The sequence below is a fragment of the Polaromonas sp. genome, from assembly GCF_043778355.1.
In the GTDB taxonomy this organism is placed as follows: Bacteria; Pseudomonadota; Gammaproteobacteria; order Burkholderiales; family Burkholderiaceae_C; genus Polaromonas.
The window spans coordinates 1-57,671 of the sequence record NZ_JAYWHI010000024.1 but is presented as its reverse complement, the minus strand read 5'-3'; the positions used below and the strand labels follow the sequence as shown (position 1 = coordinate 57,671).

The 57,671-nt window shown below is 61.9% G+C and carries 50 protein-coding genes and 1 pseudogene (1 of these 51 running past the window's edge); 41 read left to right on the top strand and 10 right to left on the bottom strand.

What is annotated here, in order from left to right; genetic code table 11:
- On the top strand, positions 1-2,071 hold the 3' portion of the coding sequence (locus ACH2CW_RS03945) for an AAA family ATPase (RefSeq protein WP_395055543.1). It extends 1,076 nt beyond the left edge of the window; 2,071 of the gene's 3,147 nt are visible here — the last part of the coding sequence; its start codon lies off the left edge, out of view; the stop codon is at positions 2,069-2,071.
- On the opposite strand, the gene ACH2CW_RS03940 is transcribed toward ACH2CW_RS03945, so the two are convergent.
- The 7 genes from ACH2CW_RS03940 to hppD form a co-directional block, all read right to left on the bottom strand.
- Complete coding sequence (locus tag ACH2CW_RS03940; protein ID WP_395055542.1) at positions 2,060-2,728, bottom strand: class I SAM-dependent methyltransferase; 669 nt, start codon at positions 2,726-2,728, stop codon at positions 2,060-2,062. The two genes, ACH2CW_RS03945 and ACH2CW_RS03940, sit on opposite strands and share 12 nt — an antisense overlap.
- A 26-nt stretch (positions 2,729-2,754) precedes the next feature.
- Entirely contained in the window at positions 2,755-3,288 is a 534-nt protein-coding gene (locus tag ACH2CW_RS03935; RefSeq protein WP_395055541.1) for a hypothetical protein, read from the bottom strand.
- A gap of 242 nt (positions 3,289-3,530) precedes the next feature.
- On the bottom strand, positions 3,531-5,489 hold the full coding sequence (locus ACH2CW_RS03930; RefSeq protein ID WP_395055540.1) for a hypothetical protein: 1,959 nt from the start codon (positions 5,487-5,489) through the stop codon (positions 3,531-3,533).
- 6 nt (positions 5,490-5,495) lie between these two features.
- Positions 5,496-6,473 (bottom strand): phosphatase PAP2 family protein, encoded by a 978-nt coding sequence (locus ACH2CW_RS03925; protein ID WP_395055539.1) that lies wholly within the window; start codon positions 6,471-6,473, stop codon positions 5,496-5,498.
- A 148-nt stretch (positions 6,474-6,621) separates the two neighbouring features.
- Entirely contained in the window at positions 6,622-8,397 is a 1,776-nt protein-coding gene (locus tag ACH2CW_RS03920; RefSeq protein ID WP_395055538.1) for an adenylate/guanylate cyclase domain-containing protein, read from the bottom strand.
- Between the two features lie 113 nt (positions 8,398-8,510).
- Entirely contained in the window at positions 8,511-9,362 is an 852-nt protein-coding gene (phhA, locus tag ACH2CW_RS03915; protein WP_395055537.1) for a phenylalanine 4-monooxygenase, read from the bottom strand.
- A gap of 138 nt (positions 9,363-9,500) precedes the next feature.
- On the bottom strand, positions 9,501-10,622 hold the full coding sequence (hppD, locus tag ACH2CW_RS03910; protein WP_395055536.1) for a 4-hydroxyphenylpyruvate dioxygenase: 1,122 nt from the start codon (positions 10,620-10,622) through the stop codon (positions 9,501-9,503).
- Between the two features lie 126 nt (positions 10,623-10,748).
- Between hppD and ACH2CW_RS03905 the strand changes: the two genes are divergently transcribed.
- The 13 genes from ACH2CW_RS03905 to ACH2CW_RS03845 all read left to right on the top strand — a co-directional run bounded on the left by ACH2CW_RS03905 (position 10,749) and on the right by ACH2CW_RS03845 (position 28,487).
- Positions 10,749-11,222: an Lrp/AsnC family transcriptional regulator gene (locus tag ACH2CW_RS03905; RefSeq protein ID WP_395055535.1), complete on the top strand. Its 474-nt coding sequence runs from the start codon at positions 10,749-10,751 to the stop codon at positions 11,220-11,222.
- A 284-nt stretch (positions 11,223-11,506) separates the two neighbouring features.
- Positions 11,507-12,229, top strand: coding sequence for a GNAT family N-acetyltransferase (locus tag ACH2CW_RS03900; protein ID WP_395055534.1), 723 nt, complete (start codon positions 11,507-11,509; stop codon positions 12,227-12,229).
- Positions 12,230-12,484: 255 nt separating this feature from the next.
- Positions 12,485-13,351 carry an HlyC/CorC family transporter gene (locus ACH2CW_RS03895; protein ID WP_395055533.1) on the top strand — a complete coding sequence of 289 codons (867 nt, stop codon included), beginning with the start codon at positions 12,485-12,487 and terminating at the stop codon, positions 13,349-13,351.
- Between the two features lie 11 nt (positions 13,352-13,362).
- Positions 13,363-15,000: an apolipoprotein N-acyltransferase gene (gene lnt / locus ACH2CW_RS03890; RefSeq protein ID WP_395055532.1), complete on the top strand. Its 1,638-nt coding sequence runs from the start codon at positions 13,363-13,365 to the stop codon at positions 14,998-15,000.
- A 300-nt stretch (positions 15,001-15,300) separates the two neighbouring features.
- Positions 15,301-16,206 (top strand): glycine--tRNA ligase subunit alpha, encoded by a 906-nt coding sequence (gene glyQ / locus ACH2CW_RS03885; RefSeq protein WP_395055531.1) that lies wholly within the window; start codon positions 15,301-15,303, stop codon positions 16,204-16,206.
- Positions 16,207-16,208: 2 nt separating this feature from the next.
- A complete protein-coding gene (gene glyS, locus ACH2CW_RS03880; RefSeq protein WP_395055530.1) occupies positions 16,209-18,320 on the top strand; it encodes a glycine--tRNA ligase subunit beta in 2,112 nt (703 codons plus the stop codon).
- A 13-nt stretch (positions 18,321-18,333) separates the two neighbouring features.
- Entirely contained in the window at positions 18,334-18,891 is a 558-nt protein-coding gene (gmhB, locus tag ACH2CW_RS03875) for a D-glycero-beta-D-manno-heptose 1,7-bisphosphate 7-phosphatase (protein WP_395055529.1), read from the top strand.
- A gap of 83 nt (positions 18,892-18,974) precedes the next feature.
- Positions 18,975-19,730 (top strand): lysophospholipid acyltransferase family protein, encoded by a 756-nt coding sequence (locus tag ACH2CW_RS03870; RefSeq protein ID WP_395055528.1) that lies wholly within the window; start codon positions 18,975-18,977, stop codon positions 19,728-19,730.
- Between the two features lie 26 nt (positions 19,731-19,756).
- On the top strand, positions 19,757-20,734 hold the full coding sequence (locus tag ACH2CW_RS03865) for a M48 family metallopeptidase (RefSeq protein WP_395055527.1): 978 nt from the start codon (positions 19,757-19,759) through the stop codon (positions 20,732-20,734).
- A 165-nt stretch (positions 20,735-20,899) separates the two neighbouring features.
- Complete coding sequence (locus ACH2CW_RS03860) at positions 20,900-21,340, top strand: response regulator (protein ID WP_395055526.1); 441 nt, start codon at positions 20,900-20,902, stop codon at positions 21,338-21,340.
- Positions 21,341-21,441: 101 nt separating this feature from the next.
- Complete coding sequence (locus tag ACH2CW_RS03855; protein ID WP_395055525.1) at positions 21,442-26,133, top strand: PAS domain S-box protein; 4,692 nt, start codon at positions 21,442-21,444, stop codon at positions 26,131-26,133.
- Between the two features lie 103 nt (positions 26,134-26,236).
- On the top strand, positions 26,237-26,878 hold the full coding sequence (locus ACH2CW_RS03850) for a response regulator (protein ID WP_395055524.1): 642 nt from the start codon (positions 26,237-26,239) through the stop codon (positions 26,876-26,878).
- A gap of 19 nt (positions 26,879-26,897) precedes the next feature.
- Positions 26,898-28,487, top strand: a complete 1,590-nt coding sequence (locus ACH2CW_RS03845) for an ATP-binding protein (RefSeq protein ID WP_395055523.1) — start codon at positions 26,898-26,900, stop codon at positions 28,485-28,487.
- Here ACH2CW_RS03845 and ACH2CW_RS03840 read toward each other — a convergent pair.
- A complete protein-coding gene (locus tag ACH2CW_RS03840; protein ID WP_395055522.1) occupies positions 28,466-29,533 on the bottom strand; it encodes an MBL fold metallo-hydrolase in 1,068 nt (355 codons plus the stop codon). The two genes, ACH2CW_RS03845 and ACH2CW_RS03840, sit on opposite strands and share 22 nt — an antisense overlap.
- Before the next feature lie 109 nt (positions 29,534-29,642).
- Here ACH2CW_RS03840 and ACH2CW_RS03835 point away from each other — a divergent pair, with 109 nt between their 5' ends.
- From ACH2CW_RS03835 to ACH2CW_RS03765, 15 genes and pseudogenes are all read left to right on the top strand, one after another.
- Entirely contained in the window at positions 29,643-30,044 is a 402-nt protein-coding gene (locus ACH2CW_RS03835) for a MerR family DNA-binding transcriptional regulator (protein ID WP_395055521.1), read from the top strand.
- 50 nt (positions 30,045-30,094) lie between these two features.
- Positions 30,095-30,556 (top strand): PaaI family thioesterase, encoded by a 462-nt coding sequence (locus ACH2CW_RS03830; protein ID WP_395055520.1) that lies wholly within the window; start codon positions 30,095-30,097, stop codon positions 30,554-30,556.
- A gap of 15 nt (positions 30,557-30,571) precedes the next feature.
- Complete coding sequence (locus ACH2CW_RS03825; RefSeq protein WP_395055519.1) at positions 30,572-31,753, top strand: isovaleryl-CoA dehydrogenase; 1,182 nt, start codon at positions 30,572-30,574, stop codon at positions 31,751-31,753.
- Positions 31,754-31,883: 130 nt separating this feature from the next.
- Entirely contained in the window at positions 31,884-32,546 is a 663-nt protein-coding gene (can, locus tag ACH2CW_RS03820; RefSeq protein WP_395055518.1) for a carbonate dehydratase, read from the top strand.
- Between the two features lie 20 nt (positions 32,547-32,566).
- Entirely contained in the window at positions 32,567-34,378 is a 1,812-nt protein-coding gene (gene aceK, locus ACH2CW_RS03815; protein ID WP_395055517.1) for a bifunctional isocitrate dehydrogenase kinase/phosphatase, read from the top strand.
- A gap of 10 nt (positions 34,379-34,388) precedes the next feature.
- On the top strand, positions 34,389-34,871 hold the full coding sequence (locus tag ACH2CW_RS03810; RefSeq protein WP_395055516.1) for a hypothetical protein: 483 nt from the start codon (positions 34,389-34,391) through the stop codon (positions 34,869-34,871).
- A gap of 20 nt (positions 34,872-34,891) precedes the next feature.
- Positions 34,892-36,085 carry an acetyl-CoA C-acyltransferase gene (locus ACH2CW_RS03805; protein ID WP_395055515.1) on the top strand — a complete coding sequence of 398 codons (1,194 nt, stop codon included), beginning with the start codon at positions 34,892-34,894 and terminating at the stop codon, positions 36,083-36,085.
- A 45-nt stretch (positions 36,086-36,130) separates the two neighbouring features.
- Positions 36,131-37,261: an acyl-CoA dehydrogenase family protein gene (locus ACH2CW_RS03800; RefSeq protein WP_395055514.1), complete on the top strand. Its 1,131-nt coding sequence runs from the start codon at positions 36,131-36,133 to the stop codon at positions 37,259-37,261.
- Between the two features lie 73 nt (positions 37,262-37,334).
- On the top strand, positions 37,335-37,760 hold the full coding sequence (locus ACH2CW_RS03795; RefSeq protein WP_395055513.1) for a rhodanese-like domain-containing protein: 426 nt from the start codon (positions 37,335-37,337) through the stop codon (positions 37,758-37,760).
- Complete coding sequence (locus tag ACH2CW_RS03790; protein ID WP_395055512.1) at positions 37,760-38,158, top strand: YchJ family protein; 399 nt, start codon at positions 37,760-37,762, stop codon at positions 38,156-38,158. The genes ACH2CW_RS03795 and ACH2CW_RS03790 overlap by 1 nt, the downstream gene beginning before the upstream one ends.
- A gap of 69 nt (positions 38,159-38,227) precedes the next feature.
- Complete coding sequence (locus ACH2CW_RS03785; RefSeq protein WP_395055511.1) at positions 38,228-38,902, top strand: HAD family hydrolase; 675 nt, start codon at positions 38,228-38,230, stop codon at positions 38,900-38,902.
- Positions 38,903-39,159: 257 nt separating this feature from the next.
- The gene (locus ACH2CW_RS03780) at positions 39,160-40,320 is read left to right on the top strand and encodes an aminotransferase class V-fold PLP-dependent enzyme (protein ID WP_395055510.1); all 1,161 of its coding nucleotides are present in this window, start codon (positions 39,160-39,162) and stop codon (positions 40,318-40,320) included.
- Between the two features lie 135 nt (positions 40,321-40,455).
- Entirely contained in the window at positions 40,456-40,734 is a 279-nt protein-coding gene (locus ACH2CW_RS03775; RefSeq protein ID WP_395055509.1) for a type II toxin-antitoxin system RelE/ParE family toxin, read from the top strand.
- A gap of 46 nt (positions 40,735-40,780) precedes the next feature.
- Entirely contained in the window at positions 40,781-41,083 is a 303-nt protein-coding gene (locus tag ACH2CW_RS03770; protein WP_395055508.1) for a HigA family addiction module antitoxin, read from the top strand.
- A 4-nt stretch (positions 41,084-41,087) separates the two neighbouring features.
- Positions 41,088-41,288: pseudogene (locus ACH2CW_RS03765) on the top strand (alanine--glyoxylate aminotransferase family protein); the annotation flags it as partial.
- Positions 41,289-41,432: 144 nt separating this feature from the next.
- Here ACH2CW_RS03765 and ACH2CW_RS03760 read toward each other — a convergent pair.
- Positions 41,433-42,251 (bottom strand): hypothetical protein, encoded by an 819-nt coding sequence (locus tag ACH2CW_RS03760; RefSeq protein ID WP_395055507.1) that lies wholly within the window; start codon positions 42,249-42,251, stop codon positions 41,433-41,435.
- 143 nt (positions 42,252-42,394) lie between these two features.
- Between ACH2CW_RS03760 and ACH2CW_RS03755 the strand changes: the two genes are divergently transcribed.
- Positions 42,395-43,570 carry a zinc-binding dehydrogenase gene (locus ACH2CW_RS03755; RefSeq protein ID WP_395055506.1) on the top strand — a complete coding sequence of 392 codons (1,176 nt, stop codon included), beginning with the start codon at positions 42,395-42,397 and terminating at the stop codon, positions 43,568-43,570.
- A gap of 269 nt (positions 43,571-43,839) precedes the next feature.
- Here ACH2CW_RS03755 and ACH2CW_RS03750 read toward each other — a convergent pair whose 3' ends face one another.
- Positions 43,840-44,889 carry an AraC family transcriptional regulator gene (locus ACH2CW_RS03750; protein ID WP_395055505.1) on the bottom strand — a complete coding sequence of 350 codons (1,050 nt, stop codon included), beginning with the start codon at positions 44,887-44,889 and terminating at the stop codon, positions 43,840-43,842.
- Positions 44,890-45,076: 187 nt separating this feature from the next.
- On the opposite strand from ACH2CW_RS03750, the gene ACH2CW_RS03745 reads away from it, so the two are divergent.
- From ACH2CW_RS03745 to ACH2CW_RS03695, 11 genes are all read left to right on the top strand, one after another.
- Positions 45,077-46,711, top strand: coding sequence for a carboxyl transferase domain-containing protein (locus ACH2CW_RS03745; protein ID WP_395055504.1), 1,635 nt, complete (start codon positions 45,077-45,079; stop codon positions 46,709-46,711).
- Positions 46,712-46,729: 18 nt separating this feature from the next.
- Positions 46,730-47,869: an acyl-CoA dehydrogenase family protein gene (locus tag ACH2CW_RS03740; protein ID WP_395055503.1), complete on the top strand. Its 1,140-nt coding sequence runs from the start codon at positions 46,730-46,732 to the stop codon at positions 47,867-47,869.
- Between the two features lie 24 nt (positions 47,870-47,893).
- Complete coding sequence (locus tag ACH2CW_RS03735) at positions 47,894-48,673, top strand: enoyl-CoA hydratase/isomerase family protein (protein ID WP_395055502.1); 780 nt, start codon at positions 47,894-47,896, stop codon at positions 48,671-48,673.
- Positions 48,674-48,780: 107 nt separating this feature from the next.
- Positions 48,781-49,944 (top strand): dienelactone hydrolase family protein, encoded by a 1,164-nt coding sequence (locus tag ACH2CW_RS03730; protein ID WP_395055501.1) that lies wholly within the window; start codon positions 48,781-48,783, stop codon positions 49,942-49,944.
- Positions 49,945-49,959: 15 nt separating this feature from the next.
- Positions 49,960-50,625 (top strand): DUF4126 domain-containing protein, encoded by a 666-nt coding sequence (locus ACH2CW_RS03725; protein WP_395055500.1) that lies wholly within the window; start codon positions 49,960-49,962, stop codon positions 50,623-50,625.
- A gap of 38 nt (positions 50,626-50,663) precedes the next feature.
- Entirely contained in the window at positions 50,664-52,655 is a 1,992-nt protein-coding gene (locus tag ACH2CW_RS03720; protein ID WP_395055499.1) for an acetyl/propionyl/methylcrotonyl-CoA carboxylase subunit alpha, read from the top strand.
- Between the two features lie 179 nt (positions 52,656-52,834).
- Positions 52,835-53,764, top strand: a complete 930-nt coding sequence (locus ACH2CW_RS03715; RefSeq protein ID WP_395055498.1) for a 2-hydroxyacid dehydrogenase — start codon at positions 52,835-52,837, stop codon at positions 53,762-53,764.
- Between the two features lie 4 nt (positions 53,765-53,768).
- Positions 53,769-54,677 carry a hydroxymethylglutaryl-CoA lyase gene (locus ACH2CW_RS03710; RefSeq protein WP_395055497.1) on the top strand — a complete coding sequence of 303 codons (909 nt, stop codon included), beginning with the start codon at positions 53,769-53,771 and terminating at the stop codon, positions 54,675-54,677.
- A gap of 181 nt (positions 54,678-54,858) precedes the next feature.
- Entirely contained in the window at positions 54,859-55,614 is a 756-nt protein-coding gene (locus ACH2CW_RS03705; RefSeq protein WP_395055496.1) for a YbaK/EbsC family protein, read from the top strand.
- Between the two features lie 28 nt (positions 55,615-55,642).
- On the top strand, positions 55,643-56,284 hold the full coding sequence (locus ACH2CW_RS03700; protein ID WP_395055495.1) for a 2-hydroxychromene-2-carboxylate isomerase: 642 nt from the start codon (positions 55,643-55,645) through the stop codon (positions 56,282-56,284).
- 174 nt (positions 56,285-56,458) lie between these two features.
- The coding region (locus ACH2CW_RS03695; RefSeq protein ID WP_395055494.1) for an MFS transporter at positions 56,459-57,671 on the top strand (1,213 nt) is incomplete at its 3' end.

Sequence of the window (57,671 nt, the reverse complement as noted above, 5' to 3'; positions counted from 1 at the left end):
GTTCTTGGGGGTGGCTGACATCAACAGCCCGCCTTGCTCTCTCACCCCCAAGGCGCGGCATGGCCGGCTATTGGGCTTGCTAGGAGAGCTGGTGCGACATGCTGGCGTCAACACGACAGTCATTATTTTTGAAGACCTGCATTGGCTTGATGAGGCGAGCGATGCATTTTTGTCGGCGTTGGTAGATGCCGTGGCCGGTACCCGCATCCTGCTCCTGCTCAACTACCGGCCGGTATACAAGGCGCCTTGGTCAGCACGCCCCCATTTTCGGGCGGTGGCGCTACCCGACCTGGGTGCAGCAGATACTGAAGCGCTGGTTCGGGAGCAACTCAACCGGCATCCGGAACTTCAGCAGTTTTTCGGACTGATCGTGGAGCGGTCGGCGGGGAATCCATTTTTTGCGGAAGAACTGGTTCATTCGCTCATTGAAAAAAGTGCATCGCTCAAGAAGGGTGAAGGAGCTACTCCCGATCTGACCTCCCTCGGGCGGGCCTTGCCGGCCACTGTGCAGGCTGTCATTGGCGAGCGACTTGACCGGCTGGTGGCCACTCAAAAAACCTTGTTGCACATCTGCGCCGTGATAGGCAAAGAAATCCCGTTGGCGGTTTTGCAGGAGGTGGCGGTCTATCTGGTGAGCCAGATGGAAAGCGGACTCGACGGGCTTTGTGAGGCCGAATTGTTGCAGTTAATCCGCGAGATCACGGGTGGACGCCGCTTTGCCTTTCGCCACCCACTCATTCAGGAGGTGGCTTACAGCACGCAGCTCAAGGCGCGTCGCGCCAACCTTCATGCTGCGGTTGCCGCTGCCATGGAAGTGCATTACAGCGCTCAAGAGGGCGAGTTTGCCGCACTGGTGGCCTACCACTATGCGGCCGCAGGGCAGTTTGTGAACGCGGCACAGCATGAGGCGCGAGCGGCAAAGTGGGCAGGGTCCACCAACTCGGCGCAGGCCATCAAGCATTGGCGCAAGGTCAGGTCGCTTCTCAGCGACCAGGCGCAAGAGGCCGATATCGACCGGCTTCGTGCCATGGCCTGTAGCCAAATTTCCCTGCTCGGCTGGCGCGAAGGATTGAGCCTTTCCGAAGTCCAGCCATTTATTGACGAGGCCATGGAATTGGCCCATCGGGTCGACAATCGGCTGACGCAATTGTTGCTGATGGTCGAGGGGCGCATGCTTCAAGCCAGTGGTGGCCCGGCAGACGGGTATGTGCAACGTGTGCAGCATGCGTTGTCCCTCATCCCTTCAGGAACTGATCTCGGGCGTGCCGCGATTCTCAATGCAGCCCTCAGCCAAGCGTACGGCTGGGCCGGACTGCTTGAGCAGGGCCTTGCCGCAAACGATGTGGCTCTTGCGGGTGTTCACAGTGTTGATAAATTCGACCGGGAGTTCATGGGTTTCAGCATTGAGCAGTGGCTGCTGGGCCTGCGCGGGCGGCTACTTACACGGCTGGGCCGGTTCGAAGAGGCGCATGACTGTTTGCGGCAAATGGTGCTTGTCGGCGAACACTCGACGGACCCAACAATTTTGCAGATCGCTCATCATGGCTATGTCGACCTTGCCTGCAGCCGGGAGGACATTGAGCTTGCGCAAAAGCACGCCGCACTGATCCAGAAACTGGATGAGAAACATGCGATTCCCTATCTGCGGGCCTTTTCGTTGAGCAGCCGGGGAATGGCTGCGACCGTAGAAAATGATTTTTCCGCAGCCCTGGGCTCATTTGAAGAGGCATTGCAACTCATCAGGAGCGCCAACGTAGCACCGGAGTATGAAACCGAAATTCTGGCAAGCATTGCCGAGTGTTTCCGGCGCCTGGGAAATTTTGAAGAATCCTCAAGCTTTGCGGAAGAGGCCATCGAGCTTTCACGCAAGCGCAGCACCCGCCTCCCCGAGTGCCGAGCCCTGATTACGCGAGGATCTGCATTGGTAGACAGTTACGGGGTCTCGCGTGCCGCGGAAGCCGGAAGCATCTTTGACGAGGCCGAGCGGTTAATCCAGCTCACGGGGGTCAGGATTTATGATGCCATCCTGCATGCAGAGCGTACGCGTCTGGTGGGGCTGTCAGTCGGATGACTGAGGCGGCTCGCGCCGCACCAGCAGCGTGAATTCGTTGAGGCCGTAACCGGTGAGCAACTCCGGCTGCAGGCCCAGGGTGCGGGCACAGTATTCCATCCAGATGTCCGGTGCGGTACGGTACAAGCCGCGCTTTGGCTGCATGTCCCGGGACAAGGGAGCCAGAAAATTGATCGCAAAGCCCTTGCGGCTGCTTGCCAGCAGACCGGTCAGAACGCGCTGCACAAACAAGGCCCATAACGCTGCCGGCTGATCCTGCTGCACATTGAACAGGCCACTGGCGACCGAGTAGTCGGCAACGCGCGGGCTTTCAAGGCCCACGGTGAACGCCGCGCGCTGGTATCGGCGCCAAAGCTGTTTCGCCTGATCAACCATGGCGGGGGAAAGATCAATGCCGAGGTAGTCGATGACTGAACGCCGGTGCCGCTTGCGCAGAAATCCGAGCAGTGCCCCATAACCGCACCCCAGGTCATTGATGGAAAGCGGTTCGGTGAAATCACAGACCCGAAGTAACTGCACAAAGCGCAATTCCTGCGTGGGAACACATCCCCAATCAACTCCCTCAGGAGTGGCCCCATGCGTCCGCACCTTGGCGGTGTAATAGCGCGCGATATCGGCGTGCAGCTCCGGCAGAACAACGTCGGGGGACAGCTGCATATGGTGCCTCAGCCCCCCGACGAATTTCAGGACTTGCTGGCCGGCTTAGTTGCCTTCTTGATACCGGGCTTGGCTGCTACCTTGGCTGCTTTCTGAGCCATGGTTGGGAAAGAGATTGTCAGGTAGTCCCGGTTGAAGAATGGAACGGGGCGCCCTTTTTCGTTGATCAACACGCGTGTGTTGCCCTTTTCTGCGCGCATGTCATGGAAGGTGAAATACACCGGCTGAGGGCTTTTCGATGCAAGATTACGCACGAGGGCGCTGACGATCGCCGCATCGCCGTTCATGCCAGCAATGCTGGAATCATGGTTGCTGAGGTTGGCGAAGTAATCGTACAAACGGTTTTTGGCTTCGGCGTTGGAGGACCCAATGTTGAGAACGGCAACGCTGGTTTTGAACGGGCGGCCTTTCTTGAAAATCTTGAACTCTTTTTGCAGTGCGACCATTTCGTCGATGCCGCCGTAATGGTTTTTTTTATCGGGTGTGGGACCGAAACGTACATTCAGCTGGTCCAGCAGACTTCCTACGTGGATGTCGTGCTCTTTCATAAACATGCCCATCTTTTTCTCCTGATTAAAGTAAAAAATTGCAACTCAATGTTAAATGTTGTGCGAGTGTAGTGCGAAGCGTCCCGTGTGAACAGTAGTGACGCCAGGCAGTGCGAACTTTTGGGTTCGTTCTGCGCGCAGAACGTGCACGCGCGACTGGACCCAGTGAAGTTTGAAGGGTGGTCCCGTTGCAGATGGCTCCTGGTGCGCTCATGAGCCGAGCCGTTATACGGCGTCCCGTCCAGCCCCACAACTCACATGCTGTTCAGGATCCGTCGGGCTTCTTGCGGAGAGGCATCACTGGTGCCCCGGAGGCGAACGGTAGCGTTACTGCGCGTTCCGGCTGCACTTACCCCGAGGGTTGCCGGGTTGCAGTCGCTGATGGCTTCGGCGTCAGGCACCTTCACCACGCCGGGGCGTTGCGGCCGGCCAGCGTCCGGATCGGGCCGCTGCGGCGAGTAATGGGCCCAGTGCGGCCCGGTGATCCGCGTGCCGCCCACCGAGACGGTGCGCTGGCCAGTGGCGATGCTGTTGAAGTTGCCGCTGCGTCTTATCGGTGTCGGGTTGCCGGGGTTATCTACGACAGCCTGCATGTCGTAGTGCTCGTCTTCAAAGTGCGATTGACGGGCGCCGCTGCGGGTCCCCACCACCACGTCGTCGCGCTCCACATAGGCATCAACCGTGACCCGCTTTTTGCCCGTGTTGATGAGTTCAATCTTCCAGACACCGCTGGGGGCGGTTGCCGTCTTGTGCTCAAAACTGAAGGTAGGGGCGACAGCGAGCAGGGCGCAGGTGCCGCGCCGACCGGTGGCGACAGCCGTGGGGTAAATCAGCGCACACAAGGGTTGCTTGCCGCCCCTGGTCCACATCCGTGATTCGCCAAACTTCAGCGCCGGCAGTGGGGCGCAGCCCGGCGGTGTCAGCCGGATCTCCAGGCCGTCACAGTTTTCCTCTATCCACAGCTCCACAAAACTTTGGGTCGAATCGTCGGGTAGCCCATGCCAGTCAAGCGTAATGCGCTCACCTTTTGATAGCGTCTTGTTGGCATGCGTGCGCAACTGGTAGCTGTTGCCGGCGGCCAGCGTGATCTGTAGTCGCCCGTTCAGCAATGCGATCAGCTCGTCCATGGCTGCTTCCAGCAGCGACGTGCCGTCGTGTGGACCAGCCAGCGTGCCGAAGCTGATGTTCACCGTCACCTTCGCGTCGTCAGTGCAGCGCGACAGGATGTACATCAGGCCGTCCAGTACATGCACATTCATCGAGCCGCCCGAGGTGTCGCGCACGGTGTCGTAGTCGAGCTGGACGGCGATCAGCGGCGCCCGGCTGGCGTCGTCGTTGGCCGTTGCCCAACTGGGCGGCGCGTCGAAACCAGGCGGAAGATTGCCAACCTGGGCGAGCAAGGTGCGCGGCCCGGCTGCGAGATCCATGACGTGGCTGCCATGGCTGACGGATGTGTCCAGCGCATGAAAGAAATGCTGGTGCCTGGGCATCTTCTTGCCCAGAGTGGACAGCCCCAGCGCGACGTAGACGGCGCTTTCGTCCACCAGGCCGCTGTAGACATTGGCCTGCATCGCCGCATTGATGTCGGCAGCTGTCAGCTCATGGCCATACCCCAGCGGCTGCGGCGTGCGGCCCGTGCCCTTGGCGTCCTGCCGCCAGAAATAGCGGGTACGTGCCTTGCCCTCGTAAAGAAAATTCGCATGCGCCAAAGCCAGGCTGTCGTCAATCAGGCCCAGCACCTTGCCGGACAGCAGAGTTTCGGCTTGCGCCTCGGCCTGATAGGCGGCCCCGGTGGAGTGGGGCGGCAGGCTTCCCTTGCCGGGACCGGTCTGGTCGTCTGCATATTCCGCCGCCGGCAGGCCCAGTTCAAACCGCAGTACCAGCGCATGCAGCCGGCCGCCGGGCTGGATATGTTTGAAAAAAGCCGGCCTGACCCGTGCCGTACAGAACTTCAGGCCGGTGGGCGCGGTCCGGCTGGTGTACACCGGCGGGACATGCAACCATTTTTCGGATGCAGCGTCCAGCAGCTGCTGCACGCTGGTACCGGGCTGGAGTTCGATGGCAATCGGTAGCCATTTCGGCCGCCTGTCGCCATAACCGGCGAAGTCGTCAGCTTCCGCCCAGATCAGGTAGGGGTCAAAACCCGCCGTGGCACCGGGTCTGGCCCAGTCTATGCCCGTGAACTCGCCCTTGGGCAATTTGGTCCAGCTCATGGCGGCTTACTTGAGCGGTTGCCACTCTTTGGCGGCTTTGGTCCACATGAATTCGAGCAGGGGCGATGCGGCAATGGCCGATGCCGATGAGCCGTATTCGTAATAGCCACTCTTGTTGTCGATCATGGACACGCGGGGGTCGAAGTCCAGCACCTGGTCTTTGGGTCCCTGGAATTTCGGGCCGTTGAAGCCGCGCTCGTGCACTTTCTGGCCGGTGCACCGAGCCACAAAAAAATCGGCCAGCGACGCGCCCAGCAGGCGCCCCACCGCGCTGTCGACCGGGTAGTGCAGGCCGGCGACGGTGCGGTTGACGGCGATACGCGCGGCCAGGCGCTCGAGCTGCTCGCGGTATTTGTCGCCGTGCGGAATCAGCGCCTGCAATACGGCGCAGGTCATATAGGCTTCGGTCGCATGACCGCTGGGCCAGCTGGCGTGGCCGGGTGTCGGGATCATGGGCTGGATTTGTGGCGACAGGTCGACCGGCCGTGGGCATGCGAAGGCGTGTTTGAAGCGCATCTCGACATGAATGGCCAGCGATATCGCCAGGTCCAGCAGCTCCAGCGTGTATTTGTGACGATGGGTGGTCAGTCCCACGATGGATGCCCAGAACGCCGCGCCCCCGCCCGTCTGCGCCAGAATTTCTGCTCCGCCGTCCTCGCGCAATTCCGCGTAGTTGGCCACCAGGTCCAGTTGCTGCTTGAAGATGTTTTCACCAGGACGGGTCAGGCTCGCAAGTGTCAGCTCCTTGAGCGGCTTTTTGTCCAGATTGACAAAACCGAGAGTGACCGATTTCTTGCCTTGATTGACGTCGAAACGCAGCCCGGACAACGTTTCCAGCGCGCAAACCGACATGCGCGGACCTGCGCCCCACTCGGCGAGCCGGTCTGGCTTGTCCAGCGGTGTTGGCAGCGTGAAGGGAAGTGTCGCGCCTTGAAAAGGGCCGACAAGCGCGCCACGACTTGCGGTCAAAGCTTGCGCGTTCATTGGATTTTCCGGCGGACCGCCGCCCCAACCGGACCACCCGCTTGAACCGGCCCATCCACTCCATCCAGACGATCCATTCCAACCGGACCATCCAGACCATCCGCTCCATCCGCTCATAAAATTCCCCTTTGATTTGTGATTGCTAGCTTTATTGCTTGGGCGCACCAGCCCGCTCTAGGGCTTCGGCAAATTTTTGAGAAATTGCAAATTTTTTTCCTGGGGATCGCTCGAGAAAGCGTGCTACTGAAAAATCGGGTTCAAGAACAAGGAGATCTTTCATTGTTCTTCGAGCGTCTTCAATATTTCCAAGCATCACTTGAGCAATGGCGATCACGCGGTAGGTGGATGTGTGTGTGCGATTTGCGCGTGCCGAGCGACGGGAAAGATCAATTGCATTTTGGTAGTCTGCAGCGGAAAGCGCTGCAGAGGCCGCTAGCGAGTCGTAGTAGTACTTCAGCGGATCGAGGGGTGACAGGCTGAGTGCCCGCCGGGTATCGGATACCGCTTGGTCGCCTTCACCTTTAAATGCGTGCATGGTGCCCTTGAGTAGCCAAGCCAAAGATTCATTTGGGTTGGATGTGATCGCTGATTCGTATCGCGAATAGGCAGCCACCGGATCTCTAAGCAGGTTTGTGTGGACCAGTCCATCAATGGTGAGGGCCAGCGAGTGGGTTGGATCGCAATCGAGAGCACGGCGAGTACAGTCCAAAGCTGCACGGGCATCCGACTCTGTGTCCGTGGACCATCCCTGGGACGCGCGGAGCACCCACCAATGCGCCAAATAGGCGCGCGGTAGGGGGTGTCGTTGGCTACGTTCGATAAGGTGCTCCAGCATTTGGCGTGCACGGTCGAATTCGCTGACTGATGTGCGATGCATCAAGCCTACGGCGCCCAGCAGCAGGGTGTATCCCTCCAGCGTAGGAAGAGCCTGCCCGCGAGCGCGTTGCAATTCTTTGGACATGACGGTGGAGCTGATGGCTGCGATGAGCCGCGCGATCAGCTCGTCGTCTGCCTCAAATAGTCCATGCACCTGCCCCTTCAGGCTGTCGGCCCAGAGGATGTGCCCTGTTTTGGCTTCGATCAATTCCACGAACAACGCCAATTGCGTGCCGGCGCTCCGGCAAGTGCCTGAGAGGATGTAGGTGGCGCCCAGATGTGTCTTGATGTCCTCGATGGCTTCGCGGCGATCGCGAAATACCGTCGTCGACAGCCGCGAAATGACATGCAGCTCCGACGTCCGCGACAGGGCTGCGATCACTTCGTCTGCCAGGGCCTCGCCCAGCAACTCGTGTCCCGGCTCGTTGCTGCGCATCGCAAACGGAATCACGGCAATGGTCGGGCGCAGGTTCAGTTCGACGGCATTGCCGGGCGGGACGATGGGCGCATCGCCGGGCGGGCCGACGCGGTAGGCGCGCACCGGTTCCTTAACGTGTTTGAGGTGGCACTCGCCGAGGTCCTCTACGTCCGCATCAAGCAAAGGTGCCAACTGGTCCCGCATGTCGGCGGTGACCACGGTTTCACCAGGCCCCGCCAGCGTACTCACGCGCGAGGTCAGGTTGACGTCGGTGCCGTAGATGTCGTGCTGGTCGGTGACGAAGCTGGCGAGGTGGCCACCCATGCGCAGGTGCATCTGGTGTTCGGGCCGCACGCCGCGGTTGGCTTGCCGTGTGAAGCTGTGCAGGTCAAACGCGGCCTTGACACAACCCTGGGCACTGGCAAATTCCAGCATCAGGCCGTCACCCAGGCTTTTGACAATGCGCCCGCCGTGTTGCGGCAGCACTTTCTGCTCCGCTTCTTCCACGAGTTGTTGCCACCGCCGTACAAAGCCATCCTGGTCCTGCTCCATGATCCGGACCGACTCCACCACGTCCATGACCAGCAACACTTTTGTGCTTCTGGTCAGGTCGGCAGGTAGTTCAATCAACGGGAGCCTCATCGTAGACGGTGTAACAAAATTTTACCTCCTCCTTTTGTAGGAGAGGACGTCTCGATGAATCGGAATGCACGGTGGGACGCTGCCAGGCGCCATGCGTTGCTTTAGCGCTGAATTGCTTCTTCCTGGTCCTGCCGCGCATCGGCCGCGATGTCGGGCAGTCCCTGCAGCCTGCGGTAAATCGGCGTGAAGTCGGACGCGGTTTTGTCGAACAGTTCCTGGAAGCTGTTGATCACGAAGTAGGTCGATTGGTAACTGTCGATCTTGTAGCGGGTGCGCATCACGCGTGCTATGTCCAGTGGCAGACGTTGCGGCGCGGGGCTTTGCACCGAGTGCTGAAGCTCGCCCGATGAACTCAGGATGCCGGCGCCGTACGCGCGCAGCCCGTCTTGTTGCTGGATCAGCCCGAACTCGATGGTGTACCAGTAGAGCCGGCTCAATTGCTCGCAGGCGCCCAGGCCGTGGGCCTTGAGCCCGCCCTTGCCGTACTCCTGCATGTGGTCGGCAAAGATGGGGTTGAACAGCAGTGGCACATGGCCAAACAGGTCGTGGAACACATCCGGCTCGACGATGTAGTCGAATTCTTCGGGCTCGCGTATCCAGTCGGTCACCGGGAATTTGCGGTTAGCCAGCAACGTGAAAAACGGCACCTCCGGAATCAGGCCCGGCACTGTGACGATTTCCCAGCCCGTCGCTTTGCGAAGGCGCTGGTTGATGTCTTCGAAACGCGGGATGTGGTCGCTCTCGCCCAGCGAGGGCAGGGCGGCGATGAATTCGTCGCAGGCCAGGCCCGGCAGCAGTGCCGCCTGACGCGCGTACAGGCGGCGGTAGGTGTCGTGATCGGCAGCGGTGTAGCTGTCGTAGTCTTGCGGGCAGGTGTAGTCGGCGCCGGCACGTGTGTAGTCGCCGCGCGGCGGGCGGGTACTGGCACCGTAAACAACAGGATCAACGGCCATTCAAAAACTCCTGGGTTCGACTTTGCTGTCATCCCGGACTTGATCCGGGATCCATGTCTGATGTACCGCCGCTGCTGGCCCGCGCGGCATGGATTGCGGGGCAAGCCCGCAACGACAGACTTCAATTGTCATGGATGCTTATGCTTTTTGCAGGACGCCGCGGCGCATCTGGTCCAGCTCTATGCTTTCAAACAGCGCCTTGAAATTACCTTCACCAAAACCCTGGTTGCCCTTGCGCTGGATGAACTCGAAGAAGATTGGACCGAGCTGGTTCTCGCTGAAGATCTGCAGCAGCAGCTCGCCCGGCGTGCCGTCCACGAGGATGTTGCGCGCCTGCAGCTCGGCCACGTTTTCGCCATGGCCGGGAATGCGTTTGTCGAGCAGCTCGTAATAGGTGTCGCCGGTATTGAGCAGTTTCATGCCGCTCAGTTGCAGCGAGTCAACCGTGGCGTACAGGTCGTCGGAGCCCATGGCGATGTGCTGAATGCCTTCGCCCTGGTACCTGTCGAGGTACTCCTGGATCTGGCCGGCCTTTTCATTGCCTTCCTCGTTGATCGGGATGCGGATCTTGCCGCAGGGGCTGGTCATGGCCTTGCTCTTGACGCCGGTGGCCTGGCCCTCGATGTCGAAGTAACGTACTTCGCGAAAGTTGAACAGGCGCTCGTAAAAGCCCGACCACTCCGCCATGCGGCCACGGTGCACGTTGTGGGTCAGGTGGTCGATGTAGGTCAGGCCGTGGCCGGCCGGGTTCAGCTCCGCTCCCGGCAGGGGTTCAAAGTCCACATCGAAAAAGCCGATGTTGCCGATGTCGCCGTCTTTCGCGCCGTTCTTGCCGCGCCAGCGGTCGATGAAATAAATGATGGAGTCGCCGATGCCCTTGATCGCCGGGATATTCAGCTCGCCCGGGCCGGCGGTGTGGGCGTAACCCCAGGCGCCCAGGCTGATCGCGCGCTCGTAGGCTGCCTTGGCGTCCTGCACCCGGAAGGCGATGGCGCAGACGCTGGGGCCATGCTGACGCGCAAAACGCTGGGCAAACGAATCCGGCTCGGCGTTGATGATGAAGTTGATGCCGCCCTGGCGGTACAGCGTGACGTTTTTGTGGCGGTGTTTGGCAATCGGCTTGAAACCCATGCGCTCGAACACTGCGCCCATGGCGGCCGTGTCGGGCGCGGCGTATTCGATGAACTCAAAACCGTCGGTGCCCATGGGGTTGTCCCATGCTGCGGCAGTTTTGATGGGGGGCGTGGCGGTGGACGTCATGGTGTCTCCAGGCAAATACAGATACAGCGTACAGATGCTCTGACTTTAACGGGGCAGCCCTCACGTTTTATGCAAATCTAGGCGCTGATATTGGCAATCACGCAGCAAACCTGCAAAATAGGCGATATGGAAGCATTGGACAAGCTGGACAGACTCATATTGCGCAGCCTTCAGGCAGACGGGCGCGCCACCTATGACCAGATCGCCGAGCAGGTCAACCTGTCGCCGAGCGCCGTGTTGCGACGCGTCAAGCGTCTCGAAGAAAGCGGCGTGATCGACCGTTATGTGGCGCTGGTCAAACCTGAAGCCGTCGGGCTGGGGCTGACCGCCTATATCAATGTGCGGCTGGAAAAACACACCGAATCGCACAAGCGCAACCCCATGGACCTGTTTCGCGCCAGCGTGCAGACCTGGCCCGAGGTGGTGGAGTGTGCGGCCCTGACGGGGGAGATGGACTATTTGCTCCGTGTGGTGGTGGCCGACATGGGGCACTACAGCCGTTTCATCATGGACACCCTGCTCAAACACCCCAGCGTGCAGGACTGCAAAACCAGCTTTGTGCTGGACCGCGTCAAGGCGACGACGGCGGTGCCAGTTTGATTGGGGGCGACGAAGTGCCTTCTCCGGGCTTGTTTTGCGCTTGCCTGGCGCTTGATTCGAGGGTGAAATAGGGGCAGCTCCCAGTTTTGGCGACGACGAATGCCGGCGGGATCACCTCGGAAAGACTGCTTCGCTATGAATTTAATAGCTGCTCACGCCCGATGGTCAAGGGTTAGAGGTTAATTTGGTATGCAATTTGAAGCCGTAGCTACACATGCGCTCTTATGCTTCGCGCAAAGGCCCTTGAGGCTGGATTTCCTAGGGAAAACCCTTATATTGAGCGTATGGTTAATCCCAGCACCCTTTTTAAAGCGTCACTCAATGCGGGCAAGGAGTTCTTTCGCCCGCCCCTGGATGAAAGCGACCGTCCGCCGCACAAAGCGCCGTTGATGGTGCCTATCCGTTCGATGGGCCCCAGCCACGGCGAGCGCATTGAAAAACATTTGCTGGCGCTGGACTCACAAGACCGCTATCTGCGCTTCGGTTACGCCGCCAGCGACGAGCAGGTTCGCCGTTATGTGGCAGGCCTCAACTTCGAGCGCGACGAAATTTTTGGAATTTACAACCGCAAGCTGGAGCTGATTGCCATGGCGCACCTCGCGCTGTCGGTGGCCCCCGATCTCAAAAGCTGCGCCGAGTTTGGCGTGTCGGTGTTGCCACATGCACGCGGCCGCGGCTATGGTGCGCGGCTGTTTGACCGGGCCGTGATTCACGCGCGCAATGAGGGCGTGAGCATGATGTTCATCCATGCGCTCAGCGAAAACACCGCCATGCTCAACATTGCCCGCAAGGCCGGCGCGGTGATCGAGCGGGACGGCTCCGAAAGCGAGGCCTACCTCAAGCTGCCGCCAGCTGACCTGGACTCGCGCATGACAGAAATGGTCGAGGAGCAGATTGCCCAGACCGACTACCGCCTCAAGGTTCAGGCCCAGCAGTTCTGGGGCATCCTGGCGATGGTCCAGGAGGTGCGCCGTGGCGTGCGCGACAGCCGCGACCGCACTCTATAAAGCACCCACGCTCATCGCTTCGCGTATGGCTGCCCGTCCCCGAGGGCCCGCTGCGCCGGCGCGCCGGTCCTTCAACAGCCTCAGGACAGGCCAAATCTGACCCCGGCCCCTGCTTGAGGGGAGATCCTCCATCGTCGCCCACTTCTCAAGCCGTTCGTCCCGAGCCTGTCGAAGGATGCCCCGGAACCCAGGCAGGCCGCGCTGTGCCACATGAATACGTTATCCTAGGCAGCTTGCCAACTACCGAACACCTCAGTGTCCGACAACCCTCCCAGTAGACCTTCCAAGCCGGAAGACAAACGCGGCTTTCTGCAAAAGCTCGCCGAGATGCTCCACCCGGGGCCGGATTCCAAAGACGAACTGATCGAGACCCTGGTCGAAGCCCAGGACAACGATGTTATTGGCGCGCAAAGCCGCGAGATGCTGGAGGGCGTGATTCGCATGGCCGACATGACGGCTGGCGACGTGATGGTGGCCGCACCGCGCATGGATGCCGTCAACATCGACGCCCCTTTCGACGAGCTGCTGCATCTGGTGATCGACACCGCCCACTCGCGGTTTCCCGTTTATGAAAACGAGAAGGAAAACATCATTGGCATCCTGATGGCCAAGGATTTGCTCAAGCTGCAGCGCGCGCCCGAGCTCAACATCCGCGCGCTGCTGCGGCCGGCGGTGTTTGTGCCGGAAAGCAAGGGCCTGAACGACCTGCTGCGCGAGTTCCGCGGCAACCGCAACCACCTGGCCATCGTGATCGACGAGTTCGGCCGCGTGGCCGGCCTGATCACGATTGAAGATGTGCTCGAGCAGATCGTCGGTGAGATCGAGGACGAGTTTGACATCGCCGAGGACGACGGCGACATTTTCGGCCTGACCGACCACACCTACCGCGTCAGCGGCGACACCTCGATCGAACGCGTCAGCGAGGCTTTCGGCGTGAAGCTGCTGGACGCCGATTTTGAAACCATAGGCGGCCTGGTTGCGCACGAGATGGGCCAAGTGCCCAAGCGCGGTGAGGTGTATGTGCTGGCCGGCCTGCAATTCACCGTGCTGCACACCAAGGGTGGCGCGGTGCGCTGGTTCAAGGTCTCGCCGGTCGCCGCTGCCGGCGCCCCGGCTCCCTGAAGACGCCCAGCATGGGGCGGCAGACCATTGACAGCATGATGTCTGCGCTGCCGACCCTGCCCGCACTGCTCGAACATATTGGTCATCCCCGGCAGAAAAAGCAGGGCCTGTCGGTGCTTCGGTGGCTGTGTGTGGTGCTCGCCGGCGGCCTGCACGCGGCCAGCGTCGCCTGGCCCTTTGCATTTGGCTTGTCGCAGGGCCAGCCGGTCTGGTGGCTGCAGTTGCTGGCGCTGGCCGGCCTGGTCTGGCAACTGGACCGCTGCACGACCTTCCGTCAGGGCTTGACGCTGGGCTGGCTGTTTGCCACAGCCTGGCTGTGCGGGACGTTCTGGTGGCTGTTTATCTCCCTGCACACCTATGGCGGGCTGGCTTCGCCGCTGGCGGTGCTGGCGGTGGTCGGGCTGGCGGCCTTTCTGGGGAGTTATTACGCGCTGGCCAGCGGCGTGTTTGTGGCCATCGCACCGGCCAGCCGGACCCGCCGCGCGTTGGTGTTTGCGTCGCTGTGGCTCATGGCCGAGTTGGCGCGTGTGGAGTTTTTCACCGGCTTTCCCTGGGGCGAAGCCGGTTACGCCCATTTGAGCGGCTGGCTCGACGACTACGCGCGCTGGATCGGGGTGCATGGCATCACCTTTCTGGCCGCCTTCCTGGCGGCGGGGCTTGCGGGCTGGGGCCAGTCGCGGCGGCAGGTACTGCTGTTTCCGCTGCAGGCGCTGGTCATTGTCGGCGTGGCTGTGCTGGCGGGCCGCCAGACGTCCACGCCGGCGGGCAGCCTGCAGGTCACGCTGCTGCAGGGCAATATTCCCCAGAACGAAAAATTCCAGCCGGGCAGCGGCATGGCGACGGCGTTGCGCTGGTACGGTGAGCAGTTGCAGGGCGCCAAAACCGCGCTGGTCGTCGCGCCCGAGACCGCGCTCCCGCTGTTGCCGCAGCAACTGCCCGAAGGCTACTGGGCCGCACTGCAAGCGCGCTTTGCCTCAGGCGGGCAGGCCGCTTTGATCGGTGTTCCGCTGGGAAGTACCGGCGCCGGTTATGCCAACGCAGTGGTCGGGCTCAAACCGGCGACAAGCGCAGGCGCGGCCCAAAGCTACCACTTCGACAAACACCATCTCGTGCCCTTCGGCGAATTTGTGCCACCGGGTTTTCGCTGGTTCATCAACCTGATGAATATTCCGCTGGGTGACTTCAACCGTGGTCCGTTGGGTCAGCCGTCCTTCGCGTGGCAGAACCAGCGGCTGGCGCCCAACATCTGCTACGAGGATCTGTTTGGCGAAGAGCTGGCGGTGGCTTTCTCTGACGCAGCAACCGCGCCGACCATCCTGGTCAATGTCAGCAACATCGCCTGGTTCGGCAACACGGTGGCGATTGACCAGCACCTGAATATTTCGCGCATGCGCACGCTGGAGTTTGAGCGCCCGATGGTCCGCGCCACCAACACCGGCGCTACCGTCATCATTGACCACACGGGCAAGGTCACGCATGCCTTGCCGCGCCATACGCGCGGTGCGCTGGTTGGCGAAGTCGAAGGCCGCAACGGCCTGACGCCTTATGCGCAATGGGTGGCGCGCTTCGGGCTTTGGCCCTTCTGGGGCGGTGCCGGCGTGCTGGTGCTGCTGGCCTGGCTGGCGCGGCGCCGCCGCTGGTTCGCATGAAACGCTACTAAAACAGGAGCTGCTCACGCCCGTTGGCTATGGGCTGAGGTCTGATTTGGCTCGAAGTTCAGCGCGCAGTTCGTGGCTCGCGTACGGGGCGGCGGCGCGTGCCGGTGCTGGCGTCGCGGGTGGCTCGTCGTCGCACCGGGCACCCGCGACAGGATCCGTTGTTGGGTTGTCATCTACTTTCCTTGCGCTTTGAGGGTAAACCGGACAAAGCTCCGTAAAATCAAGGGTTTTCGCGGGTTCAGGCCTGCCTCGTCTATCTTTCCTGGCCCTGCTCCGCCGCACACCCTATCTATGTTGACCTTTCAGCAAATCATCTTGAAGCTCCAGTCCTACTGGGCCGACCAGGGCTGCGCGCTTCTGCAGCCCTACGACATGGAAGTCGGCGCCGGCACCTCCCACACGGCCACGTTTTTGCGCGCGCTCGGTCCCGAGCCCTGGAAGGCCGCCTATGTGCAGCCCAGCCGCCGCCCGAAAGACGGACGTTACGGTGAGAATCCGAACCGCCTGCAGCACTACTACCAGTACCAGGTGGTTCTCAAGCCAGCGCCGGCCAATATCCTGGAGCTCTACCTCGGTTCACTCGAATCGCTGGGCTTTGACCTGAAGAAGAACGACATCCGTTTTGTCGAGGACGACTGGGAAAATCCGACCTTGGGCGCCTGGGGCCTGGGCTGGGAAGTCTGGCTCAATGGCATGGAAGTCACGCAGTTCACCTACTTCCAGCAGGTCGGCGGCATTGACTGCAAACCCATCACCGGCGAGATCACCTACGGCCTGGAGCGCCTGGCCATGTATCTGCAGGGGGTGGACAACGTCTACAACCTCACGTGGACGGACGGCCTCAGTTATGGCGACGTCTACAAACAAAACGAAGTCGAGCAGTCGACCTACAACTTCGAGCACAGCGACGCGGACTTTTTGTTCACGGCATTCACCGCGCACGAAAAGCAGGCCAAACACCTCATTGATGTGCAGCTCGCGTTGCCGGCTTATGAACAGGTCTTGAAAGCCGCACACAGTTTCAACCTGCTGGACGCGCGCGGTGCGATCAGCGTGACCGAACGCGCCGCCTACATCGGCCGCATCCGGAATCTGGCACGCGCCGTAGCGCAAAGTTATTACGAAAGCCGTGAACGGCTGGGTTTCCCGATGGCGCCGCGCGATTGGGTGGAACAGATGACGAAGAAGGCTGCATAAGAATGACAACGAAGAACCTTCTGGTCGAACTGTTTGTGGAAGAGCTGCCGCCCAAGGCGCTCAAAAAACTCGGCGACGCGTTTGCCGGGGTGTTGTTCGAACAGCTCAAGGCCCAGGGCCTGACCGCTGCGGATTCGGTGCTCACATCGTTTGCCTCGCCTCGGCGTCTGGCGGCCCATGTGACGGCGGTGGCCGCGCAGGGCGCCGACAAGGCTGTCTCGCAAAAACTGATGCCCGTGGCGGTGGGGCTGGATGCTTCGGGCAATGCCACGCCCGCGCTGCTGAAAAAGCTGCAGGCACTCGGCGCGGATGCATCGGCCGTGGCCGGCCTCAAGCGTGCACCCGATGGCAAAGCCGAAGCGCTGTTTTACGACAGTACGGTCAAGGGCGCGATGTTGGCCGAAGGCCTGCAAAAAGCGCTGCTCGAAGCGATTGCCAGGCTGCCGATTCCCAAGGTCATGACCTATCAGCTGGCCGACGGCTGGAGCGACGTGAAGTTTGTGCGTCCCGTGCATCGTCTTGTTGCTCTGCATGGCGAAGTCATCCTGACCGTCAAGGCTCTTGGACTCGAAGCCAGCAACATGACCGAAGGCCACAGATTTGAATCGGACCTGAAGGCTTTTGCGATTCGGGAGGCGGACAGCTACGAAGCTCAGATGCTGGAACAAGGCAAGGTGATTGCCAGCTATTCGAAACGCAAAGCCGAGATTGAAAAACAACTGGCCGCAGCGGCCGCCAAAGTCGGTGGCGGCGTCAAGGCGATCGACGACGACGCGCTGCTCGATGAAGTCACCGCGCTGGTCGAGCGCCCCAATGTGCTGGTTTGCACTTTCGAAAAGGAGTTTCTCGATGTGCCGCAGGAATGCCTGATCCTCACGATGAAGGCCAACCAGAAGTACTTTCCGCTGCTCGAAGTTTCGGGCAAACTCAGCAACCAGTTTCTGGTGGTCAGCAACATCAGCCCGCTTGATGCCAGCGCGGTGATCGGCGGCAACGAGCGCGTGGTCCGCCCGCGCCTGGCCGATGCCAAATTCTTTTTTGACCAGGACCGCAAGAAGACGCTGGCTTCGCGCGTGGAAGGCCTGGGCAAAGTCGTTTATCACAACAAGCTGGGTTCGCAGGGCGAGCGTGTCGAACGTGTGCGAGCCATTGCCAAAGCGATTGGGCAGCAACTGGGCGGTGACGCACTGGCGCAGCAGGCTGACCAGGCCGCGCAACTGGCCAAGACCGACCTCGTGACCGACATGGTCGGCGAATTTCCCGAGTTGCAGGGCATCATGGGCCGTTATTACGCGCTCAACGATGGCCTCAGCGGCGACGTGGCCGATGCGATCGAGGACCACTACAAACCGCGTTTTGCCGGTGACGAGTTGCCGCGCAACAGGGTGGGGGTTGTGGTGGCGCTGGCCGACAAGCTCGAAACCCTGGTCGGCATGTTCGGCATTGGCAATTTGCCAACCGGCGACAAGGATCCGTTTGCGCTGCGTCGTCACGCCCTCGGCGTCGTGCGCATGTTGATCGAACGTGAACTGCCGCTGCAGTTTCACGAACTCACGCGCCTGGGTTTCGGTGTCTTTCCTGTCGGCTTGCTGCAGGACAAAGCGGTTGAGCTGGACGAGTTCCTGATCGAGCGCCTGAAAGGTTATCTGCGCGAAGGCGGTTATTCAGTGTCGGAGGTCGATGCGGCGATTTATGCCCAGAAACTCGGCCTGTGGTCCACCCTCCCCAAACGCCTGGCCGCCGTGCGCGTGTTCGTTGCCCTGTCCGAAGCCCCGGCGCTGGCCGCCGCCAACAAACGCATCAGCAACATTCTGAAGAAGACCGATGGTGTGGATGCCCATGTGAGCGAGCTGCTGCTGCAGGAGCCCGCTGAAAAAGCCCTTCATGCTGCCATGCAGCAGGTGGTCCCGCAGGCCAGTGCGCAGTTTGAGGCCGGCGACTACGCCGCCTCGCTGCAGAGCCTGGCCGCGCTGCGCGCACCGGTGGACGCTTTTTTTGAAGGTGTGATGGTCAATGCCGAACAGGCCGATTTGCGGCTGAACCGCCTTGGGTTGCTCGCCACCCTGCACCAGGCCATGAACCGCGTGGCTGATTTGTCCCGCCTCGCGACCTGATAGAGCCGTGACCATGAAACTTGTCATCCTCGACCGCGACGGCACCATCAACCGCGACAGCGACGACTACGTCAAGGCGCCGGAAGAGTGGGAGCCATTGCCCGGTGCGCTGGAAGCCATCGCCCGGCTCACCCACGCGGGCTGGCATGTGGTGATTGCGTCGAATCAGTCGGGGCTGGGCCGCGGCCTGTTTGACGTGGCCTCGCTCAACGCCATGCACGCCAAGATGCACAAGTTGCTGGCGGCGCAGGGCGGGCGCATCGACGCGGTGTTTTATTGCCCGCACAGCCCCGAAGAAAGCTGTACCTGCCGCAAGCCGCTGCCCGGTCTGTTCGAGCAGATCGGCGCGCGTTTTGGTGTGCCACTCAAAGGCGTGCCGACGGCCGGGGACTCGGTGCGCGACCTGCTGGCCGGTGCCGCCGCCGGATGCGAGCCGCACCTGGTGTTGACCGGCAAGTCGGCGCCCTACAAGGACGGCGGGCAGCCCGAGGGCCTGCCCGAGGGTACGCGCTTTCATGCTGACCTGGGCGCCTTCGTGGAGTTTGTCCTGAGCCGCGCTGCAGCTCCCTGATGCTATAAAAATAAGAGCTGTCTACGCCCCCGGAGAAAGGGCTGGAGCCCTGAAACGTATAAATCTGATTGAGAAGAGACACCATGCCCCTGATTCGTTCCGTTCTGCATCTCCTGTGGATGATCGTGACCGTGATTCCCTGGGCGCTGGCCGTCCTGATTTTTTCGCTGTTCGGCAGCAGCACGCAGATTTACTGGTTGTGCACCGGCTGGTTGCGTCTGGCAGTCAGCGGCGGCACAGTCATCCTGGGCATCCAGAACCGCGTGACCGGCATGGAAAACCTGCCGACCGGCCAGACCAGCGCTGCCGTGCTGCTGCTCAAACACCAGAGCACCTGGGAGACCTTTTCGATGCCGACGCTGATGCCGCACCCCTTGGCCTACGTGTTCAAAAAAGAGCTGCTTTACGTGCCGTTTTTTGGCTGGGCCATGGCGCGTATGGACATGATCCACATCGACCGCAGCCAGCGTGCCCAGGCCTTCAACAAGGTGGTCGAGCAGGGCCGCCGTCTGATGAGCCAGGGCGTCTGGGTCATCATGTTCCCCGAAGGCACGCGGATCGAGCGCGGGCAGCAGGGCGTCTACAAAACCGGCGGAACGCGGCTGGCCATCGAGACCGGCGCGCCAGTGATCCCGATCGCCGTGACCTCGGCCAAGTGCTGGCCGCGCAAGGCCTTCATCAAGAAGCCCGGCATCGTTGACATCTCGATTGGCAAGCCGATCAGCAGTGTGGGCCGCAAGCCAGAAGAGTTGATGCAGGAGGTCCAGGCCTGGATAGAAGCCGAGATGCGGCGGCTGGATCCGGAAGCCTATCCGGAAAGCGCTGGCATCAAGGCCTGAATGCCATTTAGCGGCGCTAAACTGCCATGATGCAAAGGCTTCTTCAGTTCACGCTTGACCTGTTTGACAGCATGCCGGTCAGCCCGGCTGCCTCGCGCCCTCGCCGCCCCCGAAAAAAACAGCCAAATCGGCCTCCAGCCCATAACCCAACTACGCAAGCAGCTCCTGAAAAGGTAGCAACCCTGACGCCTGAGGACCTGCTGCCCGTGCAGACCCTGACGCAGGTGTTGGCGCCCGCCACCTACCGGCATCCGGCGGCCACGCGCGAAGCGCTGCTGGGCGACACGGTCGTGGCGTATCAGTTTCGCCGTGGCAAGCGCCGGACCATCGGTTTTTCGGTAGGTGCCGAAGGGCTGGTGGTCAGCGCGCCCAAGTGGGTGCCGCTGTATGAGATCGACAAGGCGGTGCAGGAGAAAACCGGCTGGATTGTCGCCAAGCTGCGGGAAACCCGCGCGCGGCATGCCCGGCTCGAAGCCGCCCGCATCGAGTGGCGCGACGGAACCACCCTGCCTTTCCTGGGCGAGACGGTGACTGTGCAGATTGACCCGTGCCATGCTTTCGGCGGTGTCGGCGGAGAACTCAGGCCCACAGAAGCCGGCGACCCGGCCAGCCCGCAGAAAACCCTGTACATCGGCCTGGCGCACGACGCCACGGCCGAGCAGATACGCGACTCGGTGCAGGCCTGGTTGATGCGGCGCGCCAAACAGATTTTTACCGAAAGGCTGGACCACTTTGCACCACATCTGGGCGTGCAATGGCGCAAACTCAGCCTGAGCAGTGCGGGCACCCGCTGGGGCAGCGCCAGCGCCGACGGGGCGATACGTCTGAACTGGCGGCTGATTCATTTCAAATTGTCAGTGATTGACTATGTGGTGGTGCACGAGTTGAGCCATCTCCGGGTGATGGACCACAGCCCGCGCTTCTGGGATACAGTGCGAACCGTGGTTCCCGACTTCGCGGAGTTGCGCATCCAGTTGAAGGACGAGGCGGTACCGCGCTGGTGACTGACCTGCACCATTCGTAGAGGCAGAAGAGGGGCGCAAAAAAGGTATCAGCACAATTACCACTGGACAATTTTGTTAACTTCTGTAATATGATAAAGCTGATAAAATTGACAATAACAGATCTTAAAGAGTAAGCAGCACACCCGCAGTGCAGTGAAGGTTTTTATGAACGACAACCCGATTCTTGTAGTGGAAGACAACCCAGACCACCTTGAACTGACTGTGCTGACGCTGCAGGAGCAAGGTGCGGACACCGCCATCGTCACGGCGCGTGATGGCGCTGAAGCGCTCGACTATCTGTTTGGCCAGGGCATGCATGCGGGCCGGGACACGCACAAGCAGCCGGCCTTCATCCTGCTGGACATGAAGTTGCCCAAGCTGTCGGGACTGGACGTGCTGCGCAGCGTGCGCGCCAACCCGCTCACGGCGCTGGTGCCGGTGGTCATGCTGACTTCTTCCAGCGAGCAATCCGACATCATTGCCTGTTACCAGAGCGGCGCCAACGGGTTTGTCCGCAAGCCTATTGACTTTGGTGATTTCACAGAGAAGTTAAGCCGTTTGCAGCACTACTGGCTCCGCGTCAACGAGTCCATCGCGACCGCTTGAGCGTTCGCCGCCAGCCGGCCCCTTCGCGTGCCGGGGCTTTCCCCGCCTCCTCAATTGCCGCGTGACTTACAGTCGGGACTTTCAACCCATTTGAAAGCTCCATGAAGGCCAGGATCAGTTTGCGCGCGCGTATCGTCATGCTGGTGGTCGTGGCGATTGTTCCGCTGTTCGGCATGTCCATCCTCACGGCGCTGCACAATGCCGACACCCAGGTGGAGCGCGCCAAGAATGATCTTCGCTTCGCCGCGTCGCTGGCTGCAGCCGGTCAGGAACGGGTGGCGGACTCGGCCCGCCAGGTGTTGACCCTCATCGCATCCCTGCCGGACATTCAGGACGCCGACCCCACCGACTGCGACCGTTATTTTTCAAGGCTGTCGCGGGGTCTCCCCGAGTATGCCAACCTGGGCCTGATCGGGCTCGACGGCCAGACCCGTTGCCAGGCCCTGGGCAGCAGCAGGAATATCTATCTGGGTGACCAGACCTATTTCCACGATGCCCTTCAGCTACGCCGGTTCGTGGTCGGTGGCTACGCTGTCGGTCCGCTGGCGGACAAACCGGTTCTGACTTACGCCCTGCCCGTGATCGACGCCGCAGACAAGGTCACCGGGGTGGTGTTTGCCTCGTTTGATCTTGTGGAAATGGCCCGGTTGATTGCCGGCATACAACTGCCGTCCGGCGCAGCGCTGGGAATCCAGGACCGCGAGGGCAGGTTGCTCGCAGGCAAGCCAAAGCTCCCCATCCATGTCGGCGACATGGTGCGAAGCCCGGTGTTGCAGGAGGCGGTGAAGAGCCTGAGCACGGGAGTTCGCGAAGGTCTGGATGGCGCCGGCCACGAGCGGCTGTGGGCCTTCATGCCCAGCAGTCCCCGCATCGAGGCATCGGTGTTTGTGTCCGTAAGCATGGACCGCAACCTGATCGTGGGGCCGGATCACAAACAGCTCTGGCTGGAACTGGTGGTGCTGGCGCTGGTCGCCTTCCTGGGCGCGTGGGTGGCGTGGATGATAGGTGGCCCGGCCATTGTGAGGCCGACACGCCAGATCCTCGAGGCGACGCGTCAGCTGGAAGCGGGCCATCTCAATGTCCGTATTCCGCTTCGTTTCAACACCCCCCAGGGGGAGTTCACGAGGATTGCCGCTGCCTTCAACCTGATGGCCGATTCGCTCGAGCAGCGTGAACGTGACGTGGAAAAAGAGCTGGCCCGCAGCCGGCAGGCCTACGCGACGCTGGAACTGACCGTCAACAGCATGCAAGAGGGCCTGTTGGCCATTGACACCACAGGCCGGCCGCTGCTGATCAACGAAACCGCTGCCCAGCTGTTTGCGATTGACGAGATGTCCATGGTCCTGTCCCCGCGCTGGCCGGAGCGACAGGGCCTGTTTGTGCCGGGCACGCAAGCGCTGTTCAGCTTCGAGCAACTTCCCTTGTACAGGGCTTTGCAGGGGGACAGCGGGGGGCCCCTGCACATCCTCGTGAGCAATCAGCGCGAAACCGGGGGACGGTTGATCAGTTGCAGCTACCGGCCCATGCGCGGACCTGACGGCATCGTCGGCGCCTTGATGGTGTTCAGCGACATCACGCACCTTGAACGACTGCAGATGGAGCAGACACGCAGCTACGAACAACTGCGCGAGGTCCAGCGCAAGCTGCTCAATGCCCAGCGCCTGGGGCGCATCGGGAACTGGGAGCTCGACATGAGCACCGGCCTGCTTTGGTGGTCGGACGAGGTTTATGAGCTGTATGGTCTGGCGCGGGACGCCTTTGACGGCAGACCCGACACCGTGCTGAGCCTGGTTCATGTGGACGATCGTGCGGAATATGGGCGCCTGCGGGAGGAGGCCGTGCGCGACGGTCTGCCACTTGACGTTGAATACCGCATCATCACGCCGGACGGGCAGACGCGCTGGATCCACCAGATCGGCGAGCCGCACAGCGACGGTGCGGGTGCGAGCATGTTGCGGGCCGGGGTGGTGCAGGACATCACGACGCGTAAACATGCACAGCAGGCTGCCGCACGCACCACGGCAATGCTCAGGCGAACCGGTGACATGGCAAAAATTGGCGGCTGGGAAGTCGTGCTCGACGGCATGCAGACGATCTGGTCCGATCAGGTCTACCGCATTCACGAGGTAGAGACAGATACCCCCGTCAGCGTCGCTGAGGCCATGGCGTTTTATTCGCCCGAGGTGCTGCCCATGATGAATGCAGCCGCGCGGGCTGCGGTGGAGCACGGCACACCCTGGGACCTGGAACTGCCGATGGTGACCGCCAGCGGTCGGCGCATTTGGGTCCGGACCCAGGGGCAGGCGTTGATGCAAGACGGAAAAGTTGTGCGCGTGGTGGGCGCGCTCCAGGACATCACCGAAAAACACGATTCCCAGGAACAGCTTCGGCTGCTGGGAACCAGCATTTCCCGCTTGAATGACATTGTGCTGATCACCGAGACCAGCCCGCTCGAAGAACCCGGACCACGCATCGTGTTTGTCAACGATGCGTTTGTGCGCCGCACCGGCTACAGCCGGGAGGAAGTATTGGGCCGTTCTCCCCGCTTCCTGCAGGGGCCGAAAACGCAGCGCGCCGAACTTGACCGCATAGGCGCAGCGCTCAAACAAATGAAGCCGGTGCGGGCCGAGCTGATCAACTACAGAAAAAATGGCGAGGAGTTCTGGCTCGACCTGGACATTGTCCCCATCGCCGACGACAGGGGCCAGTCCACGCACTTCGTGGCGGTCGAGCGCGACATCACCCGACGCAAGCTGGCCGAGCAGGCGCTGATCAACAGCGAGCAGCGTTACGCCGCGCTGTTTGAGTCCGCGCCGGTGGCGATGTGGATTGTGGATATGCAGACACTGGGCTTTCTGGCCGTCAATGAAGCCGCACTCGGGAACTATGGCTACAGCCGCGACGAGTTTCTGCGCCTGGCCATCTCCGATATCCTCGCGCCCGTCGAACGCGCAGACCTGCAACAGCACATTGCCAAAGCCAGTTCGGGGGGTGTGCATCGCTGGCAGCACGTGGACAGTGGCGGGCGGCAGTTTCCGGTAGAGACCTTCTCGCGCGCCATCACCTATCTGGACCGGCCGGCACGTTTTGTGGTGGCGGTGAATGTCTCCGCCCAGGTCAAGGCCGAAAACGAGGTGCAGGCTTACCTGTTTACCCTGCAGCGCGCCGCCGACGCGACCCAGGCCATCACCAGCCGTCGCACCCTGGACGCCACCCTGCAGGAAACCGTGGAGCAGGCCAGGGCGGTCGTTGGCGCGCACCAGGCGGTGGTCAGTCTGGTGGCGCGGGGTGAGCCGGCGCCGGCGATGAACGCGGTCTCTTTCTCGGACAAATATGCCAACAGCCGTGACTTTGTGAGCCAGTCGCACGGCAGCGGGATCGCCGCGATGGTCTGTGAAACCAACAGCCCGGTGCGGCTGACCCGTGAGCAACTGGAGGCGCATCCCCGCTGGCGCGCATTCGCTGGTAACCGGCAACAAGCCCTGGCCATGCGGGGCTGGCTGGCTGTGCCCCTGACCGGGCGCCATGGCGAGAATATTGGCCTGCTGCAACTCACCGACAAATACGAAGGCGAGTTCACTTTGCAGGACCAGTATGTGGCGGTCGAGCTCGCCCAGCTCGCCTCCATCGCGATAGAAAATGCCAGGTTGTTTGAGCAGGTCTACCAGCTCAACCTCGGGCTGGAAGAAAAAGTCGCCGAGCGCACCGCTGCCCTGGCGCGGCAGGAGGCCCTGTTTCGGGTGCTGGCCGAGCAGGCCCCTCAGGTCGTCTGGAACGCCGATGCGCAAGGCCGGCTGACCTATCTGAACCGCAAGTGGTACGAGCTGATGGGCGGCACCCCCGCCGACTGGATGGGAACCAAGTGGGTGGCCGCCATCCATCCTGATGATGTCGAAGCCTTGGCCAACAACTGGGCTTTGTCGCGCGAAAGCCTGCGGCCCTACGAGGGCATGCGGCGCCTGCTCGCGCGCGATGGGGTCTATCACACCATGTCCTACCGCGCCTCTCCCGTCCTGGACGAAGACGGACAGCTGTTGTTCTGGGTCGGTATCGACGCGGACGTGACCGAGATCAAGGCGATTGAGACCGCCTTGCGTCTGTCCAATCAGGAGCTGGAGGCTTTTTCCTATTCCGTCTCGCATGACCTGCGCTCACCGCTGAACACGGTTGACGGCTTCAGCCGCCTTTTGTCCAAGCAGCTCGAAGCCGGCAACTCCCCTGAAAAAGTGCAGCACTATTTGTCGCGGATCCAGGCGGGTGTTGCGCAGATGGGGCGATTGATCGAGGACCTGCTGTCTCTCGCGCAGGTTTCCCGCATGCAATTGCGTGACGAAACGGTTGATCTGAGCGCACTTGCGCGCGAGATTGTGGACGAATGCCGGGGCCGCAACCCGGAGCGCGTGGCTGACATCAGCATCGACAACGGTTTGCAGGCGCGCGGCGACGGGCGTTTACTGCGTGTGGTGATGGAAAACCTGATCGGCAACGCCTGGAAATTTACCTCTCGGCGAGCCCAGGCCGTGATCAAGGTGGGACACGCCGCCGACGCCGCCGGGGTGCCGGCCTTTTTTGTCCAGGACAACGGCGCCGGCTTTGACATGGCGTATGCGGACAAACTTTTCAACACCTTTCAGCGGCTGCATGCGGTCACTGAGTTCCCCGGCACCGGTGTAGGGCTGGCAACGGTCAGCCGGGTCATCGGGCGCCATCGCGGCCGGGTATGGGCCGAGTCCGAACCGGACAAAGGCGCCACCTTTTATTTCACCCTGCCTACGGTGCTACCGCTGTCGTGAAGGGCCATGGGCACAGCAAGATTAAACTGATGAAAATCAATTCGTTTGATTAAATTCACCAAATCTATTAAATTGCAATTTCTTTCTTTTGGGGGCCATTTTTATGCCGCGCGAACCTCAGTCTTTTGAGAGTGCCATCACCGCCAATGACTTCTCCAGTGATGACTACTGTGGCACCACGTATGCCGCGAAGCTGCTGGGCCTGTCGGTCGCCACTGTGCAGTCGCTGGTTGAAAAGGGCGAAATCGAAGCCTGGAAAACGCTGGGCGGTCATCGCCGTCTGTCACTGCGGGCCATCAACGCCTACCTGCAGAAGAACAGCCCGCAACTGTCGCCGGCAGACCCCGATCCGCGCAGCCGCCTGAGTGTTCTGGTGGTAGAGGACGACGAAGACGCTCGCGAGCTCTACAAGGCCCATTTCGAGGAGTGGGACATGGCAGTGGACTGCAGCTTCATGCCCTCCGCGCTCGAAGCCCTGATGGACATCGCCACCATGCGGCCAGACCTGTTGATCACGGATCTGAACATGCCCGGTGTAGATGGCATGGAGATGTTGCGTGCGCTCAAGCGCAACCAGCAACTGGTGGCCATGCAGATCCTGGTGATCAGCGGCCTGCCCCGCCAGGCCGTGGCCGAGCGCGGCGGGCTTCCGCCCAACTCGCATTACCTGGAAAAGCCCATCAACTTCCAGTGGCTGCACGGCTACGTGACCGCGCTGTTGGTGGCCAATCGCAAGTGGCGTTGAGTCACTAGGCAGTGCGACCGTGCGGTCTCCCCTGGCTGTGTTCCGCGCGTGGTTGAAAGCCCGCCGGTCTCGACCGACCTGGGGCGACACCCTCGCGGACGGCAATGCAGCAGCGGACGGCAACGGTTTTCAGGCCGGTCTGGAACTGGCCTCGCAGGGCATCATCGCGCTCGACGCTGACGGGACCATTGTTGCCCTTAACAGCCAGGCGCAAGCGCTGATGCATTCGACCGGCGCGGACCTGTCCGGCATGGAGTTCTGGGAAGCCGTGCCGGATCGGGTTGCAGACAACCACCGGAGTGTTGCCGAGCAGGCCGTGCAAAGCGGCTTTGCGCATGTTTTTGTTGCCCACGATCCGTTCCAGGACCAGTGGGTCGAATACAGCTTCACGCCGCATGCCTGCGGCGCCGTGGTCAACCTGCGCGATGTCAGCGACACCCACCAGGCGTTGCAGCTGCTGCACGGCAGCGAGTTATGCAACCGCAGTCTTTTTGAAGGCAACACCCAGGCCATGTGGCTGCTGGATGCCGATTCCCGGCATGTGCTGGCGCTCAACAAGGCGGCCGCTGCCTTTTACGGCCTGCCGGGCGACACCGCAGCCATGCCGAAGGTCGAGGCCTTTTTCCCGGAGGGCGAAGCGCTGCGCTGGCTCGCCAGCCTGCCGGCTGGAGACTTTCAGCAGCAGATGCGGGTGTGCACCCAACGCAAGATGAATGGCGAGCTGGTGCTGGTGGAGCTGGCCTGTAGCACCGTGTTGTGGTTTGAGCGGCCCGCCGCACTGGTCAGCGTGGTGGATGTGGGGGCGCGGCATTTTGCCGATATCCAGTTGCAGCGGCGTAACGACACGCTGGAGCAGCGCATCGCGCAATGCAGCACCGACCTGCAGCGCAGCCGCGAGGAGCTCGACACTTTCACCCATGCGATGTCTGACTTTCTCAAGGCCCCGTTGCATGTTGTCAGCGGTTTTGCCACCGTGCTGGCGGAGCGTTATTCGAGCGCGCTCGACGAGCAGGGCCGCCATTACCTGGCGCGTATCCGGGTCAGCACCCGCCAGCTGGCCAAACTCATCGACGACTTGCGAACCCTGGCCCATTTGCCGGGCCTGGCCTTCAAGCCCGAGCCGGTAGACCTGGCGCCCCTGTGTCACCGGCTGGTCGAGGAGTGGCGCAAGCGCGAGCCGCAGCGGCACCTGGTGCTGGAGATCCCGCAGACGCTGCCGGTATTTGGCGACAGGGACCTGCTGGTCACGGCGGTGGACTGCCTGATGGACAATGCTTGGAAGTTCACTGCCAAAAAAGAACAGGGCTGGATCAAGGTCGCGCTGATACCCGGCGCCACACCCGAGCACAGCGTGCTGTCGGTGGCGGACAACGGCGCCGGTTTCGACGCGGCCTATGCCGACAAATTGTTCACCGCTTTTCAGCGCCTGCATTCGTCTGCAGATTTTCCCGGTGGCGGCCTCGGCCTGGCGATTGTCAAACGGGTGGCCGAGCGCCACGGTGGCAGGGTCTGGGCCACCACCGCAGACAACGGCGGCGCCAGTTTTTTCGTGGCCTTGCCGCAGGCGCCGGTCGCGCCATTGCCGGATCAGGTGGGCTCGAACCGGTAAATGCCATCGCTGCCCAACATGCGCCGCAGCTCGCCTTCAAACCACAGCGTATGCAGATGGGCCACGGCCTCACCCATGGCAAATGTGGTCTGGTGCAGGTCCAGCGGGCGTTTGAACATCACGGGCAGGATGTCGGCGCCGCTGCGGGGGCTGGCCGTGCAGGCGTCCATCACTTCGGCCAGCCGGTCGCGGTGGTGGGCGTGTAACTGGTCAATGCGTGTGTGCAAGCCGCGAAACGGCTTGCCGTGGGACGGCAGCACCAGCGTGTCGGCATCCAGGGCCTTGAACCGGTCGATCGACTGCAGGAACAGCGTCAACGGGTTGGACTCGGGCTCGACGTCGTAGACGCTGATGTTGGTCGAGATGCGCGGCAGCACCATGTCGCCGCTGATCAGCAGCATGTCTTGTGACGAGGACAGCGCGATGTGTTCCGGCGCATGGCCGTAACCGCTGATACAGGTCCAGTCGCGTTCGCCGATGCGGACCACCTGCCCGTCCATCATGCGGTGAAAGCTGCCGGGGATGGCCGGTACCAGTCCAGGGTAGTAATTGCTGCGGCCACGAATCTGCGCCAGGTCGTCGGCATTGGTCAGCCCGTGCGAGGCAAAAAAGGCGGCTGAATTTTCACCGCCAAAACCAGTGCTGCCGCGAATGCTCAGGCTGGCTGTGTTGTAGTCGGTGGCACTGATCCACAGCGGCGCGTTCCAGCGCTCGCACAGCCAGTGCGCCAGCCCGAGGTGGTCCGGATGCATGTGGGTCACGATGACGCGCAGGACAGGCAGGCCTTCAAGCTCGCCGGCAAAAATCTGCTCCCATTGCGCTTTGGCCTCGTCCCGGCTGACGCAGCAATCCACCACGGTCCAGCCTTGCTGCCTGCCGTGCGGGCCGTCCATCTCGTCGCGCAGCAGCCACAGGTTGATGTGGTCCAGCGCAAACGGCAGACCCATGCGTATCCACTTGACGCCGATCGCCACCTCCAGCGTGCTGCCGGCGGCCGGCAAGACGTCGCCCCAGGGGTAGAGAAGTTGCGCTTCCTGTGCATTCATCTTGTAAGATCACCGATTCGTTGACGTTTACGTTAACGTAAACAGATGGTCCATTACACCTGATTTACCGTCCGCCTTCACACAGGTCCTGTCACCAGGGTTTTACTTCATGGCAAGCACCACCTATTCCATCAGCGACCTGGCCAAAGAGTTTGACCTGACCACCCGCGCGATTCGTTTTTACGAAGACATGGGCTTGCTGCAGCCGCAGCGCGAAGGGCCGGGAGGGCGTAGCCGCGTCTACACCGCCCGCGACCGCACCCGGCTCAAATTGACCTTGCGCGCCAAGCGCCTGGGCCTGAGCCTGACCGAGGCGCGCGAGATCATCGACACCTATGACAGCCCGCGCGACACCGGCCCGCAACTGACCAAGTTCCTGGCCGTGCTGGCCCAGCATCGCAAGCAGCTCGAAGAGCAGATGGCCGACCTGCAGGCCAACCTGGAAGAAGTGAAAGTGCACGAGAAAGAAGCCCGCGCGCTGCTGGCTCGGACCGGCAAAAAAGCAAAATAGGCCATAATTGACGTTTACGTCAACGTCAACTAAAAAACCCGAGCACGCGCATGGAACAGCCTGAATTCGAGCCAAAAGACGGGGGCTATGCGGCCCGCGTGCGGGACAGTTTTGCGCTGCAGGGTGCCATGGGCACGCTGGGCGCCTCGCTCGCAGAGATCGCGCCTGGCCGCGTTGTGATCGAGCTGCCCTGGGCTGCCGGCCTGAGCCAGCAGCATGGCTTTTTGCATGCCGGCATGGTCGCCACAGCGCTGGATTCGGCCTGCGGTTACGCCGGCTTCACGCTGATGCCGGAAGGCGCCGGCGTGTTGACCATCGAGTTCAAGATCAACCTGCTGGCGCCGGCCAAAGGCCAGCGGTTTCGCATGGTCGGCCAGGTCATCAAGCCCGGCCGAAACATCACCGTCACCGAAGGCCGGGCTTACGCCATCGACGGCGGACGTGAAAAGCTGATCGCCACCCTGGGTGCCACGCTGATGACCATCACCGGCCGTGACGATATCAAGAACTGAACGCAAGGAGACTCCATGAACGACCTGCCAGGCCTCAACTTCCAGCTCGGCGAAGACATTGACGCACTGCGCGATGCCGTGCGCGAATTTGCGCAGGCCGAAATCGCGCCACGCGCCACGGAGATCGACCGGAACGACCAGTTTCCGATGGACCTGTGGCAGAAGATGGGCAGCCTCGGTGTGCTGGGCATCACCGTCAGCGAGGAGTACGGTGGCGCCAACATGGGCTACCTCGCGCACATGATCGCGATGGAAGAAATCAGCCGCGCCAGTGCCTCGGTCGGCTTGAGCTACGGCGCGCACAGCAACCTCTGCGTGAACCAGATCAAGCGCAATGGCACCGAGGCCCAGCGTGCGACATACCTGCCCAGGCTGATCAGCGGTGAACACGTCGGGGCGCTGGCCATGAGTGAGCCTGGCGCCGGCAGCGACGTGATCAGCATGAAGCTCAAGGCCGAGGACAAAGGCGGCTATTACCTGCTCAACGGCAGCAAGATGTGGATCACCAACGGCCCCGACGCCGACACGCTGGTGGTTTATGCCAAGACCGAACCTGAACTCGGTGCGCGCGGTGTCACCGCCTTCCTGATTGAAAAAGGCATGAAGGGCTTTTCGGTCGCACAAAAACTCGACAAGCTGGGCATGCGTGGCTCCCACACCGGCGAGCTGGTCTTCAGCAATGTCGAGGTGCCGGCGCAAAACATTCTGGGCGGCCTCAACAGCGGCGCCAGGGTGCTGATGAGTGGCCTGGATTACGAACGCGCGGTGCTGACCGGCGGGCCGCTGGGCATCATGCAGGCGGTCATGGACAACGTGATCCCCTACATCCACGACCGCAAGCAGTTCGGCACGAGCATCGGCGAGTTCCAGCTGATCCAGGGCAAGGTCGCCGACATGTACACCGTGCTGCAGGCCGGCCGATCTTTTGCCTACACCGTCGCCAAAAACCTCGACATGTTGGGCGCTGACCATGTGCGGCAGGTACGCAAGGACTGCGCCTCGGTGATTCTCTGGTGCGCTGAAAAAGCCACCTGGATGGCCGGCGAGGGCGTGCAGATTTTTGGCGGCAACGGCTACATCAACGACTACCCGTTGGGCCGGCTCTGGCGCGATGCCAAGCTGTATGAAATTGGGGCGGGTACCAGCGAGATACGCCGCATGCTGATCGGGCGCGAACTGTTTGCCGAGACGATGTAACTTTATGACCATGTCATTGCGGGCTTGATCCGCAATCCATACTCATGAACCAGGGAAGGATGCGCCCGGATCGAGTCCGGGCCAGGCGCCTCAAATCCGGATGACTGCCAAAGCAGGAGAAAATAGCACCATGACTTCTTCCATCACCGATCTTTTCAGCCACAACCGCGCCTGGGCCGGGCAAATGGAGCGCGAGCGCCCCGGCTTCTTCACCAGCCTGGTCAAGCAGCAAAAACCCAAGTACATGTGGATAGGTTGCTCCGACAGCCGCGTGCCGGCCAACCAGATCACCGGGCTGGAGCCGGGTGAGGTGTTTGTGCACCGCAACGTGGCCAACATCGTGGTGCACTCCGACCTCAATGCGCTGTCGGCCATCCAGTTCGCGGTGGAGATGCTCAAAGTCGAACACATCATGGTGGTCGGTCACTATGGCTGTGGCGGCGTGCAGGCCGCGCTCGACGGCGCGCGCATTGGCCTGGCCGACAACTGGATACGCCACATCCAGGACGTGCGACATCGCCACCGCCAACTGCTGGACAGCCTCTCGGACAACGTCCGCGCCAACGCGCTGTGCGACCTCAATGTGATCGAGCAGGTGGTCAACGTCTGCGTCAGCACCGTCATGGTTGATGCCTGGGCCAAGGGCCAGAAGGTCAGCATCCACGGCTGGGCTTTCGGTGTGCACGACGGCTTGCTGCAGGACCTGCAGATGACGATTTCCAGCCCTTCGGAGCTTGATGACCTGTACCGCGCGGCGGTTGAACGCGTCTGGGATACCCGCCGCGCTTCGTAGGCCTGATCATCGGGACGTCCATGTTTCCGCAGCGCCTCGACTCGCCGCTTGCCTACGACATCGCCAAGGCGATGATGGACGGCTTTAACCGGCACTACCAGTTGTTTCGCACCGAGTCGGCGCGCGCCAAACACCGCTTTGAAACCGCTGACTGGCACGGCCAGCAGCGTGCGCAGCGGGAGCGCATCGAGTTTTACGACCTGCGCGTGCGCGAAGCCTCGATGCGGCTGGAGCGGGAGTTCAAGGCCGGCGAACAGCCGATGGACGTGTGGCACCAGATCAAGCTGCATTACATCGGCTTGCTGGTGGACCACCACCAGCCGGAGCTGGCCGAAACCTTTTTCAACTCGGTCACCACCAAGATCCTGCACCGCAGTTATTTCCACAATAACTTCATTTTTGTGCGACCGGCGGTCAGCACCGAATACATCGAAAATGACGAGTCGGCCACGCAGCCGACCTACCGTGCCTATTACCCCCAGCAGGGCACGCTGCGAGAACATCTGGTTCGCCTGGTCAGTGACTTCGAGCTGCATATTGCGTTTGAAGACCTGGCGCGCGACGCAGCTTATGTGGTGCAGGAGCTGAACCACCGGCTCGGCGACGTGAAGCTGCGCGCGAACTTCCAGATTCAGGTGTTGTCCAGTCTGTTTTTCAGGAACAAGGGCGCCTACATCGTTGGCAAGCTGATCAACGGTTTCAGCGAGCTGCCTTTTGCGCTGCCGCTGCTGCATGCCAAATCGGGCAAGCTGGCGATTGACTCGGTGCTGATCGGCGAAGACGACCTGCTGATTCTCTTCAGTTTTGCCCGCGCCTACTTCATGGTCGACATGGGTATTCCTTCGGCCTACGTGCAGTTTTTGCGCAGCATGATGCCGCGTATGCCCCGCGCTGAAATCTACAACGCGCTGGGTCTGGCCAAACAGGGCAAAACGCTGTTCTACCGCGACTTTCTGTACCACCTGCGCCATTCCACCGACAAGTTTCGCAGCGCACCCGGCATCAAGGGCATGGTCATGCTGGTGTTTGACCTGCCGTCTTTTCCCTATGTGTTCAAGGTCATCAAGGACTTTTACCCGCCACCCAAGGACACCACGCGCGAGCAGATCAAGGGCAAGTATTTGCTGGTCAAGCAGCACGACCGGGTCGGCCGCATGGCCGATACACAGGAGTACAGCGAGGTGGCTTTTCCGCGCAACCGGTTTGGCGACGAACTGATCGCCGAAATCGAGAAGTTTGCGCCCAGTCAGCTTGAAATCAGCGACCGTGACGGTGATGGCAACGTGGAGGTCATCATCAAGCACGTCTACATCGAGCGCCGCATGATTCCGCTCAACATCTATCTGCAGGAGGCATTTGACGCCGGCGTGGAACAGCCTTTTGCCAAAGGCCAGATAGAGCGCGCAGTGCTTGAATACGGCAACGCCATCAAGGACCTGGTGGCCGCCAACATCTTTCCCGGCGACATGCTCTGGAAAAACTTCGGCATCACGCGCCACGGCAAGGTGGTGTTCTACGATTACGACGAGATCGAATACATCACCGACTGCAACTTCCGCAAGGTGCCCACGCCGCGCAACGAAGAAGAAGAGATGAGCGGCGAGGTCTGGTACAAGGTGGGCGCCAAAGATGTCTTCCCGGAAACCTTCGGCCCTTTCCTGCTGGGCAACGACACCGTGCGTGAAGTTTTCATGAAGCACCATGCCGACCTGCTTGACGCCGCCTTCTGGCAGGGCCACAAGGAGCGGATTGCCGCCGGCCACGTGCATGACGTGTTTCCGTACGAGCAGGAGCGCCGCTTCGTGCGCAAGTACGCGGCGCAGGAAGCCTGAGGAAAACCACATGCGCGACTTCTGGGAATACGCGAGTTTTGTGGTCACGGCGCTGGCGCTGCCTGTGGCGATCTTTTTCTTCATGCTGGAGCAGCGCAAGGAGCGCAACAACGAGGAAGAAGAGGCCTACCAGCTGCTGTCCGACGCCTACAACGATTTCCTCAAGGTGGTGCTGGCCAACCCCGACCTGCACCTGCGCACCAACGAGCCCCTGCCCAACCCGACGCGCGAGCAGAACGAACGCATCATGATCATTTATGAGATGCTGATTTCCCTGTTCGAGCGTGCCTACATCGTCGCCTGGGACGAACACATGAGCGAGGTCGAGGCGCGCCGCTGGAACAGCTGGGACGATTACATGCGTGAGTGGTGCCAGCGCGAGAATTTTTTCAATGCTTTGCCCCTGTTGCTGCGCGGCGAAGACCCGTCTTTCCAGAAATACATCCTGCGCGTCGCCGCAGAAGAGCGCGGCGCGGCGATCCAACTTGTTTAGCCATCATTAAGGAGAAAACCATGTCTACCATCCCCAACGATTCCATCGTCATCCTCGGCGCCGCCCGCACCCCCATGGGCGGCTTCCAGGGCGACTTTTCGAGCTTGTCGGCGCACGACCTGGGCGGCGCTGCGATCAAGGCCGCGATCGAGCGTTCCGGCATCGCGCCTGAAAAAGTTGATGAGGTGTTGTTCGGCAATTGCCTGATGGCCGGCCAGGGCCAGGCGCCCGCGCGACAGGCGGGTTTCAAAGGTGGCCTGCCGGCCAGCGCAGGTGCAGTCACGTTGTCCAAGATGTGCGGCTCCGGCATGGAAGCCACCCTGCTCGCGCACGACCAGTTGCTGGTCGGCAGCCGTGACGTCATGGTCGCCGGTGGCATGGAAAGCATGACCAACGCACCGCACCTGCTGCTCAAGGGCCGCAGCGGTGTGCGCATCGGCCACGACCGCATTTTTGACCACATGATGCTGGACGGCCTGGAAGACGCTTACGAACCGGGCCGTGCCATGGGCACCTTCGGCGAGCAGTGCGCCGACAAATACCAGTTCACGCGCGAGGCGCAGGACGCTTTTGCCACCACCAGCGTCAACCGTGCCAAGGCCGCCACCGAGTCCGGCGCCTTCAAGGCCGAGATCACGCCGGTCACCGTCAAGGGCCGCAGCGGCGACACGGTGATCTCCATCGACGAAGGGCCGGGCAAGGTCAAGCTCGACAAGATACCCACCCTGAAACCCGCGTTCAAGAAAGACGGCACCATCACCGCTGCGTCCAGTTCGTCGATCAACGACGGCGCCGCCGCACTGGTGCTGGCGCGCGCATCGACCGCGAAAGAACTTGGCGCCAAGCCGATGGCCCGCATCGTTGGCCACGCCACGTTTGCGCAGGCGCCCGAGTGGTTCACCACCGCACCGGTCGGCGCCGTCAACAAGCTGCTCAAGAAAATCGGCTGGAGCGTGAAAGATGTGGACCTGTGGGAAGTCAACGAGGCGTTCGCTGTGGTGCCCATGGCCGCGATGAAGGAGCTCGGCATCAGCCACGACATCGTCAATGTCAACGGCGGCGCCTGCGCGCTGGGGCACCCGATTGGCGCCAGCGGCGCCCGCATCATCGTCACGCTGCTCCATGCGCTGCAGGCGCGTGGCCTCAAAAAAGGCGTGGCGACGCTGTGTATCGGCGGCGGTGAAGGCACGGCACTGGCCCTTGAATTGCTATAAATACCATAGCTGCTTGCGCATACTCTCTATGGGCTGGAGGTCGATTTGATACTAAATTCCGAGCAGGAACAGATTCGCGACGCGGTACGCGATTTTGCGCAAACCGAACTCTGGCCCCACGCCGCGAAGTGGGACAAAGCGCACCACTTTCCGGTCGAGGCGCACAAAGGTCTGGCTGCGCTCGGCGCCTACGGCATCTGTGTTCCCGAAGAGTTTGGCGGCGCCAACCTCGATTACCTGACCCTGGCGCTGGTGATTGAAGAAATCGCCGCCGGTGACGGCGGCACCAGCACGGCGATTTCCGTCACCAACTGTCCGGTCAACGCCATCCTGATGCGTTACGGCAATGCCGCGCAGAAGAAGCAGTGGCTCACACCGCTGGCGCAGGGCGACATGCTGGGCGTGTTCTGCCTGACCGAGCCGCATGTGGGCAGCGACGCGTCCTCACTGCGCACCACAGCGTTGAAGGACGGCGACGGCTACGTTCTCAACGGCGTCAAGCAGTTCATCACCAGTGGCAAAAACGGCCATGCGGCGGTGGTCATTGCTGTCACCGACAAGGGCGCTGGCAAAAAAGGTTTGAGCGCCTTCATGGTGCCGACCGATGCGCCCGGCTACGTGGTTGCGCGGCTCGAAGACAAGCTCGGCCAGCACAGCAGCGACACCGCGCAGATCAACTTCGACAACTGCCGCATCCCGGCCGAGAACCTGATTGGCGCGGAGGGCGAGGGTTACAGGATTGCGCTCGGTGGGCTCGAGGGCGGGCGCATCGGCATTGCCGCACAAAGTGTGGGCATGGCCCGCAGCGCGTTTGAGTTTGCCCTGCACTATTCGAAAGAGCGGCAGAGTTTCGGCACCGCCATCTTCAACCACCAGGCGGTGGGTTTCCGGCTGGCCGACTGTGCGACGCAGCTTGAAGCCGCGCGCCAACTGATCTGGCACGCGGCGAGTTTGCGTGACGCAGGCCTGCCCTGCCTGAAGGAAGCCGCCATGGCCAAACTGTTTGCCAGCGAGGTGGCAGAGAAAGTCTGCAGCGCCGCGATCCAGACCCTGGGCGGTTACGGTTATGTCAGCGACTTCCCGGCGGAACGGATTTACCGCGACGTGCGGGTCTGCCAGATTTACGAGGGCACGAGCGACGTTCAGAAAATCATCATCCAGCGCGCGCTCGCGTAAGCCGCTAGAGTTGTCATTGCGGGCTTGACCCGCAATCCAGGCGCGCAAACCACCTCAGCAGGAGTAAGTAAAAATGCCCATCATCAAAGGATTCCGCGCCCTCGTTGACGAAGCAATGGCGCAGGTCACCACCTACAGCGTTGCGGAGGTCAAGGCCAAAATGCACGATGCCAAGGTGCAAATCGTCGACATCCGTGACGTGCGCGAGCTCAGCGCCGGCACCGTGGTCGGCAGCTTCCACGCGCCGCGCGGCATGCTGGAGTTCTGGGTGGACCCTGATTCGCCGTACCACAAGCCGCTGTTTGCCGACGAGGGCAAAGAGTTCATCCTGTTTTGTGGTGCCGGCTGGCGCAGCGCACTGGCCGCAAAAACCCTGCAGGACATGGGCATGCGCAATGTCGCCCACATCGACGGCGGGTATGCCGAATGGCTCAAGCAGGGTGCGCCGACTGAAACGCTGGAACAGCGCAAGGCGGCCAAAGCCAGCGGCGGCGGTTGATGGCGCTTTGCCCTTGTGGCCGCCTCGCCGGCGCCAGCAAGCCGCTGACTTTGGAGCAGTGCTGCGGCCGGTTCATCAGCGACTTTGAAAAAGCACCCGCGCCCGACGCCGAGTCGTTGATGCGTTCGCGGTACAGCGCCTTTGTGCTGGAGCGGGCTGACTACCTGCTCGCCACCTGGCATGCCAGCCGCCGCCCGGCCACCATCGCGTTTGATGCCGGCGTGAAATGGCTGGGTCTGGAGCTGCGGCAACACCGTGTGTCCGACACCACCCATGCCGCGGTTGAATTTGTCGCCCGGCAAAAAAGCCCCGGCAGCCGGGCGGTGCGCCTGCACGAGCGCAGCCGATTCGTGCGAGAAGAGGGGCGTTGGTACTATGTGGACGGCGATCAACTGTGATTGCGCATCAAACCGGCCTCCAGCCCATGTCCAGTGTGTGCAGACAGCTCCTGAATAGATAGCAAGGTTATGACTCTGAAATTTGACGCGGTGCTGTTTGACTGCGACGGCGTGCTGGTGGACAGCGAGCCGATCACCAACGGCGTGTTGCGCGACATGCTGGAAGAGGCCGGCTGGACGCTCAGTAACGACGAGTGCATGCGCCTGTTCATTGGCAAGGCGGTGAAGGACGAGGCGGCGCTGATCGAGGCCAACACTGGCCAGCCTGTCACCGAGGACTGGATGCAGCGCTTCCGGGAACGCCGCAATGAAGGGCTGGTGGCCCGCGTCACGCCGATACGCGGTGCGGTAGAAGCCGCAGCGGCCATCCACGCGCTGTACGACGGCCGCATCGCCTGCGCCTCCGGCGCCGACCGCTTCAAGGTCGAATTGCAGATGGACAAATGCGGACTCATGCCTTATTTCAAGGGCCGCATCTTCAGCGGCCACGAGATGCCGCGCTCCAAACCCGCGCCCGACGTTTACCTGGCCGCTGCCGCTGCGCTGGGTGTGAACCCGAAGCGTTGCGCCGTGGTGGAAGACACCGTCACCGGCGTGATGGCTGGCGTCGCGGCCGGCGCCACCGTCTTTGGCTACAGCCCGCCGGAAGCCGGTCACGATACCCCCGAGGCGCTGCGGCGCCAGGGCGCCCTGCACATCTTCCAGGACATGGCTGATCTGGTCGCCCACCTCGGGCGGCCGTAGGCTGTAGGCCTGGCGGCCGACCCTATGAACGAAATTGGCTTCCAGCCCACGTCCGCTGTGCTCAATCAGCTATTTAATTCATAGCAGTTTCCCTTTTTCCCTGTCATCCCGGACTCGATCCGGGATCCATGTGGGCGATCTGGCGAAGGGGTTTGCTAGCTCGGCAGCAAGGGCGCAAAACACACCGGCTGCACCGGCAAGCCCCCCGTGCTAAGCTGCCGTTCTGACTTTTCCAACCTCCCCCCTGAGAGAACCCTATGCCTGGATTGCTGCCCAATGTAGACCCTGACGGCCTGCTTGAATTCTCGGTGGTCTACACCGACCGCGCGCTCAACCACATGTCCAAAAGCTTTCAGGGCGTGATGACGGACATCTCCAGCATCCTCAAGGAGGTCTACCACGCCCCTTCCGCCGTACTGGTGCCCGGCAGCGGCACCTACGGCATGGAAGCCGTGGCCCGCCAGTTTGCCCACGGCAAACACGTGATGGTCATCCGCAACGGCTGGTTCAGCTACCGCTGGACGCAGATCTTCGACATGGGCAACATTCCCGCCTCGTCCACCGTGCTGAAGGCGCGCCAGACCGCCAAGGGCGCGCAAGCCCCGTGGATTCCGGCACCGATTGCCGACGTGCAGGCCGCGATTGCCAAGGAAAAACCCGCCGTGGTGTTTGCCCCGCACGTGGAAACCGCCGCCGGCATGCTGCTGCCAGACAGCTACCTCAAGGCCGTGGCCGACGCCGTGCACGCCGTGGGGGGCTTGTTTGTGCTCGACTGCATCGCCTCCGGCGCCATGTGGGTGGACATGAAAGCCACCGGCGTCGATGTGCTGATCTCGGCGCCGCAAAAGGGCTGGAGCAGCTCACCCTGCTGCGCCATGGTCATGCTCAGCGAGCGTGCCAGGGCCGCCATCGACGGCACCACCAGCTCCAGCTTTGCCTGCGACCTGAAGAAGTGGCTGCAGATCATGGAAACCTATGAAAAAGGCGGCCACGCCTACCACGCCACCCTGCCGACCGACGCACTGACCCGCCTGCGCGCCGCCATGAGGGAAACCCAGGCCTACGGCTTTGCCAAGGTGAAGGGCGAGCAGGTTGCCCTGGGCGCCAAGGTGCGCACGTTGTTTGAATCCCGTGGCCTGCCCAGCGTCGCCGCCGACGGTTTCAAGGCCCCGGGCGTCGTGGTCAGCTACACCACCGACCCCGAGATCCAGTCCAGCAAGAAGTTTCTGGCCGAAGGCCTGCAAACCGCTGCCGGCGTGCCGCTGCAGTGCGACGAAGGGGCAGACTTCATGACTTTCCGCATCGGCCTGTTCGGTCTGGACAAGTGGCACAACGCCGACAAGACCGTGGCCGATCTGGCAGACGCTCTGGACCGCATCGGTATCACTGAAAAAGTGACTGAGGATGTGGCGGGCTGAAGGCGGCTTCCGCTCTCCAGTAAAAAGGCTCCCTGGTGGAGCCTTTTCTCATGGCGGGTGCTGCTTGTCGAGATGCAGTGTTGCCATTGGCACTCACGTTTGTATCGCGTATCTTTACGTGATACACTGATTTTCGTGATCAAATCATTTCGGCACAAGGGCCTCAAGGCTTTTTTTGAAAGCGGTAGCAAAGCGGGCATTCAGCCGCACCAGGCGGACAAATTGAACCGTCAGCTGACCGCGCTAAACCAAGCCGCACTGCCCGAGCAAATGGACGTGCCTGGCTGGAAGCTTCATTCACTGGGTGGGGACTTGAAAGGGCATTGGTCGGTGTGGGTGAACGGGAACTGGCGGGTCACCTTTACCTTTGATGGTCTGGACGTGGTGCTTGTTGACTATCAAGACTATCACTAGTGCCATCCCGAGAAGACTACAAATTGAAAAGAAAAGCGAGGTAACCATGCACAATCCTTCCCACCCCGGCCTCATCATTCGAGATGATGTTTTGCCCGAACTGCAGCTCAGCGTCAACGACGCGGCGGAGCAGTTGGGTGTGTCGCGCGTGACCCTGTCGCGTGTGATCAATGGGCGCTCTGCCATCACGGCAGACATGGCGCTTCGCATAGGCAAGTGGGTCGGCAACGGCCCCGAAATATGGCTTCGCATGCAGGGCCAGTACGATCTTTCCCAGGCCCGCAAAAAAGGCGAGCCGAAGGTCAAGAAAGCGAAGCGGCCTGCAGTTGCTTCTGCGTCGCCTGCCTGATAGCGTGGCGGCCGGCTACACCACCGACCCCGAAATCCAGTCCAGCAGGAAATTCCTGGCCGAGGGCCTGCAGACCGCCGCGGGCGTGCCGCTGTAGTGCGACGAAGGGGCCGACTTCATGACCTTCCGCATCGGCCTGTTCGGTCTGGAGAAGTGGCACAACGTCGACAAGACCGTGGCCAACCTGAATCGCCCCGTATTTTGAGGAGCAGGGGCAACTGCCAGCTGTTTGTCCGCGTGTGGACTCTGGCATAGGCATAGACCGAATTCAGGTAGCGCTATCTGCGCTTGAAATGCCGACCGGGTGCTGCGCAGACCGCAGACTTTCCGCGCGAGTTTCGGTTCAGGCCTAAGGCCTGAAATACTCCTGCACGGTCTCCCAAGCCACCGTCTGCAAATGTTTCGCAATCGCCGGGTCCAGGCCGGCCGTGTACTTCAGATCCACCGGCGACGCCTTGAACAGCGTCGCGTAGGTCACGCAGGCGGCCAGGTAGCTGCCGGCCACGCTGGGGTGGCGCAGGTCGGGCACGTACAGATTCAACTCGGGCATTTTGGCCATCGACTTGCCGAAGGCCAGGCCTGCGGGAATCACCAAAGCGTTGTTGTCGTTGCCGGCCTGGGTATAAGCCTCGGCGAGTTCGGCCGTCATGGACGGCACGTCCTTGTACGCCCACGACATGAAGAACACCGGCTTGGCGCCGTGTTTGCGCACCGTGTCCGAATGCTTTTTCGCAAATTCATGGAACAGCGGCTTGAGCTGCGGGTGCAGCGGGCACTGGCTGCAGTCCATCATGATGGCCAGGTCGAACAAACGGTCCAGCTTGTTGAAGCTGACGGTGTTGTTGGCGCCGAAGGAATAGGAGCCGACGGCGTTGGGGCGGAAGTAGCTGTCCACGTCGTGCCAGTTCATGCCCGAGCCGCTGATGGTGGCCGAACTCGCGCGGTGCCGGAAGCCGGGCTGGCCGGCGGCGATCAGCTGCCCCACATGGTTGTGCAGGCTGTTGTTGTAATAAAAAAAGCTGTTGCCGATGTAGATGGCCGAGGCGGGCTTGTCGCCCACGTCCGTCACCTTGGGTTTGGTCTGGGCCAGTACGCCGGTGGCGGCGCCGAACAACACGGCGAGGCCGAGGGCTGCAGAGAGCAGTGGTTTGACGATGAGGTGGCGCATGTTGTCTCCTATGTTTTGATTTGCGAAGTCTAGTGGATAAGCCGTTCACCCTGAGCCTGTCGAAGGGACCAGGCTTCGACAGGCTCAGCCCGAACGGTGTAAGGTTCTTGGCTGCAAAACATCGACAACCCGGAGAAACACACATGACCACACACCCCACCCCCGCCGGCCTTCAACTCCAGTCTCTGGTCACGCCGGAGGGCGAGCTGAAAATCTCGCTGGTCGCCGTGCCCACGCCCACCCCCGCCGCCGATGAAGTGGTGGTGCGGATCGAGGCGACGCCCATCAATCCGTCGGACATCGGTCTGCTGTTTGGCGCGGCCGATATCCGCAGCGTCAAGCTGTCGGGCACAGCGGCGCAGCCGGTGGTGACGATGCAGATTCCGCCAGCGGCCATGAAGTCGATGGCAGGCCGCCTGAGCCAGGCGCTGCCAGTCGGCAACGAGGGCGCGGGTGTGGTGGTGGCGGCCGGCAGTGCGGCCGCCGCGCAAGCGCTGCTGGGAAAAACCGTGGCCCTGTTAGGCGGTGCCATGTATGCGCAATACCGCTGCATCAAGGCCGACCAGTGCCTGCTGTTGCCCGAAGGCACGACACCGGCGGAGGGCGCTTCCTGCTTCGTCAACCCGCTGACCGCGCTGGGCATGGTGGCAACCATGCGCCGCGAGGGCCACACGGCGCTGGTGCACACGGCGGCTGCGTCGAACCTGGGACAGATGCTCAACAAGATTTGCATCAAGGACGGGATTGGTCTGGTCAACATCGTGCGCAAGCCGGAGCAGGCGGCGCTGCTCAAGGCGCAGGGTGCGCAGCATGTGTGTGACGCCACGGCGTCCAGCTTCATGGAAGACCTCACGCAGGCGCTGGTGGCGACTGGCGCCACCCTGGGCTTTGACGCCACGGGCGGCGGCAAACTGGCCGGGCAGATCCTGACCGCCATGGAGGCCGCGCTGAACCGCACCGCAAAAGAATACAGCCGCTACGGCTCCACCACCCACAAGCAGGTGTACATCTACGGCGGGCTGGACACGGGCGTCACCGAGTTCAACCGCAGCTTCGGCATGGCCTGGGGCATGGGTGGCTGGCTGCTGTTTCCGTTTTTGCAGCGTATAGGTGCTGAGGCGGCGCAAGCGCTGCGCCAGCGTGTGGCCAACGAACTCAAGACCACGTTTGCCAGCACTTATTCCAAAGAGATTTCCCTGACCGAGGCCTTGCAACCCGCAGAGATCGCGGTGTACGGCCAGCGCGCAACCGGCACCAAGTACCTGATCAACCCCGCGAAGTCCTGGTCGCCGGTCTTGTCTCGGCGGGCGACGCGGTGAAGCAGGTTTGCTACTGTATTGATAGCTAGAGGTGACCGAGCGACATGGGCTGGAGGCCGATTTGGCTCAGAAAATCTGGCCGCCACACGGCTCACGCCGGCGAGCCCTCGCAGAAGTCACCGGGCTGAGACCGGTCGCTGCGCGTCAGGCGGCGGGCTGACAGCCGGGCTTGTTGTTGCGGGCATGACCCGCGATCCATGCTTGGCGGGCTCATGCGGCGCAGTGCGGCGGGGCGACATGGGTCCCTGATCGAGTCCGGGATGACAGCCTCAGCCCGTCGCTCCCTTGCGGAAGTCGCCGGGACTGAGCCCGGTGGCCGCGCGGAAGGCCCGGATAAAACTCTTTTCGTTTTTGAAACCTGCCGCGGTCGCGACCTGCTTGACCAGTTTGTCGCTGCGGTTCAGCAAGTCCTTCGCGCGTTCAAAACGCACCTCATCCTTCAGCGCCTGCAGCGACGCGCCTTCCTCCTTGAGCTGCCGGTGCAGGGTGCGGGCCGAGACATGGAGCAGCGCCGCGACGCCGTCAGCCTTGTGCGCCTGCTCTGGCCAGGCGGCCAGCGCCTGGCGTACCTGCTGAACCAGCAGGCGGTCGCGCCGGTACTGCAGCACCGTCAGCGGCAGCGCGCGCTGCAGCATCTGGGTCAGGGCTTTTTCGTCACGCCGCAGCGGCAGGGCCAGGTAACGCGCATCGAAACGAATCGACGCCCGCGCCGCGCCGAACTGCAGCGGACCGGGAAACATCAGCGTATAGGCATCGGCATGCGGCGGCGCAGCAAACGGGAAGTGCGCGCCTTGCAGCGGAATGCGCGAGTCGATGTACCAGCAGGCCAGGCCGTGGATGTTGCGCAGCACATGCACCAGGCAAAACGCGCGGGCGGCCTCGCCGTGGCGAGCCAGGTTGGCGCGTTCCTCGATGGTGATGGCCGCGCTGTCACCGGTGACCACCAGCCGCAGGCGGATGTCGTCGGTCAGCAGCCCATGGTGGCGGCACCAGCGCTTGAGCGCCACGCCCAGGTCGGGCGCGCTGAGCGAGGCCCTGGCCAGCATGCCGTAGCTGCCCCAGGGCAGGCGGCGGCTGAAGGCGCCCAGGGCTTCGTCGTCCAGTTCCTGCATGGCGGTCCCGGACAACACTTCCATCTGGCGTGCGTTGATGCGGGCCTCGGGCTGTTGCAGTTTGGCTGGCGTGATCTGTGCCAGCTTGAGGGCGTTGGCGGGGCTTTGACCGTACAGCGGGTAGGCCGCAGCGATGACCCGAGCAAAGGCCATGGGCGTGGCAGCGATGGGCGGGTTGATGGTCTCGGGTGCAGGGCGGGCATGCATGGCTCAAGTTTCGCGCAGGCTGGCACGATTTGCAACCTGTGTGGCGACCGCGTGGCAGCTTTTGGGCCTAAGCTGGGAGGTTTGGCGTTAAGGTGTGGACTGGCGCCTTCGACGGGCTCAGCACGGGCGCTTCAGCCCGAACGGTGAACGAGCCGCTGCACGCCATGCGATTGAACAGAGGAGACACATGCCAGTTCTGGAAACCAAACTCAACGCCCGCTCGGCCGACTTTCAAGCCAATGCCGCCGCCATGCGTGCGCTGGTGGACGACTTGAAGACGCAGGTGGCCAAGGCCGCTGCCGGCGGCGGTGAAGCTGCCCGCGCCAAACACGTGGCGCGCGGCAAGCTGCCACCGCGTGAGCGGGTGCAGATGTTGCTGGACCCCGGCACGCCTTTCCTTGAATTGGCCCCGCTGGCGGCGCTGGCCATGTACCCGGACCGCGACGGCAGCGACAGCGCGCCCTGCGCCGGCGTGATCACCGGCATTGGCCGTGTCAACGGCGTGGACTGCATGATCGTCTGCAACGATGCGACAGTGAAGGGTGGTACCTACTACCCGATGACGGTGAAGAAACATTTGCGCGCGCAGGAAGTGGCACAGCAAAACCGCCTGCCCTGTATTTATCTGGTCGATTCCGGCGGCGCCAACCTGCCGAATCAGGACGACGTGTTCCCGGACCGCGACCACTTCGGCCGCATCTTCTACAACCAGGCCAACATGAGCGCACAGGGCATTGCGCAAATCGCCGTGGTGATGGGCAGTTGTACGGCGGGGGGCGCCTACGTGCCGGCCATGAGTGACGAAACCATCATCGTCAAGGAGCAGGGCACGATTTTTCTGGGCGGCCCGCCACTGGTCAAAGCTGCCACCGGGGAGATTGTCACTGCCGAAGACCTGGGCGGCGGCGACGTGCACACGCGCCTGTCGGGCGTGGCCGACTACCTGGCGCAGAACGATGCGCACGCGCTGGCGCTGGCGCGCGCCGCCGTCGGCAACCTAAATACGAATTACAAGAAAAAAGAGGCGCCAGCCCCTATGCGACGAGCGCCACGCGCTCCTGAATTTGCAGCAGACGAGGTGTATGGCATCGTGCCCACCGATACGCGCAAGCCTTATGACGTGCGCGAAATCATCGCCCGCATCGTCGATGGCAGCGAGTTCGACGAGTTCAAGGCGCGCTTCGGCGCCACCCTGGTGACCGGTTTTGCGCACATTGAAGGCATGCCGGTCGGCATCATCGCCAACAACGGCATCTTGTTCAGCGAGTCGGCGCAAAAGGGCGCCCACTTCATCGAGCTGTGCTGCCAGCGCAAGATCCCGCTGGTGTTTTTGCAGAACATCACCGGCTTCATGGTCGGCCGCAAGTACGAGGCCGAAGGTATTGCGCGCCACGGCGCCAAGATGGTGATGGCCGTGGCCACCGCCCAGGTGCCCAAGTTCACCATCATCATCGGTGGCAGCTTTGGCGCCGGCAACTACGGCATGTGCGGCCGCGCCTACAGCCCGCGCTTTTTGTGGATGTGGCCGAATGCGCGCATCTGCGTCATGGGCGGCGAGCAGGCTTCATCCGTGCTGGCCAGCGTGCGGCGCGACGCCATCGAGGCCAAGGGCGGCAGCTGGAGCGCCGAGCAAGAAAAAGCCTTCAAGCAGCCGATGCTGGACCAGTTCGAGCACCAGTCGCACCCTTATTACTCGAGCGCGCGGCTGTGGGACGACGGTGTGATCGACCCGGCCGACACGCGCCGCGTGTTGGCGCTGGGCCTGCGCGCGAGCCTGAATGCGCCGATTCCCGAGCCGAAGTTCGGTGTTTTCCGCATGTAACTGCGCCAGAAAGAACCCATGTCCAACGCCTCCATCTACGACACTCCCGAATACGAATCCCTGCGCGACCAGATTGGCCGCTTCATCGCCAAAGAGGTGGAGCCGCATGCCGCCGCCTGGGAAGAAACCGGCTGTGTACCGCGCGACGTGCTCAAACGCATGGGTGCTGCCGGCCTGTTCGGCCTGATGTACGAGGAAAAATACGGCGGCGCCGACAGTGACGCGATGACCAACCTGGTGTTTGCCGAGGCGCTGTCGCAATCGACCTTTGCTGGCTTCATCATCACCGTGCTGGTTCACACCGACATGGCCAGCCCGCATCTGCACCACGCGGGCAACGCGGCACAAAAAGAAAAATACATGAAGAAGGTGATCGCCGGCGAGCTGATCACCGCCGTTGGCATCACCGAGCCCGGTGCAGGTTCGGACGTGGCGGGCATACGCAGCACCGCCAAACGCGACGGCGACGACTGGGTCATCAACGGCACCAAGATGTTCATCACCAATGGTGTCCATGCCGACCTTTATTTTGTCGCGGCCAAGACGGGTCCGGGCAAACGCGACATCTCGATGTTCATCGTCGAAAAAGGCACGCCCGGCTTCACGGTCGGCCGCGCGCTCAAGAAAACCGGCTGGCTGTCGTCCGACACCGCCGAGCTGATCTTTGACAACGTGCGTATCCCCGCCTGGAATCTGCTGGGCGAGGAGGGTAAGGGTTTTTATTCAGTGATGAAAAACTTCCAGACCGAACGCATCGCGCTGGGCGCGATGGCGGTGGGCCACTGCCAGCAGGCGCTCAAGCTGACGGTGGACTATGTGCGCCAGCGGCAGGCCTTTGGTGGTCCGCTGTGGGACCAGCAGGTGATCCGCCAGCGCATCTCGATGCTGGATGCGAAGACGCGTGCGGCGCGCGCCTTCATGTACCACTGCGCCTGGCGCGTGACGCAGGGCCACGACATCGTGCAGGACGTGTCCATGCTTAAAGCCTTGACCGGTGAGCTGGTCAATGAAGTGGTGCAGACCTGCCAGCAGTTCCACGGGGGCATGGGCTTCATTCGCGAGACAGCCATCGAACGGCTTTGGCGTGACGCACGCGTGCTGGCCATTGGCGGCGGCGCAACCGAGGTGATGCTCGAAGAAGTCGCCAAGCGCTACTGAAACGGTTGAACAGAAAGAGCAAGCATGAAACATCTCGAACTGAGCTTTGGCGGCGGAGTCTCTACCGTCACGCTGAACCGCCCTGAAGTACGCAACGCCTTCAACGACGAGGTGATCGCCGAACTGACGGCAGTTTTCATCGAACTCGGCAAACGCGAGGAGGTGCGCTGCATCGTGCTGGCCGCCAATGGAACGGCCTTCTGCGCGGGTGCCGACCTGAACTGGATGAAACGCATGGCTGACTACACGCGCGATGAAAACGTCGCCGATGCCGGCGCGCTGGCCGAGATGCTGCGTGTGGTGTACGCGTGTCCGAAACCGACGATTGCCAGGGTGCAGGGTGACGTGTATGCCGGCGGCACCGGTCTGGTGGCGGCCTGCGACATCGCGGTCTCGGTGGACACGGCCGGTTATTGCCTGAGCGAGGTCAAACTGGGATTGATCCCCGCGACCATCAGCCCTTACGTGATCCGCGCGATGGGCGCACGTGCCGCGCACCGCTATTTTTTGACGGCCGAGCGCTTCAGTGCCGCCGAAGCCTTGCGCATCGGGTTTGTGCATGAGGTGGTGCTTGCCGCAGAACTTGATGCCAAGGTCGCGGAACTCGCGAAAGCGCTGGTCAACGCCGGCCCGGAGGCCGTGAAGCTGTGCAAGCTGCTGGTGCAGGACGTGGCGCAGCAGGAGATCTCGACCTCCCTGATCCGGATGACAGTCGAAGGTATTGCAGACATCCGCGTCAGCCCCGAGGGCCGCGAGGGCGTTCAGTCTTTCCTTCAGAAGCGCAAACCTAATTGGATAAGCTGATGCTCCCCCCCGCTGTTTGCTCACTTCGTGTAGCACCCTCCCCCCTGCAGGGGGCGACACCAGCGGTCCGGCAAAGCCGGTCCCGCGGTGTCCGCTGGCCTTCGAAGATGGCTTCACTGGCAGGCGCGGCGCAAGGGATGATCCTGGCCTTGATTCTCGGTGCATCGGCCTGGGCCCAGGCGCCGGCCGAGCCGGTGCGCGCTGCGGACCTGCGCGAGGAAGTGCAGCATATCGCGGTCAAGACGCAAGACCTGTATGGCAAGTCGGCCGAGGGAATCATCCCGGTGACCATCTTCCGGCCGGCCGGTGACGGGCCTTTCCCTTTGGTGATCATGAACCACGGCCGGGCGACCAAGGACAAACGCGGCGCGACAGGCCGCCAGCGTTATGAACACCTGTCGCGTTATCTGGTGCGCAAGGGTTTTGTGGTGATGATTCCGACGCGGCTGGGGTACCACGAAACCTATGGCCAGTTTGACCCGGAAGACGCCGGAAATTGCAACACGCTGCGGCCCGAGGCCGTGGCCACGGCGGCATCGGACCAGGTGCTGCAGACGCTGGACTTTGCCCGTACCCTGCCGTATGTGAATGCGCAGCGCTGGGTCGTGATGGGCCAGTCGGTGGGCGGATTGACGGCCGTCGCCACCGTGTCGCGTAATCCGCCGGGTCTGGTGGCCGGCATCAACTTTGCGGGTGGCACTGGCGGGGATCCGGAAAATCGCCCCAACGACCCCTGCAATCCGCGCGCGCTGGAAAGTCTGTGGCGCAGCAGGGCCGCCACGGCCAACGTACCGATGCAGTGGTTTTATTGGGCCAACGACAAATACTGGGGCGCTGACACCCCCAAGCGCTGGCATCGCGCCTGGACCGACGGTGGTGGCCAGGCCGAACTACATGCCATGCCGGCATCCGGGGCCGACGGCCACAGTGGCATGAGCAACGACATGGACCGCTGGGTGCCGCTGGCGGAAGAATTCCTGGCGCGCAACGGTTTCAGCAAACCGGGCACCGTGGACATTCCCAAAGCCAGCGGCTTTGCCAAAGTGGATGAGGTGGAGCGGGTGCCGGTGAACAAGGCCAGCCGCGACAACACCTATGCCAAATTTCTGGCCGGCAACAAGCCACGCGCTTATGCAGTCAGCGCTGATGGTTCCAATGGCTGGGCTACCGGCGACTGGGCGGCCGGCCGCGCGCTGGGTTTTTGCCAGGCCAGGCGCGGCATTGTGTGCAAGCTGTATGCGGTGGATGACGATGTAGTGTGGGTGCCATGAACATAAGAGACCTGGATGAATAGTCTCGACACCGCGCAACTGATCGCCCTGGCCGGCGCGCTCGGCTGGGCCAGCGGCGTGCGCCTCTACCTGGTGGTGTTGCTGACCGGTCTGGCGGGTTTCATGGGCTGGGTTGCCTTGCCGCAAGGCCTGCACCTGCTGGCGCACCCGGTGGTGCTGGGTGCCAGCGGCTTCATGGTCTTCGTCGAGTTTTTTGCCGACAAGATTCCGGGGCTGGATTCACTGTGGGATGTGGTGCACACCGTCATCCGCATTCCCGCCGGCGCGGCGCTGGCGGCCGGTGTCTTTGGCGCAGACAGTGGTGTGATGGCCTTGCTTGCTGCTCTGGCAGGCGGTACGCTGGCTGCCACCAGCCATGCGGCCAAGGCCACGACCCGCGCGGCCATCAATACCTCGCCCGAGCCCTTCAGCAACGTGGGCGCCTCGCTGGTGGAAGACGGCATGGTGCCTGCCGGCCTATGGCTGGCCATTGCCCATCCGCTGGTGTTTGTAGGCGTGCTGGTTCTGGTGCTGATCTTCAGCGTCTGGCTGATCCGCACCTGCTGGCGCTTCCTGCGGCAACTGTTTGCACGTGTGGCCCGCATCTTCAGCGGCAAACCCGACAGCGGGCCGGCGCCGGCTTTTACCCTGACATCTCCTTTTTCAGAAAAGAACGACTGACATGTTTAAAAAAATACTGATCGATGACAGGGGTAACCATGTTTAGAAAAATACTGATCGCCAATCGCGGTGAAATTGCATGCCGCGTGGCGGCGACCGCACGCCGCATGGCCATCCAGACCGTGGCTGTGTATTCAGATGCCGACGCGGATGCGAAACATGTCAGTGCCTGCGACGAGGCCGTCCATATCGGCGGTAGCGCACCCAAAGACAGCTATTTGCGCTGGGAAAAAATCATTGCTGCCGCCAAAGCCACCGGCGCCGAGGCGATTCACCCCGGCTACGGCTTCCTGAGCGAAAACGAGGAATTTGCCCAGGCCTGCGGCAATGCCGGCCTGGTGTTCATTGGCCCGCCGGCCTCGGCCATCAAGGCCATGGGCCTGAAAGCAGAGTCCAAACAACTGATGGAAAAGGCCGGCGTGCCGCTGGTCCCCGGCTACCACGGCAGCGACCAGGACCCCGCGCTGCTCAAGCGCGAAGCCGACCGCATCGGTTACCCGGTGCTGATCAAGGCCAGCGCCGGCGGCGGCGGCAAGGGCATGCGTGCGGTCGAGAAGGCGGAAGACTTTGAAGCCGCGCTGGCTTCCTGCAAACGCGAGGCCATTAACAGCTTTGGCGACGATGCAGTGCTGGTGGAAAAGTATGCGCAGCGTCCGCGTCACATTGAAATCCAGGTATTCGGCGACACTCACGGAAATTATGTGTACCTGTTCGAGCGTGACTGCTCGGTGCAGCGCCGGCACCAGAAGGTACTGGAAGAAGCGCCAGCGCCTGGCATGACGCCAGCCATGCGCCAGCAGATGGGCGAAGCAGCGGTGGCTGCGGCGCGTGCCGTCAACTATGTCGGTGCGGGCACGGTTGAGTTCATCGTCGAGCAGCGCAGCGATGGCAGCATGAATTTCTTTTTCATGGAGATGAACACGCGTTTACAGGTTGAGCACCCCGTCACGGAAGCCATCACTGGGCTGGATCTGGTGGAGTGGCAGTTCCGCGTGGCTTCCGGCGAACAACTTCCCTTGATGCAGGGCCAGCTGGGGATTCATGGCCACGCGATTGAAGCGCGTATCTGCGCCGAAAGCCCGGACAACAATTTTTTGCCAGCAACCGGCACGCTGCATGTGTACGGCCTGCCGCCATCTGTTTCTTTCGAGCGTGGCCTGGTGCGTGTGGACGCCGGCGTGCGCGAGGGCGATGTGATCTCGCCGTTTTACGACTCGATGATTGCCAAGCTCATCGTGCACGGCGACACGCGTGAACAGGCGCTGGCGCGTATGGACGAGGCGCTGGCGCAGGTGCATATCGTGGGCCTGAGCACCAATGTGCAGTTTTTGCGCCATGTGGTGCAAAGTCGCTCCTTTGCTGAAGCTGATCTGGACACGGCCCTGATTCCACGCGAGCAGGCGGTGCTGTTCCACCAGGAAAAGATCGGCCTGCCGCTGGCTGCGGCAGCCGCCGTGGCCTTGCGACTGCTGGAAGAAAAAGTGCTTGAGACAGCCGACCCCTTCAGCAAGCGGGACGGCTGGCGTTCGCACGGTGTAACCCTGCGCCGCTTTGAATTTGAATTTCATGGCGAACCCGCGAAGGCCGAACTGACCTATCTGCATGACGGCGCGCTGCGCCTGGCGGTGAGCGGTGAAGAGGGCCTGCTGATGTTCTCGCGCGAAGGGGAGGCGGTCACGCTGACCTTTGGCGACAAACGCCTCAGGGCCCGCCTGTACCGTCGCGGTGAAACCGTGTTTGTGTTTGCCCGGCGGGGCGCGACACAGATCGCGGTGATCGACCCGCTGGCCCATGCTGGCGAGGCCCACGGCGAAGCCGGCAGGCTGACCGCGCCCATGCCGGGCAAGGTGGTGTCGTTTGCCGTGAAGGCGGGGGACAAGGTCAGCAAGGGCCAGGCACTGGCCGTGATGGAAGCCATGAAAATGGAACACACGATTGCCGCACCGGCCGATGGGGTGGTGCAGGAGCTGCTTTACGCACCCGGCGACCAGGTCATCGAGGGAGCCGAGTTGCTCAAGATGGCAGGCTAGAAACGTGAATGCCTGTTTTTGCAGCTTGTCATCCCGGACTCCGTCCGGGATCCTTGCGTGCGCTCCCACTTTCCTTCGGTGCATGGATGGCGGGTTCCCGGATCGAGTCCGGGACAGACTCTGCCCGCAATGACAGCCAGAGCCAGCGGGTGTCGAATGGTCGCGGCACAATCAAGCCCATGAATATTCTTTTTTGTTGCACAGGTGCCAAGGCAGAGCCCTGGGTTGCCGGCCTGCGAGCGGCGTTTCCCGCTGAGAGTGTTGAAGACTGGGCGCCGGGCGCACCCGCCGCAGACTATGCAGTGGTCTGGACGCCGCCGCAGCAATTCCTCGAAGAGCAACCGCAACTCAAGGCGCTGTTCAACATCGGCGCGGGCGTTGATGCCCTGCTGAAACTGAAGTTGCCGCCCCAGGCCTTGGTGGTGCGACTGGACGATGCCGGTATGTCGGTACAGATGGCCGAATATGTGAGCCATGCGGTGATCCGGCATTTTCGGGAGTTTGATGGCTACGAGGCCGACATCCTCGGCGGCAAATGGTCTTACCGGAAGCCGCACCTGCGTGCCGATTTTCCAGTGGGCGTGATGGGGCTGGGCGTGCTGGGCGAGCGCGTGGCCCGCACGCTGACGCAATTCGACTTTCCCGTGAAAGGCTGGAGCCGTTCGCCCAAAACCATTGAAGGTGTCCAGTGTTTTTCGGGCGAGGCGGGCATGGCGGACTTCCTCGCGGCCTCGCGGGTGCTGGTGTGCCTGTTGCCCCTCACACCAGACACGACGAACATCATGAACCGGGACACGCTCTCCAGATTGCAGCCCGGTGCCTATGTCATCAACGTGGCGCGCGGGGCCCATCTGGTGGACGAAGATCTGATTGCCTTGCTCGACAGCGGCCACATCGCTGGCGCCACGCTGGACGTGTTCCGCACCGAGCCGCTGCCCGCAGAGCACGCTTTCTGGAAACACCCGAAAATCAACATCACGCCGCACACCTCGGCACGCACCCTGCGCGAGGAAACCATCGCACAAATCGCGGGCAAGATTCGGGCAGTGCAGAGCGGGACGCCTATTGCCAGCCTTGCCGGTGTGGTTGACCGCAACAAAGGATACTGACCTCATGAAATACCCCTCCAAAGTCAAAATCGTCGACGTTGGCCCGCGCGATGGCCTGCAGAACGAAAAAGCGCCGGTACCAGCGGCCATCAAGATCGAGCTGGTGCATCGCCTGCAAGACGCCGGCCTGACCGAGATTGAGGTCACCAGTTTTGTGTCGCCCAAATGGGTGCCGCAGATGGCCGATGCCGCCGAGGTCATGGCCGGCATCACGCGCAAGCCCGGTGTACGTTATTCGGTGCTCACGCCCAACATGAAGGGTTTTGAAGCTGCCGTGTTGTCAAAGCCGGACGAGATCGTGGTGTTTGCTGCTGCCAGCGAGGCTTTCAGCCAGCGCAATATCAACTGCTCGATCGAAGAAAGCATTGAACGCTTCCGGCCGGTGGCCGAGGCGGCGCAGGCGAACAACATCTATGTGCGCGGCGCGATCTCCTGCGCCGTCGGCTGCCCCTACGAAGGTGAGATCGCACCGGAGCGCGTGGCCATGGTGGCGCGCCTGCTCAAGGAGATTGGTGTCCAGCACATCGGTGTGGCTGACACCATTGGCGTGGGCACGCCAGTCAAGGTCGAGCGCGCCATGGAAGCGGCGTTACAGTATTACGGCGTTGACGACATTTCCGGCCATTTTCACGACACCTACGGCCAGGCGCTGGGCAATACCCTCGCCAGCCTGCAAATGGGCATCTGGCAATACGACACCTCGTCGGCTGGCTTGGGCGGCTGCCCGTATGCCAAGGGCGCGACCGGCAACGTGGCCACCGAAGACGTGGTCTATATGTTGCAAGGCATGGGCATTGAAACCGGGATCGACCTCGGCAAACTGATCGACGCCGGCAAGTTCATCAGCGACTTCCTGGAGCGCAAGCCGAACTCGCGTGCATCCACCGCCCTTCTCAACAAGAGGGCCGGGTAAATGACACACCCCCGAAGCGCCTGCGGCGCCCCGTACTGTCGCCAGAGGCGACAGCTCTTCCGAGCCGTCCAAGCCTGCGCAGGCAGGCTTGTAGCCGCGGCTCTCAGCCCCTCGAGGGGGCGCCACCAGCGGCCCGGCAAAGCCGGTTCCGCGGTGTCCTGCGGATTGAGCGGAGCGCAATATGTGCGGCGCTGAATTGCATGCCTTGCCCGAAGGCGTCCAGCGGGTTGCTGCCCTGCTCCAGCAGCGCGGCCACCCGCACACGCCGGTGATGCTCGACGACGCGGCGCGCACCGCACAACAGGCGGCCGATGCGTTGGGTATCCTGCTCGGCCAGATTGCCAAGAGCATCATCTTCCGCCGCAAGTCGGACGATGTGGCGGTGCTGGTCATCACCGCCGGCGATCAGCGGGTTGACGAACGCAAGGTCGAGGCGCTGGTTTGCCCCGACGGCAAACGCCTGGGACGGGCCGACGCAGAATTCGTCAAGGTGCGCACCGGCTTTTCGATTGGCGGCGTGTCGCCGCTGGCGCACGCCACGCCGCCGGTCACGCTGATCGACCAGAGCCTGTTTCGTTTTGAAGAGATCTGGGCGGCCGCGGGCCATCCGCACGGCGTGTTCAAACTGAGCCCGCAGCAGTTGGTGGACCTCACCGGCGCACCGGTGGCCGATGTCGTGGTGGACCCGGTGCAGGAACAGGTGTCGCAGCAACATGCGATCAATCTGGTAGCTGCTCGCGCCCGACAGATAAGGGCTGAGTCCGTCAATCTTCCATCACCCTGCATCTCGGTATGCCGCATGAGTACGCTCACGGGCTGGTGCGAAGGCTGCTTTCGCACACGCGACGAGATCGCCGGCTGGAGTCAGGCCAGCGATGGCGGCAAACGCGCGGTCTGGAACCTGATTGAGCAGCGCATCGTTGCGCTGCAGGCGTGATGCTTCGCACGCGTGATTGGTGCTGCTCATGAAAAACCTCACCTTCTATCTTGATTTCATCTCGCCCTATGCCTGGCTGGCATTCGAGAAATTGCCGGAAACACTGAAGGGCATCAGTTACAGCGTCACCTACAAGCCGCTGCTGTTTGCCGGTTTGCTGAAACACCACGGGCAACTTGGCCCCGCCGAGATCGCCGGCAAGCGTGAGTGGACCTACCGCCAGGTGCTGTGGCTGGCACACGAACAAGGCGTTGAACTCCAGTTGCCGGCGAAGCATCCCTTCAACCCCTTGCCTCTGCTGCGTCTGGCCGTGGCCTGCGATGCCAACGGCACGCCGAACCGCTATGTGTGCGAGACGCTGTTGCGCCATGTGTGGTGCGGCGGCGCCGACGCTGCTGACGAGTCACGGCTGGCGCAGGTGACGGCGCTGCTGACGCCGCAACGCGCGCCCGACAGCCCGGAGGTCAAGGCCGACCTGAAGGCGCATACCGATGAAGCCATCCGGCATGGCGTGTTTGGGGTGCCCACCATCGCAGTGGATGACAAATTGTTCTGGGGCCTGGACGCCTTGCCCATGCTGCGCGCCTATTTATTGGGTCATGCGTGGTTTGATGGCCCTGACTGGGACGCGGCGCGGCAACTGGAGTCTGGTGCCACCCGTCCCAAATAGGACGGTATTGTTCGCATCCTGAAAAATTATTCAGGGGTTTTCCCTCGAGTTGTCAGTAGTCGATAAGTTTCGCGCAAGCTCCTGTTGGTTTCACGTCAGAGCAGGGTCAGCGGTCTCCAAAATAATGCCTTCAGCTTCCAAACGGGAGGCCTTACTATTTTGGAGACACAACACATGTCCGCAGCCATCGACAACCGACCCATGTCCAAGGAGCAGAAGAAGGTGATCTTCGCTTCTTCGCTGGGCACCGTATTTGAGTGGTATGACTTTTACCTGTACGGCTCGCTTGCGGCAATTATTGCCAAGCAGTTTTTCTCGGGTCTTGATCCTTCAGCCGCGTATATTTTTGCCTTGCTGGCATTTGCTGCCGGTTTCCTTGTGCGTCCGTTCGGCGCGCTGGTGTTTGGCCGCCTGGGTGACATGATTGGGCGCAAATACACCTTTTTGATCACCATCGTGATCATGGGTGCGGCGACATTCATTGTTGGCTTGCTGCCGAATTACGCCACCATTGGTATTGCCGCGCCTATTATTCTGGTGGGTTTGCGCATGCTTCAGGGTCTGGCACTCGGTGGTGAATACGGTGGTGCTGCTACCTATGTGGCCGAACATGCGCCACAGGGCCAGCGCGGGTTTTACACCTCATGGATTCAGACCACTGCCACGCTGGGCTTGTTCCTGTCACTGATGGTGATTCTGGGCGTGCGTCAGACTGTCGGCGAAGCGGCTTTTGCTGATTGGGGCTGGCGTGTTCCGTTCCTGGTGTCCATTTTGTTGTTGGGCGTGTCCGTCTACATTCGTTTGTCGATGAATGAGTCCCCCGCCTTCCAGAAAATGAAGGCCGAAGGCAAGACCTCCAAAGCACCTTTGTCCGAGTCGTTCGGTCAGTGGAAAAACCTGAAAATCGTGATCATTGCCTTGCTGGGTTTGACCGCTGGGCAGGCGGTGGTTTGGTACACCGGTCAGTTCTACGCGCTGTTCTTCCTGACAACAATTGCCAAGGTGGACGGTGTCACGGCCAACTTGCTGATTGCCGCCGCACTGGTGGTTGGTACGCCCTTCTTCATCTTTTTTGGCGTGCTGTCTGACAAGATTGGTCGCAAGGCCATCATCATGGCGGGTTGTCTGCTGGGTGCGATCACGTACTTCGCAGTGTTCCCGATGCTGCTGCAGTACGCCAATCCGGCGCTGAAGATGGCGCACGACACCGTGCCCGTGAGCGTCACGGCCGATCCAAAATCATGCTCCTTCCAGGGCAGCCCGATTGCGCGTGAGATCGACTTCACCAGCTCTTGCGACCAGGCCAAGCGGGTGTTGGCGCAAAACTTCATTCCGTACAAGAACATCGCCGGTCCTGCTGGATCCATCGCGTCAGTTCAAATCGGAA

Bases quoted from the DNA above. Each gene is read 5' to 3' on its own strand.
- ACH2CW_RS03940 (WP_395055542.1), bottom strand. From the start codon at position 2,728: ATGCAGCTGTCCCCCGACGTTGTTCTGCCGGAGCTGCACGCCGATATC.
- ACH2CW_RS03935 (WP_395055541.1), bottom strand. From the start codon at position 3,288: ATGGGCATGTTTATGAAAGAGCACGACATCCACGTAGGAAGTCTGCTG.
- ACH2CW_RS03930 (WP_395055540.1), bottom strand. From the start codon at position 5,489: ATGAGCTGGACCAAATTGCCCAAGGGCGAGTTCACGGGCATAGACTGG.
- ACH2CW_RS03925 (WP_395055539.1), bottom strand. From the start codon at position 6,473: ATGAACGCGCAAGCTTTGACCGCAAGTCGTGGCGCGCTTGTCGGCCCT.
- phhA (WP_395055537.1), bottom strand. From the start codon at position 9,362: ATGGCCGTTGATCCTGTTGTTTACGGTGCCAGTACCCGCCCGCCGCGC.
- hppD (WP_395055536.1), bottom strand. From the start codon at position 10,622: ATGACGTCCACCGCCACGCCCCCCATCAAAACTGCCGCAGCATGGGAC.
- ACH2CW_RS03905 (WP_395055535.1), top strand. From the start codon at position 10,749: ATGGAAGCATTGGACAAGCTGGACAGACTCATATTGCGCAGCCTTCAG.
- ACH2CW_RS03900 (WP_395055534.1), top strand. From the start codon at position 11,507: ATGGTTAATCCCAGCACCCTTTTTAAAGCGTCACTCAATGCGGGCAAG.
- lnt (WP_395055532.1), top strand. From the start codon at position 13,363: ATGGGGCGGCAGACCATTGACAGCATGATGTCTGCGCTGCCGACCCTG.
- glyQ (WP_395055531.1), top strand. From the start codon at position 15,301: ATGTTGACCTTTCAGCAAATCATCTTGAAGCTCCAGTCCTACTGGGCC.
- glyS (WP_395055530.1), top strand. From the start codon at position 16,209: ATGACAACGAAGAACCTTCTGGTCGAACTGTTTGTGGAAGAGCTGCCG.
- gmhB (WP_395055529.1), top strand. From the start codon at position 18,334: ATGAAACTTGTCATCCTCGACCGCGACGGCACCATCAACCGCGACAGC.
- ACH2CW_RS03870 (WP_395055528.1), top strand. From the start codon at position 18,975: ATGCCCCTGATTCGTTCCGTTCTGCATCTCCTGTGGATGATCGTGACC.
- ACH2CW_RS03865 (WP_395055527.1), top strand. From the start codon at position 19,757: ATGATGCAAAGGCTTCTTCAGTTCACGCTTGACCTGTTTGACAGCATG.
- ACH2CW_RS03860 (WP_395055526.1), top strand. From the start codon at position 20,900: ATGAACGACAACCCGATTCTTGTAGTGGAAGACAACCCAGACCACCTT.
- ACH2CW_RS03855 (WP_395055525.1), top strand. From the start codon at position 21,442: ATGAAGGCCAGGATCAGTTTGCGCGCGCGTATCGTCATGCTGGTGGTC.
- ACH2CW_RS03850 (WP_395055524.1), top strand. From the start codon at position 26,237: ATGCCGCGCGAACCTCAGTCTTTTGAGAGTGCCATCACCGCCAATGAC.
- ACH2CW_RS03840 (WP_395055522.1), bottom strand. From the start codon at position 29,533: ATGAATGCACAGGAAGCGCAACTTCTCTACCCCTGGGGCGACGTCTTG.
- ACH2CW_RS03835 (WP_395055521.1), top strand. From the start codon at position 29,643: ATGGCAAGCACCACCTATTCCATCAGCGACCTGGCCAAAGAGTTTGAC.
- ACH2CW_RS03830 (WP_395055520.1), top strand. From the start codon at position 30,095: ATGGAACAGCCTGAATTCGAGCCAAAAGACGGGGGCTATGCGGCCCGC.
- ACH2CW_RS03825 (WP_395055519.1), top strand. From the start codon at position 30,572: ATGAACGACCTGCCAGGCCTCAACTTCCAGCTCGGCGAAGACATTGAC.
- can (WP_395055518.1), top strand. From the start codon at position 31,884: ATGACTTCTTCCATCACCGATCTTTTCAGCCACAACCGCGCCTGGGCC.
- aceK (WP_395055517.1), top strand. From the start codon at position 32,567: ATGTTTCCGCAGCGCCTCGACTCGCCGCTTGCCTACGACATCGCCAAG.
- ACH2CW_RS03810 (WP_395055516.1), top strand. From the start codon at position 34,389: ATGCGCGACTTCTGGGAATACGCGAGTTTTGTGGTCACGGCGCTGGCG.
- ACH2CW_RS03805 (WP_395055515.1), top strand. From the start codon at position 34,892: ATGTCTACCATCCCCAACGATTCCATCGTCATCCTCGGCGCCGCCCGC.
- ACH2CW_RS03795 (WP_395055513.1), top strand. From the start codon at position 37,335: ATGCCCATCATCAAAGGATTCCGCGCCCTCGTTGACGAAGCAATGGCG.
- ACH2CW_RS03790 (WP_395055512.1), top strand. From the start codon at position 37,760: ATGGCGCTTTGCCCTTGTGGCCGCCTCGCCGGCGCCAGCAAGCCGCTG.
- ACH2CW_RS03785 (WP_395055511.1), top strand. From the start codon at position 38,228: ATGACTCTGAAATTTGACGCGGTGCTGTTTGACTGCGACGGCGTGCTG.
- ACH2CW_RS03780 (WP_395055510.1), top strand. From the start codon at position 39,160: ATGCCTGGATTGCTGCCCAATGTAGACCCTGACGGCCTGCTTGAATTC.
- ACH2CW_RS03770 (WP_395055508.1), top strand. From the start codon at position 40,781: ATGCACAATCCTTCCCACCCCGGCCTCATCATTCGAGATGATGTTTTG.
- ACH2CW_RS03760 (WP_395055507.1), bottom strand. From the start codon at position 42,251: ATGCGCCACCTCATCGTCAAACCACTGCTCTCTGCAGCCCTCGGCCTC.
- ACH2CW_RS03755 (WP_395055506.1), top strand. From the start codon at position 42,395: ATGACCACACACCCCACCCCCGCCGGCCTTCAACTCCAGTCTCTGGTC.
- ACH2CW_RS03750 (WP_395055505.1), bottom strand. From the start codon at position 44,889: ATGCATGCCCGCCCTGCACCCGAGACCATCAACCCGCCCATCGCTGCC.
- ACH2CW_RS03745 (WP_395055504.1), top strand. From the start codon at position 45,077: ATGCCAGTTCTGGAAACCAAACTCAACGCCCGCTCGGCCGACTTTCAA.
- ACH2CW_RS03740 (WP_395055503.1), top strand. From the start codon at position 46,730: ATGTCCAACGCCTCCATCTACGACACTCCCGAATACGAATCCCTGCGC.
- ACH2CW_RS03735 (WP_395055502.1), top strand. From the start codon at position 47,894: ATGAAACATCTCGAACTGAGCTTTGGCGGCGGAGTCTCTACCGTCACG.
- ACH2CW_RS03730 (WP_395055501.1), top strand. From the start codon at position 48,781: ATGGCTTCACTGGCAGGCGCGGCGCAAGGGATGATCCTGGCCTTGATT.
- ACH2CW_RS03725 (WP_395055500.1), top strand. From the start codon at position 49,960: ATGAATAGTCTCGACACCGCGCAACTGATCGCCCTGGCCGGCGCGCTC.
- ACH2CW_RS03720 (WP_395055499.1), top strand. From the start codon at position 50,664: ATGTTTAGAAAAATACTGATCGCCAATCGCGGTGAAATTGCATGCCGC.
- ACH2CW_RS03715 (WP_395055498.1), top strand. From the start codon at position 52,835: ATGAATATTCTTTTTTGTTGCACAGGTGCCAAGGCAGAGCCCTGGGTT.
- ACH2CW_RS03710 (WP_395055497.1), top strand. From the start codon at position 53,769: ATGAAATACCCCTCCAAAGTCAAAATCGTCGACGTTGGCCCGCGCGAT.
- ACH2CW_RS03705 (WP_395055496.1), top strand. From the start codon at position 54,859: ATGTGCGGCGCTGAATTGCATGCCTTGCCCGAAGGCGTCCAGCGGGTT.
- ACH2CW_RS03700 (WP_395055495.1), top strand. From the start codon at position 55,643: ATGAAAAACCTCACCTTCTATCTTGATTTCATCTCGCCCTATGCCTGG.